The following is a 55,964-nucleotide window of genomic DNA, read 5'->3' as shown; positions in this document are numbered from 1 at the left end:
CATCAACGAGGTGTTCACTGCCCTGAATATGATCGACTTCGGCCTCGATAACCTGCCGGGCGGCCCGCTGATGGTGGAGGGCTTCACCTACATCCCGAACCGCTTCGCCCTTGGCTTTGCCGAAGCACCGCGCGGGGACGACATTCACTGGAGCATGACCGGCGACAACCAGAAGCTGTACCGCTGGCGCTGCCGCGCGGCCACCTACGCCAACTGGCCAACCCTGCGCTATATGCTGCGCGGCAACACGGTTTCCGATGCGCCGCTGATCATCGGCAGCCTCGACCCGTGCTACTCCTGCACCGACCGCATGACCGTCGTGGACGTGCGTAAGAAGAAAAGCCAGGTGGTGCCGTACAAAGAGCTTGAGCGCTACAGCATCGAGCGTAAGAACTCGCCGCTGAAATAAGGACTCGCCATGTTTACCTTTATCAAAAAAGTCATCAAAACCGGCGTGCAGACCAGCAGCTATCCGCTGGAGCCGATGCCGGTGGACAAAAACTTTCGCGGCAAGCCGGAGCACAATCCGCAGCAGTGCATCGGCTGCGCGGCCTGCGTCAACGCCTGCCCGTCGAACGCCTTAACGGTGGAAACGGATCTCAAAACCGGCGAGCTGGCCTGGCAGTTCAACCTCGGGCGCTGCATCTTCTGCGGCCGCTGCGAGGAGGTCTGCCCGACGGTAGCCATTCGCCTGTCGCAGGAATACGAGCTGGGGGTGTGGAAGAAAGAGGATTTTCTGCAGCAGTCGCGCTTTGACCTGTGCAACTGCCGCGTCTGCCAGCGCCCGTTCGCCGTGCAAAAAGAGATCGACTACGCCATCGCGCTGCTGCAGCACAACGGCGACGCCCGCGCGGAGCATCACCGTGAAAGCTTCGAAACCTGCCCGGCGTGCAAGCGTCAGAAGTGTCTGCTGCCGTCCGACCGCATTGATATCACCCGCCACATGAGAGAGGCCAGCTGATGGAAAACCTACTGGGCCCGCGCGACGCTAACGGCCTTCCGGTGCCGATGACGGTGGACGAATCCATCGCCAGCATGAAGGCGTCGCTGCTGAAAAAAATCAAACGCTCGGCCTACGTTTACCGCGTGGACTGCGGCGGCTGCAACGGCTGCGAGATCGAGATCTTCGCTACCCTGTCGCCGCTGTTTGACGCCGAGCGCTTCGGTATCAAAGTCGTGCCGTCCCCGCGTCATGCGGACATCCTGCTGTTTACCGGCGCCGTCACCCGCGCCATGCGCTCGCCCGCGCTGCGCGCCTGGCAGTCCGCACCGGACCCGAAAATCTGCATCTCGTACGGCGCCTGCGGCAACAGCGGGGGCATCTTCCACGACCTTTACTGCGTCTGGGGCGGCACAGATAAAATCGTGCCGGTGGACGTCTATATTCCAGGCTGCCCGCCGACGCCCGCCGCAACGCTGTACGGCTTTGCGATGGCGCTCGGCCTGCTGGAGCAGAAAATCCACGCCCGCGAGCCGGGCGAGCTGGACAACAAGCCTGCTGCCATTCTGCACCCGGACATGGTGCAGCCGCTGCGGGTGAAGGTTGACCGCACGGCGCGGAAACTGGCGGGCTATCGCTATGGCCGCCAGATTGCCGACGATTATCTGCGCCTGCTGAGCCAGGGCGACCATCAGGTGGCGCGCTGGCTGGAGGCCGAGAACGATCCGCGTCTTAATGAGATTGTGGCGAATCTGAACAGCATCGTGGATGAGGCGCGTATCCGATGAGTGAAACGGTGGTGTTCAGCCAACTGAGCCGTAAGTTTATTGATGAGAACGATGCCACGCCGGATGCGGCGCAGCAGGTGGTCTATTACAGCCTGGCGATTGGGCATCACCTTGGGGTGATTGACTGCCTGGAGGCGGCGCTGAGCTGCCCGTGGCCCGAGTATCTGGCGTGGATCGCCACGCTGGAGGAGGGCAGTACGGCGCGGCGCAAGATGGAGGGCGTGCCGAAGTACGGCGAGATCGTCATCGACGCCAACCACATTGCGATGCTCGCCAACGCCTTTGACGCGGCGCTCTGCAGGCAAACCCCGGCGCAGCAGGCGTGGAGCACAACGCTGCTCGGCATGTTGCACGATATTCATCAGGAGAGCGCCATCTACCTGATGGTGAGGAGATTACGTGACTGACGTTTTACTGTGTGTCGGCAACAGTATGATGGGCGACGACGGCGCGGGTCCGCTGCTGGCAGAAATGTGCACCGCGAACCCGCAGGGCAACTGGGTAGTGATTGACGGCGGCAGCGCGCCGGAAAATGACGTGGTCGCCATACGCGAGCTGCGTCCGGAGAGACTGTTAATCGTCGATGCCACCGATATGGGGCTCAACCCCGGCGAGATCCGCCTGATAGACCCGGACGACATCGCCGAGATGTTTATGATGACGACGCACAATATGCCGCTGAACTACCTGGTCGATCAGATTAAAGACGACGTGGGCGAGGTGCTGTTTTTGGGGATCCAGCCGGACATTGTCGGATTTTATTACCCGATGACGCCGCCGGTGAAAGAGGCGGTGGAAGTGGTCTATTCACGGCTTGCGGGGTGGGCTGGAAAGGGTGGATTTGAACCCCTCACCCCGGCCCTCTCCCCATAGGGGAGAGGGTGTGTTTTGTTCCCTCTCCCCTATGGGGAGAGGGTTAGGGTGAGGGGTAAGGACAGGCTACTCCAGATCCCCCCCGTTACTCGCAATCACCTTCTTATACCACCAGAACGATTTCTTGCGCTTGCGCTCCAGCGTGCCGTTCCCGGCGTCATCGCGGTCAACGTACACAAACCCGTAGCGCTTGCTCATCTCCCCGGTTGAGGCAGACACCAGGTCGATGCAGCCCCAGGTGGTGTAGCCCATCAGCGGCACGCCGTCCTCAATCGCGTCGCCCATCGCGCGGATATGCTCGCGCAGATAGCTGATGCGGTAGTCGTCGTTGATCTCGCCGTTTTCATCAATGACGTCCTTCGCCCCGAGGCCGTTTTCAACCAGGAACAGCGGCTTCTGGTAGCGGTCGTACATCATGTTCATGGTAATGCGCAGGCCGAGCGGATCGATGCCCCAGCCCCATTCACTCACCTGAATATGCGGGTTGCGCAGGGACTTCACGATGTTCGCCGCGCTGGTGTTGCCCGCGTTCATGTCCGCCGACGCGCAGCGCGAGGCGTAGTAGCTGAACGAGACAAAATCGACGGTGTTTTTCAGAAGTAGATCGTCGCCGGGATCTTTCACAATCACCACGCCTTTCTCGCGGAACACGCGGGCAGAATAGGCCGGATAGCTGCCGCGCGCCTGCACGTCGATAAAGAACAGGTTCTCGCGGTCTTTCTCCAGCGCCATCCACACGTCTTCCGGCTTGCAGGAGTAGGGGTAGAAGTTCCCGCCCGCCAGCATGCAGCCGACCTGGTTTTCCGGGTTCACCTCATGGGCTATTTTGGTCGCCAGCGCGCTTGCCACCAGCTCATGGTGCGCGGCCTGGTATTTCACCTGGTCTTCGTTTTCACCTTCCTCAAACACCAGCCCCGCGCCAGAGAACGGGCTGTGCAGCATGATGTTGATTTCGTTGAAGGTCAGCCAGTATTTCACCAGCCCGTTAAATTCTTCAAAGCAGGTGCGGGCGTAGCGGGCGAAGAAATCGACCATCTTACGGTTGCGCCACGAGCCGTACTCCGTCACCAGGTGCATCGGCACGTCGAAGTGGCACAGGGTGACCAGCGGCTCAATATTGTACTTTTTGCACTCCTCGAACACCGCGCGGTAGAAGGCAATACCCTCTTTGTTCGGCAATGGCTCGTCGCCGTTCGGGTAGAGACGGCTCCAGGCAATCGAGGTGCGGAACACCGTAAAGCCCATCTCCGCCATCAGGGCGATGTCTTCTTTGTAGCGATGGTAAAAATCAATCGCCTCGTGGCTCGGGTAGAATTCGTCGTCACGCAGCGAAAAACGCTTTTCCTGACCGATCTTCACCGCCAGACGATGCGCGCCGTGGGGGATCATATCGACCGTTGTCAGTCCTTTGCCGCCCTCACGGTAAGCACCTTCACACTGGTTGGCGGCAAGCGCGCCGCCCCATAAAAATCCTTGTGGAAAAACAGACATTCTTACCTCGCTTTCAATTTATGCTTTTGCTGCGTTGTTCTGAACCGGTGCGGTCTGCAGGGCGCGCGCTTTTTCAGCTTCGTCTTCGACCGGGATATCCTCAAACCCTAAAAGCAGGGTCAGAACAAACGACAGCACCACCGCCAGCCCCATTACGCCAAACACCCAGACGATGGTCATCGGGTTAGACGGGTCGAAGAACTGCACGCTGGTGAATAGCCCCGGCGCCGCCATCGAGTGGCTGGCGAGACCGGCCATACCGGCGACCGCCCCGCAGATAAAGCCGCTGATCAGGCTCGCAATCAGCGGACGTTTCAGACGCACCGCCACGCCGTACAGCGCCGGTTCAGAGATCCCCGCCATAATGGCGGAGGCCGCTGCCGCCAGCGCCGTCTGGCGCAGCTCCGGGTTTTTGGTTTTCCACGCCACCGCCAGCGACGAGCCGCCGAGCGACAGGTTAGCGCCGATTTCCGACGGCATGACCATCCCTTCCTTGCCCGTTTCGGCGATGGTCTGAATGATGGTCGGCGTAAACACGCGGTGCATCCCGGTCATCACCAGCAGCGGCCAGAGTGCGCCCATGATGGCGACGGAGAGCCAGCCCAGATAGCCGTGAATGGTGTAGACCAGCGCGGAGATGGCGCTACCGATCCAGATCCCGAGCGGGCCAATCAGCACGATGGCGAGCGGGGCGGCAATCAGCACGATCAGCATCGGCTTCAGGAAGTTTTTGGTTACCGCCGGGGTAATGCGATCTACCCAGCGTTCGATGTACGACAGGCACCAGGTCATCACCAGTGCCGGGATGACGGTGTAGGTGTATTTCACCGCCGTCACCGGAATAAAGGCGAACTCAACGTGTTCGCCCTGCGCGGCTTTCGCCATCAGCTCGATAAAGCTCGGGTGTACCAGCACGCCCGCGATGGCGATCGCCAGAGACATATTGGTTTTGAACTTCACCGCCGCCGAGGCCGCTACCATCAGCGGCAGGAAGAAGAACGCGCCGTCGCCGATGACGGTCAGAATGGTGAGCGTCGGCGCGCCTTTTGGCAGCACGCCGGTCATCTCAAGGATCATCGCCAGCAGCTTGACCATCGAACCGCCGATGATCGCCGGGATCAGCGGGGACATGGTGCCGATCAGCGCGTCGAGGATCCCGGCACCAATGCGGCGTAAGGTCAGTTTCTGCGGACCTTCCGGTACGGCAGGCTGCAGGCTGGTTGGCAACAGGCTCACCACTTCGCGGTACGCCTGTGAAACGGTGTTGCCAATAATGACCTGACACTGGTTGTCATTGCGCACCACGCCGAGCACGCCGCTGATGCTTTTCAGGCGCGCAACGTCGGTGAGGGTTTCGTCTTTCAGAACGAAACGCAGTCGCGTCATGCAGTGGGTGACGGCGACGATGTTCTCTTTGCCGCCCAGCGCGCTGATAACGTCGTTCGCCAGCGCAGCGTAATTTTTGGCCATCGGATGTGATCCTGTTATCGTTGTGTGAAATGTAGGAAACCGGTTCCACATAATCATCATGAGTTTCTTTTGATGAAACAAGATCGCTTTTTGAACATTTTTCTTTTTCGTGATTCAGATCGCAATGAGATGCCGAAAGCGTGATGTTGCCGCTGCGACAATTTTTCCGCGGTGCAGTACACTGCCCGCATGAGTTTCGGATGGAAGAACAGTATGACCACGATGCTGGAAGTGGCGAAGCGGGCAGGCGTTTCGAAAGCGACGGTTTCCCGGGTGTTGTCGGGTAACGGCTACGTTAGCCAGGAGACCAAAGACCGGGTGTTTCAGGCCATTGAAGAAAGCGGCTATCGCCCGAATTTGCTGGCGCGCAACCTGGCGACCAAACGCACCCAGACCCTGGGGCTGGTGGTGACGAACACCCTTTATCACGGCGTCTACTTTAGCGAACTGCTGTTTCACGCCGCGCGGATGACGGAAGAAAAAGGGCGGCAGCTGATCCTCGCCGACGGCAAGCACAGCGCCGAAGAAGAGCGCGAGGCGATCCAGTATCTGCTGGATATGCGCTGCGATGCGGTGATTATCTACCCGCGTTTTCTGAACGTGGAAGAGCTGGACGAGCTCGTCGAGAAATGCGAGCAGCCGATTATGGTGCTCAACCGTCGCCTGCGGAAAAACAGCAGCCACAGCGTCTGGTCCGATCATAAAGCCTCGTGTCAGGACGCGGTGTCGCAGCTGATTGCAAAAGGGCACCGGGAGATTGCGTTTATCACCGGCTCGATGGATTCCCCCACCGGGGTCGAGCGTCTTTCCGGTTACAGGGATGCGCTGGCGCAGCACGCTATTCCGCTGCGCGAGGGGCTGATTGCGCAGGGGAAGTGGAACCCCACCAGCGGCGCGGCGGCGGTTTCTGAACTGCTTGCTCGCGGGGAACGCTTTACCGCGCTGGTGGCGAGCAATGACGATATGGCGATCGGCGCCATCAAGCAGTTGCACGACAGCGGCGTCGCTACGCCGGACGCGGTATCCGTCATCGGTTTTGACGACGTGGCCATCGCGCCCTATATCGTGCCATCGCTCTCCAGTGTGCGTATTCCGGTGACGGAGATGATTCAGGAGACCATCAGCCGCCTGATCTTCATGCTCGACGGCGGGGAGTTTAAATATCAGCAAACCTTCTCCGGCGAGCTTGTCCTGCGCGACTCCGTCATTGATGGCCCGTACCGCTGACGTCGACATCTGTCATCGTCACTAATGACGATGACAGAAAATTTGTTTTACATTTCCATTAAAATCAAACATTTAAATGTTGGCACGGTTTATGAATAGCTTCGCGCATAACAGTTATGCCGGAGAAGCAGATGAACCGTTTTATTATGGCCGATGCCAGTAAGTGCATTGGTTGCCGTACCTGTGAAGTGGCGTGCGTGGTTTCCCATCAGGCGGAGCAGGACTGCGCCTCTCTCACTCCTGATACTTTCCTGCCGCGCATCCACGTCATTAAAGGCGTGAATATTTCCACCGCCGCCATCTGTCGCCAGTGCGAAGACGCACCGTGCGCCAACGTCTGCCCGAACGGGGCGATTAAGCGCGAGAAGGGCTTTGTGCGCGTGATGCAGGAGCGCTGTATCGGCTGCAAAACCTGCGTTGTCGCCTGCCCGTATGGCGCGATGGAGGTGGTGGTTCGTCCGGTGGTGCGCAACAGCGGTATGGGGCTGAGCGTGCGGGCAGAGAAGGCCGAAGCCAATAAATGCGATCTTTGCTTTCACCGCGAAGCCGGCCCGGCCTGTATGGAAGCCTGCCCGACGCACGCGCTGGTCTGCGTGGATCGCGATAAGCTTGAGCAGATGAGCGCCGAAAAGCGCCGTCGCGCGGCGTTCGACACATCGTCATCGCTGCTGTTTTAAGCCGCGATGAGCGTTAACGGCGTACAGCTTCGGGTGCGGGGCAAGGTGCAGGGCGTGGGGTTTCGGCCCTTCGTCTGGCAGCTGGCGCACCGGCTGAAGCTTGTGGGCGATGTCTGCAACGACGGAGAGGGTGTTCTGGTGCGCCTCGCGGGTAATGGGGGGGACTTTACCGCGAGGCTGCGCCAGGACTGCCCACCGCTGGCGCGTATCGACGAGGTTGATACGCAGCCCTACAGCTGGTCTGGCGTGCCGACGGAATTTACCATCCGCCAGAGCGAGCGCGGAGCGATGGACACGCAAATCGTGCCGGATGCCGCCACCTGTCCGGCGTGTCTGGCTGAAATGCGCGACCCTGGCGAGCGCCGCTACCGTTACCCGTTTATCAACTGCACCCACTGCGGGCCGCGGTTTACTATTATCCGCGCGATGCCCTACGACCGTCCGGCCACGTCGATGGCCGCATTTCCGCTGTGCGCGCCGTGCGAAACCGAGTACCGCAACCCGGCTGACCGGCGTTTCCACGCCCAGCCGGTGGCCTGCCCGGACTGCGGGCCGCAGCTGGAATGGCAGGCCGGAGATGCCGTTGCTGCCCGTGAATCGGCTTTACGCGCGGCGGTGGCGATGCTGAAAGGCGGCGGCATTGTCGCGGTTAAAGGGCTGGGCGGTTTCCACCTCGTCTGCGACGCGCTGGATCCGCAGGCGATACTGAAACTGCGGATGCGCAAGCAGCGCCCGACGAAGCCGCTGGCGGTGATGATCCCGGATGCGAACGACCTGCCGGAGACGATACAGACGCTGCTACGCTTGCCCGCCGCACCGATTGTGCTCACGCCAAAAGCCTCGCTTCCCGCGTTTCCCGAGGAAATTGCGCCGGGGCTCGACTGCATTGGCGTGATGCTGCCCGCGAACCCGCTCCAGCATCTTCTGATGATGGACTGCCGGCGCCCGCTGGTGATGACCTCCGGCAACCTCAGCGGCAGACCGCCTGCCGTCACTAACCAGCAGGCGCTGGAGGAGCTCAGCGGCATCGCGGACGGCTTCCTGCTGCATAACCGCGACATCCTTCAGCGCATGGATGATTCGGTGATGGATCGGGATGGCGCTATCCTGCGTCGCGCGCGCGGCTTTGTGCCGGACGCCGTCACGTTGCCCGCGGGTTTTGAGGATATCCCAGCCATGCTGTGCACCGGTGCAGAGATGAAAAACACCTTCTGCCTGGTGCGCGGGAACCAGGCGGTACTGAGCCAGCACTTTGGCGATCTCAGCGACGAGGGCGTCGAGGCGCAATGGCACAGCGCGCTCTCGATGATGCAGGACATCTATGCCTTTCAGCCGGAGCGCGCGGTGTGCGATGCCCATCCGGCGTACCGAGCCCGACGGTGGGCGCAGGAGCAGGCGCTGCCCGTCGAAACCGTGCTGCATCATCACGCCCATGCGGCGGCGTGTCTGGCGGAGAACGGCTGGCCGCTCGACGGCGGAGACGTTATCGCCCTGACGCTGGACGGGATCGGCATGGGTGAGAACGGCGCGCTGTGGGGCGGCGAGTGCCTGCGGGTCAACTATCTCGACTGCGAACGGCTCGGCGGCCTGCCTGCCGTTGCGCTGCCGGGGGGCGATCTGGCGGCGACGCAGCCGTGGCGAAATTTGCTTGCCCACTGTCTGGCGTTTGTCCCGGACTGGCAGCAGTACCCGGAAACGCGGGCAGTCCAGCGTCAAAACTGGCCACTGCTGGCAACGGCTGTGTCGCGCGGCATCAACGCGCCGCGGGCGTCTTCCTGCGGTCGTCTGTTTGACGCCGTCGCCTGCGCGCTGGGCATCGACGCGCAGCGCTACGAAGGCGAAGCGGCCTGTCGGCTGGAGGCGCTGGCATCGCAGTGCGCGGGGGTTGACCATCCGGTGACGCTGGAAGTGGATAACCTCGCGCTGTTCTGGCGGCAGTGGCTGAGCTGGCAGGCGGAGCCCCGCGAGCGCGCGTGGGCCTTTCACGACGCGCTGGCAAAAGGACTGGCGCAGCTCGCCGCATGCCATGCCCGACGCCTGTCGCTGTCGACAATCTGCCTCAGCGGCGGCGTGTTGCACAACCGTCTGCTGCGCGCGCGCCTGCGTCACTATCTTTCTGACTTTACGCTTCTTTTTCCTTCGCGCCTGCCCGCAGGTGACGGAGCGATCTCCTTCGGGCAGGCGGTGGTCGCCGCTGCCCGGTCATGTTCAAAAAGGATTTAAAATGTTACGACTGTTACGCAACGAACCTCGCGCCGCGCTTTTGCTGCTGGCTCTGGTAATGGCAAATCTGCTGGCCTGGGGATGGGCATGGCACACCTTCAGCGGCAGCACGGCGCTGATGGCGGCCAGCCTGCTGGCGTGGTGCTACGGGCTGCGTCACGCCGTGGACGCCGACCACATCGCGGCCATTGATACCGTGACGCGTAAGATGATGCAGCAGGGCAAGCGCCCGTCCGGGGTGGGGGCGTGGTTCTCGCTGGGTCACTCCACCATTGTGGTGCTGGCCTCCATCGCCATCGCCGCCACCGCCACGGCGTTTCAGAAAAACATGGCATGGTTCCACGAGACCGGGAGCCTGATTGGCACCGCGGTCTCCGCCACCTTCCTGCTGGCGATGGCGCTGGTGAATATGGTGATCCTTCGCGGGGTCTGGCGCAGTTTTCAGGCGCTGAAAAAAGGCCAGCCGGTGCAGGGAGACATCACGCTGCCTGCCCAGGGCGGCGTCATGAACTGGTTGTTTGGCAAAACCTTCCGCCTGGTGAATAAAAGCTGGCAGATGTACCTGGTCGGTTTCCTGTTTGGCCTTGGCTTTGACACGGCCACCGAGATCGGCGTGCTGGGGATCTCTGCCGCCAGCGCCTCCAGCGGCATGTCGGTATGGTCAATCATGATCTTCCCGGCGCTGTTCGCCAGCGGCATGGCGCTGGTGGATACTCTCGATAACCTGCTGATGGTCGGCGCTTATGGCTGGGCGTTTGATAAACCGCAGCGCAAGCTCTACTACAACATGACCATCACCGGCACCTCCGTGGTGGTGGCGCTGTTTATCGGCGGGCTGGAAGCGCTGGGCCTGCTGATGGACAAATTTGCCCTCAGCGGCGGCGTCTGGGATCTGATCGGCGCGATAAACGACAACCTGGGCAACGCCGGGTTTGTGGTGGTCGGGCTGTTTGTCGCCTGCTGGCTGATCTCCATGGTCAACTACCGTTGGCGCGGCTACGACGCGCTGGTGGTGCGTTCCTGAACTACCCAGCCCTGTTTTTGCCCGGCGGCGCTACGCTTGCGCGGGCCTACAAGGTTTACCGTTTTGGGGTTGAGTAGGCCGGGTAAGCGGAGCGCCACCCGGCATTGCGAGGGTTAAGCAGGTAGCGATTTCAGCAGCGTGAACGCCTCCTTCATCCGGTCTTCACTGACGACAAAGGCGCGTATCTGACCCTCGCTGTCCGCACCTCGCGCGACCATTCCCTGTGGTTCGAGGGTAATTTGCCAGCTCAGATCCTGACGCTGCGTTTCACCTGCGAGATGCAGCGGTAATTCCGGCGTTTTTACTTTTACCAGCATGGCGGGCAATTTCAGCGGCGCGCTGCTGCCGAGCAGATTTTTCGCCAGATACATTGCGCTTAACTGAATCGGCTGCAAAAAGGGCAGCACCTGACCGTTAATTTCCGCACAGTCGCCCAGGGCATAAATGTCCGGCCGCGTGGTTTGCAGGTAGCTGTCTACCTTCACGCCGCGGTTTATCTCAGCCCCTGCGCGATGCGCCAGCGCGGTTTCCGGGCGCAGCCCCGTCGCGGCAACCACCGCATCCACTTCTACGCTGCGGCTGCGGTCGAGCGTGGCGCGAATACCGCCTTCGGTTTTGCTCAGGCTCTGCAGCTGCGATTTCAGCAGCAGATGGACGCCCATATCGGTCAGACGATGCTGTAAGCGACTGCTTACTTCTGCGGGCATCAGCGCCGACAGAATACTGGCCGCGTGGTCAACCAGGGTGACGGATTTCCCCGCGCGGCAGAAATCCATCGCCAGCTCGGTGCCGATCAGCCCGCCGCCGACAATCATCACCCGTTGCGCATCGCGGAGCAGGGTTTCGCTGGCCTGGTACTCCTGCTGGCTGTTGAGGGTAATCATCAGCTCGCGGCCCTCAACCGGCGGCACAAAGGCAGATGCCCCGGTCGCCAGCACCAGCCTGTCGTACTGCCAGGTTTTCTCTTTCGCTTTCACCACGTGGGCGTCGGCGTCGATGTCGGTGATCCAGGTGTACGGAAACAGACGCAGGTTAAACTGCTCCGCGAACTCCCCCGCCGTCTGGCGGGTGAGGTCTTCGGCGCGCTGATTCTGGCTGATGACGTGGCTTAAATCAGGCTTGTTGTACTCGTCCATGCTGTCAGCGGCAATCACCGTCAGCGGCACGTGAGCGTCCTGCTTGCGGATATTTTTCACCAGCTGGCGGGCGGCAAAGCCCGAGCCGATGATAACGATGCCGTTGCTCATTTTGCCTCCGCTGCCAGTTCGTCAAAGACGTCTTTGCCGAGGGAACATTCCGGGCAGAGGAAGTTGTCCGGCACCTCGCTCCACGGCGTGCCCGGGGAGACATCCTGCAGCGGCTCGCCCTGCTCAGGATCGTAGATCCACTGGCAGACGCTGCACTGCATGCGCGGGCCGAGATCGGCGCTGGCGGCCACGTCACAGGTTTGCGGCTGTTCGGCGAGTGTTGCAGCGGCATCAGGAAGCGGTGCGAGCGCCCACTGACGGGCAATGTCGCGACCGTGCTGGCGGCAGATTTCCAGCGCGTCAAGGTCAGGACGCCATTTCGCCTTCAGGCTCAGGGACATCTCAAAACCGGCATCCTGTAAACGGGTGGAGAGACGGTCTACCGCGCCGCCGCTCCAGCCGTGTGAACCAAAGGCGCTGGCGCGTTTGTTGCGAAAGCGCAGACCGGTCATCTCTTCCACCAGGCCGGCAATTTTCGGCATCATCACGTTATTCATGGTGGAGGTGCCCACCAGCACGCCCTTAGAGCGGAAGACGTTGGTCAATACCTCGTTCTTATCGCTGCGCGCCACGTTGAAGATTTTCACCGCCACGTTCGGGTCCACTTCGTTGATGCCCTGGGCAATGGCGTCCGCCATCATGCGGGTGTTGTTGGACATGGTGTCGTAGAAAATCGTAATGCGGTCTTCCTGATAATCTGCCGCCCATTTCAGGTACAGCTCCACAATCTGGGTTGGGTTTTCACGCCACACCACGCCGTGGGAGGTGGCAATCATCTCCACCGGCAGGTTGAAGCCGAGGATCTCGGTGATTTTCGGCGTCACCAGGCGGCTGAACGGGGTCAGGATGTTGGCGTAGTAACGCTGGCACTGTTCGAACAGCTCGGCTTGGTCCACTTCGTCGTTGAACAGGCGCTCGTCGCAGTAGTGCTGGCCGAAGGCGTCGTTGCTGAACAGCACCGCGTCGCCGGTCATGTAGGTCATCATGCTGTCCGGCCAGTGCAGCATCGGGGTTTCCACAAAGATCAGCTGCTTGCCGTTGCCGATATCCAGCGCGTCGCCGGTTTTCACGGTGTGGAAGTTCCACTCCGGATGGTGATGGTGGCCGTTGATCGAGTCGATGGCGTTGGTGGTGCAGTAGACAGGCGTATTCGGAATGTAAGACATCAGTTCGGTCAGCGCACCGGCGTGATCTTCTTCCGCATGGTTGATGATGATGTAGTCGATGTCGTTCAGATCGATTTCGCTGCGCAGGTTCTGCACGAACTCGCGGCTGAATTTGTGATCGACGGTATCGATCAGCACGTTTTTACCTTCGCGAATGAGATAGCTGTTGTAGCTGCTGCCGCGCAGCGTTTTGTATTCCGTCCCGTGGAAATCGCGCACTTCCCAGTCACGTTGACCCACCCAATGAATGTTATTTTTAACCAGAATAGACATAGCAACCTCAGCGTAATACAGCGTTTCAAATAAGATGCTGTACCTATATCAAGGTGCGTGCCAACTATTTAATTGATTGATAATATTGAGTTTATAAATGTATTGTCCGTAAAGGATAGTCATTGTGACTATCAAGAAAGCTGTCAATATGACACTATGTATTGTCAAAATGACTGTGAGGCTGACATGAGCTTTTCTGTAGATGTGCTGGCGAAGATTGCCATTGAACTGCAAACCGGTATCGGCCATCAGGACCGCTTTCAACGGCTGATCTCCACGCTGCGCCAGGTGCTGGCGTGTGACGCCTCGGCGCTGCTGCGCTACGAGGGAAGACAGTTTATTCCGCTGGCTATCGACGGGCTGGCGCAGGACGTGCTCGGACGGCGTTTTACCCTTGAAGGCCATCCGCGGCTGGAGACCATCGCCCGCGCGGGTGACGTGGTGCGTTTCCCGGCGGACAGCGATCTGCCCGACCCGTACGACGGCCTGATCCCCGGACAGGAGAGCCTGAAGGTACACGCCTGTATCGGCCTGCCGCTGTTTGCCGGGCAAAACCTGATTGGTGCACTGACGCTCGACGGCATGTCGCCGGACCAGTTCGACACCTTCAGCGACGAAGCGCTGCGCCTGATTGCGGCGCTGGCCGCCGGGGCGCTGAATAATGCGCTGTTGATAGAGCAGCTGGAGAGCCAGAATATTCTTCCCGGCAGCCCGGCGGCGTTTGAGCAGGTCACGCACACGGAGATGATCGGCCTTTCGCCCGGCATGGCGCAGCTCAAAAAAGAGATTGAGATTGTCGCCGCGTCCGATCTGAACGTGCTGATCTTCGGGGAGACCGGCACCGGTAAGGAGCTGGTGGCGAAAGCCATTCACGAAGCCTCGCCGCGGGCGGTCAACCCGCTGGTGTACCTCAACTGCGCCGCGCTGCCGGAAAGCGTGGCGGAGAGCGAGCTGTTTGGTCACGTCAAAGGGGCATTTACCGGGGCGATCAGCAACCGCAGCGGCAAGTTCGAAATGGCCGATAACGGCACGCTCTTCCTGGATGAGATTGGCGAATTATCCTTATCACTTCAGGCCAAACTGCTGCGCGTATTGCAGTACGGCGATATTCAGCGCGTGGGGGATGACCGCAGCCATAGAGTGGACGTGCGTGTGCTGGCAGCGACTAACCGGGATCTGCGTGAAGCGGTGCTGGCGGGCAATTTCCGCGCCGACCTGTTCCACCGCCTGAGCGTGTTCCCGCTGTCCGTGCCCCCGCTGCGCGAGCGCGGGGACGACGTGGTGCTGCTGGCGGGCTTTTTCTGCGAGCAGTGCCGCCTCAGGATGGGGCTTTCCCGCGTGGTGCTGAGTCCGGGGGCGAGATCGCATCTGCTGAGCTACGGCTGGCCGGGCAACGTGCGCGAGCTGGAGCATGCGATTCACCGCGCGGTAGTGCTGGCGCGGGCGACGCGCTCGGGGGATGAAGTGGTTATTCATGCGCGCCATTTTGCGCTGCAGGATGAAAATACGCCGTCCGTGAAGCCTGCAACGCCTGAGAGCGTGAACGAGAACCTGCGCGAGGCGACGGAAGCATTTCAGCGTCAGATGATTACCCGCGCGCTGGAGCAGAACAACCGCAGCTGGGCGGCGTGCGCCCGTGCGCTGGAGATGGACGTCGCCAACCTGCACCGGCTGGCGAAGCGTCTCGGGCTGAAGGGTTAGATTATCCCGGCCTGGTAGAAGTCCTGCAGGTTGATGGCGCCGCACAGCCTGCCGTGCTCGTCCACCACCGGTGCGGCGGTGATTTTGCGCTTCATCAGCACCTCTTTGGCTTCAATGGCGCGGCTGTCGGCGTTCAGCGTCAGCCCGCCTTTGGTCATGGCGTCCGACACGTTCGTTTCCAGCCTGCCGCCGCCCACCAGCCAGCGGCGCAGGTCGCCGTCGGTGAACACGCCCTTCACGTTGCCGCTGTCATCGCACACCGCCACCAGCCCCAACCCGGTGCGGCTGAGTTCCAGCATCGCGTCCATCACGCTGGTATCGAGTTTGACCTGCGGAATGGCATCGTCGGTGCGCATCAGGTGGTGAACTTTATTGAGCAGGCGAGCGCCGAGTGCGCCTGCCGGATGCGAACGGGCAAAATCTTCTTCGTTAAAGCCGCGCGCCTGCATCACCGCCATCGCCAGCGCGTCGCCCATCATCAGGGTGTTAACGGTGCTGGAGGTCGGGGCAAGGTGCATCGGACAGGCTTCACGCTCAACGGAAATGTCCAGCGTCGCCTTGGCGGCCAGCGCCAGCGGCGAGCGGGGTTTCCCGGTCATCGCCAGCAGGGCGACCGATTTTTCCTGCAGGCGTGGGATGATGAGATCCAGCTCCTTGGCCGAGCCGGAGTAGGAGATAAACAGCATCACGTCGCGGCTTTCAATCATCCCCAGATCGCCGTGCAGCGCCTCTGCCGGATGCACGAAGAACGCCGGGGTGCCGGTGCTGGCGAGCGTCGCGGCAATCTTTTTGCCGATATGGCCGGATTTACCGATGCCCGCCACGATCACTTTGCCTTCGCAGTGGATAATGGTGTTGGCGGCGCGGACGAAATCCTCGCCCAGACGTTCCGGCAGGCGGCTGGCTTCCTGCAGCTCCAGCATTAGCGTCTGGCGGCCCGTTTCTAACAGAAAATCACTCATCTCTCTCTCCGGTTACGATCACGTCGATGCCTTTTTCTTCCAGCGCTTTTTTGAACGCCGGATCGATACCCGCGTCGGTAATCAGCTTATCAACGCTTTCAAGGCTACAGACAATGTTGGGGCTTTTGCGGCCAAACTTCGACGAGTCTGCCATCAAAATCACTTCCCGCGCGGCGTTGCACATCGCTTTGCTGACGCTGAAGACCTCGTTAAACGTCGTGACGCCCGCGTTCAGGTCGATGCCGTCGGTGCCCATAAACAGTTTATCGAAGCTGAAGTGGTCGAAGGCGTTCTCTGCCAGCTGACCGTGAAACGATGCCGATTTTTTGCGGAAGGTACCGCCGGGCATCAGGATGGTCTGCTCGCTGTCGAACTCCGACAGGGCGTTAACGATGTGCAGGCTGTTGGTCATCACCGTGATGTTGTTAAAGCGGCTGAGCAGGGGGATCATCTGCAGGACGGTGCTGCCGGCGTCGAGGATGATGGAATCGCCATCGTGGATAAATTTTACGGCGGCTTCGGCAATCAGCGCTTTCTGGTGGGTATTGATCAGCGTTTTGTGATCGATAGGCGGGTCGGCTTCGTCTTTATTAAGCACCACGCCGCCGTAGGTTCGAATGACGGCGCCAGAGTTTTCGAGCAATACCAGGTCCTTGCGTATCGTCGTGCCGGTGGTGTCAAAGTAGTGGGCGAGGTCCTCTACCGAGCATTTTCCCTGCTTTTGCAGATGCTCAAGAATGGCCGCCTGCCGCTGACGAGGTTTCATAGGCGCTTCGTTCCTTAGGTTGCGAAATGATAATTTCGCAAGTCTATAGCTTTCACAACGAAATTATCCATGTTTCAGATTAAGCGCTAATGATAGTGCATTCTGACAGAGTGGATCATGGGGAAAGATCACATCAGGCCGTAATTCCTGCAGCAAAATGCCGTTGATTGCCTGGATTTTGGCCGGTCGGGCAAAGACCGTCATACCGCGCATGATCAGGGAATCGCACACCTTATTGTTTTCATCCAGCGCAACAGCGACGACGACCCGCGGCTTGAAACGTCCACCGGAACGCCCGACGCCGACGCGGCCTTTCTGGCACAGGGCGTCAAACGCGCGGTTAAATTGATGGATTTGCCAGCCGCCAAACGCCATCTGGCAGATCCAGGCGAGGGCGGCGACGGTAATGAGTGCGGTTACCATATCGGCTCCTTGTTTTGTTCCCTCTCCCGGTGGGAGAGGGTTAGGGTGAGGGCATCAGGCCGCTCGATCAGAACATCACCTGCCCACCGGTCACGTTAATCGACTGCCCGGTGCAGTACGAGGCTTTCGGGCTGGCGTAAAACAGCAGCATATTCAGCACGTCCTGATAATCGCACCCGCGCTTCAGCGGCACTTTATCGATGTAGTACTGCTCCACTTCCTCAGCTTTGATGCCGAGCTTGGTGGCATACTGCGGCAGCAGGGACTGGAACATCGGCGATTTCAGCAGGTTCCCCAGCATCAGCGAGTGAACGGTAATGCCGTACTCGGCCAAATCCAGCGCCAGAGACTGCGTCAGCCCCACGCCGCCAAACTTCGCCGCGCTGTAGCCGGAGTTGTGCTTGCTGCCCACTTTCCCGGATTTGGAGTTGATCTGAATGATGCGCCCCTGAATGCCGTCTCGAATCATCAGACGGGAAAACTCGCGGGCGCAGAGGAAATAGCCCACCAGATTCACCTGCAGCGAACGGTCAAAATCCCCCAGTTCGAAATCGCTGATAAAGGCCGCTTTCGCAATCCCCGCGCTGTAGACCAGCAGGTCGGTGCGCCCAAAAATCTCGTCCACGCCGCGGGCCAGCGCCATCACGCTCTGCTCGCTGGTGGCGTCGGCACCAAACCCGTACGCCACCCCTTCGCCAAATTCGGTGTTGATGGCGTCCGCCACGCGGGCGGCTTTTTCACTCTGAATGTCCACTACCGCCACGCGGTAACCCTCTGCGGCAAGCCCACGGCAGAGGAACTCGCCTAAGGTTTGTCCTCCACCAATGACAACGGCAACCTGACTCATGTGATTCTCCTTAATTACGCAACAAATTTTAACGTGCAGCCTGGGGTGACAGCCTGCGGAACCGGGCCCGCTACGTGCACCGTGCCGGGATACTCGGCCTGCGGCTGGCCGTCGAAACGCAGGGTGATGTGGCCCAGCTCGCGCAGGTTTTGCTCGGCCACGTCGCCGACGGCGGTCACGGCATAGCGCGCCTCGCCCAGCTCCAGCTGGCTTCCTGCCTTCAGCTCACCCTTCAGCTCGCCGTGGCAGTGGATAAAGCAAAACTCTTCGATATCCGCAGGCGCGCCTTCGCGGAAAGTGATTAGCATCTGGTCGCTCAGCGCGTCCGCTGCGCTCTGGCCGATGCGGGTAATGGTGGTCTGGTAAATGACGGTCATCGCAGGAACCTCTTATTGATAAATAAAGCCGGAGACAAACCAGGCAATCAGCACCGTCGGCGCGCCCGTCAGGAAGCGGCTGACCAGCACGGACGGCACGCCCACGCGCACGGTGTCCTGGCGCGCTTCGGCCAGCGACAGCCCAACGGGGATGAAATCGCACGCCGCCTGGGCGTTAATGGCAAACAGGGCGGGCAGGGCGAGGTGCGGAGGGATGTTCCCCAGACCAATCTGTACGCCAATCAGCACGCCGATGACCTGGGCAATCACCGCGCCCGGGCCGAGGAACGGCGACAGTAGCGGGAAGGAGCAGATCAGTGCCAGCGTCACCAGCCCGAGCGGGTGGCTGGCAAGCGGGGCGAGGCCGTGGGCAATCCAGTCGCCCAGGCCGGACGCCATGATGATGCCGATCAGCGCCGAGACGAAGGCCATAAACGGCAGAATGGTTTTCAGTACCGTGTCGATGGTGTCGCGCCCGGACTGGAACAGCACCGCCACGGCGGAGCCCATCCCCATCCCGACCTTTGCCAGCAGGCCGTCGCTCTGCTCGGTGATTTTCTTGCTGGTGTCGTACTCCCGCGGGGCCGCTTTTTGCGGCGCAGGACTGCCATTCACCACAGTGATGTTGTCCTCCTTTACGCCTGAGACATAAATGTCCTCAAGGATGTACTGTGCCAGCGGGCCGGATTTTCCGGTGGAGTGAATATTCACCGTCGGAATGCGGCGCTTCGGATAGATACCGCAGCGCAGCGTGCCGCCGCAGTCAATCACCGCCACGCCGATGTCCGCTTCCGGCGGTTCGCCTTCCTTGAAGCCGTCGACCGCTTCCCAGCCGGTCAGCTCGCGCAGCCTGTCGACGATTGCCGGGCGCGTCCCTGCGGTGATGTAGACGATCTTTTTGCCTTCGGTAGCGTCGAACTCCAGCGGGCCGCCCCAGCCGCCCGTACCTTTCTCAATGCGGATCCGGTTCATGCTGTGGCTCCTGAAAGATGGACCTTCTGTTCAAGCTGGATGCCCATTTTTTTCTCGAAAATGGCGGTGGTGAGGTCGGTCACCCAGCCGCGGAAGAAGTTGGTGACCAGGCCGACCAGCAGGTAGCTCACCGCCAGCGGTCCAAGCGGAAGGCCAAGGGTGGTGAGACCGCTGGCGATCCCGAGATAGACAAACAGCTCGCCGGGGTTAATGTGCGGGAACAGGCCGTTCATCGAGTGGCAGCTGTAGGAGGCGGCGGCGTAGTAGCTCGGCTTGTACTTCTCTGGCATAAAGCGGCCGAGGCTCAAGGTCATTGGGTTGCAGAAAACAAAGGTACCGATGAATGGCAATACCAGGTAACGGGACAGCGGATTACCGGCGCAGCGCTGGGCAAAGCGTTCAATGCGCTGCTGGCCGATAAAGTTGATCAGCGCGTTCATGATCACCAGCAGGCTGATCAGCAGAGGCAGGATCCCGGTCACCATGCCGGTGAACACTTCTCCGCCTTTCTGAAACAGCCCGATGAACCACTCGGCGCCGTGGGTGATGGTCTCTATCATTCTTCTCTCCTGTGGGGCTTTTTTGTTTTGTATTACTGTGGCTAATAATAATCACTTTGAAAGGTTTTAAAGTGTTAGTTAGATCTCACAATGAAAGAAAAATGGATTATTTTGAAAGTAATTGATGGCATGAATGATTTTCGGTGGAAAAAAGCGCGGATTTGCGTGGGAGAGGTGCGTACCGCTTCCTTGAGGTGTTGCGGATGCTTTACCATACTGGGTTCTTATCGAACCCGTTAAATGGATGTCTCATGTTCAAGCGTCGTTATGCAGCGCTGTTGCCTGCGCTTATCCTGCTGTCTGCCTGTAGCAGCAAACCTAAGACCGAAGCCGTTCAGCAAACGGCGGGCGCGCCTTCCGGGGGATTCCTGCTGGAGCCGCAGCACAATATGATGCAGATGGGAGGCGATTTCGCGAATAACCCGGCGGCCGAGCAGTTCATCGATAAAATGGTGAGCAAACACGGTTTTGACCGCCAGCAGCTGCATGAAATTTTGTCTCAGGCCAAGCGTCTGGACTACGTGCTGCGCCTGATGGACAGGCAGGCACCGTCCGCCCAGGTGCCGAGCGGGCCAAACGGCGCATGGCTGCGCTACCGCAAACAGTTTATTACCCCGGACAACGTGCAAAACGGCGTGGCGTTCTGGAACCAGTATGAAGATGCGCTCAACCGCGCGTGGCAGGTCTACGGCGTGCCACCGGAAATCATCGTCGGGATTATCGGCGTGGAGACCCGCTGGGGCCGCGTGATGGGCAAAACCCGCATCCTTGACGCGCTGGCGACGCTCTCCTTTAACTACCCGCGCCGCGCCGAATACTTCTCTTCCGAGCTGGAAACCTTCCTGCTGATGGCGCGCAACGAGCAGGACGATCCGCTCGATTTGAAAGGGTCGTTTGCCGGCGCGATGGGCTACGGCCAGTTTATGCCGTCCTCCTACAAGCAGTATGCCGTCGACTTTAACGGAGACGGCCACATTAACCTGTGGGATCCGGTGGATGCCATCGGCAGCGTGGCGAACTACTTCAAAGCGCACGGCTGGACGCCGGGCGGGCAGGTGGCCGTGCAGGCGAACGGCGAGGCGTTTGGTCTGGAAAATGGCTTTAAAACCAAGTACAGCGTAGCGCAGCTAACGGCGGCAGGCTTAACGCCAACCCAGCCGCTGGGCAACGTTGACCAGGTGAGCCTGCTGCGTCTGGATGTGGGAACCGGGTACCAGTACTGGTACGGTATGCCGAACTTCTACACCATCACCCGCTATAACCACAGTACGCACTACGCGATGGCGGTGTGGCAGCTGGGGCTGGCGGTGTCTCAGGCGCGCGTTCCTGCGGCGTCACCGTTTAGTCAGTAAGTCGCTTTATTCCCCCTCTCCCTGTGGGTTGAGGGATCCACACAAATTAATGCGAGCAGTGAACAATCCCCTCGCCCCTTTGGGGAGAGGGTTAGGGTGAGGGGTACATACGGCGGTAGTGGTCATTCCGTTCACTTCACGTTCCTTGCTACTCTGTGAGGACATGGCCGGTGAACGTGCCAGGGCGGCTCAATCGCCACCGCCCTGGCGACCCGGGCTCCCGGCGGTAAATCGCCGCTTCGCGGTGCCCTCAGCTTATTCCTTCAGGCTATCGGGTCGGGCATGAGCCTGCATCCCTGCAGGCCACGCCCTCTCGGCGCATCCCTGCGCCTCGCCCCGGCCTTACGGAAACGCTTCGGCGATTTACAGCCGGACCAGGACATCGCTGAAAGCCTTAACTCGTTCTGAAACAACGTCATTGCTTCTGCTTATAAATTACTGGGGATCCCTCAATCCTGTGGGAGAGGGCACCCGCGCGCACCTATTTCCTGCAGAAACATTTCGCCACACTCCCGTTTCAAACCCGCCGTTTACATCTCTGCCGTCTTTCATTATTGTTATGTTATAACATATAATTAGGTGTCGATATGTCAACCTCCCTTTTTTCTCTTTCTGCGCCGGTTCGGCTTTTGCTGGCGCTGGGACTTACTGTGTTGCTCGGCCTGGCAGTGCGCTGGGCGGTGGCGCTGCCATGATTGTGATGAACGAACTGGTTGCGGGCTATGACCGCCAGCCCGTCACGCGTCCGCTTTCGGGCGTGATTGAACGCGGTAGCATGACCGCCATTATCGGCGCCAACGGCTGCGGCAAATCCACGCTGCTGAAAACGCTCGCCGGATTTATTCCGCCCGTCAGCGGCAGATTTCGCTGGCAGGGTAGACGACCGGTAATCGGCTGGCTGGCACAGCGTCACGCGCTGGAGGCGCAGTTTCCGCTGACCGTGCAGGACGTAGTGAGCATGGGCTGCTGGCCCGGAATTTCGCTTTTTGCCGGTTTTCGTCGTGAAGCGCGCCTGCGCATTAGTGGCGCGCTTGAGCGCGTGGGGCTGGAGTCAATGGCGTTATCCACTATCGATGAACTCTCCGGCGGCCAGTTTCAGCGCATGCTGTTTGCCCGCGTATTAGTGCAGCAGGCGCCGCTGGTAATGCTGGACGAGCCTTTTACCGGCGTTGATGAAGCAACCTGCAACGTGCTGATGGATCTGATGCTGGAGATGTATATGCAGGGGCAAACCCTGCTCGCGGTGCTGCACGACAGCGAGCTCGTGGCGCGCCACTTCCCGCAGACGCTGCGGCTGGATGCTGACGTTCCCCAGTGGAAAACCGAACGGGTGAGGGTGGCATGATCTGGCATACATTCTTCCAGCCGTTTATTGAGTACGGCTTTATGCGCCGTGCGCTTGTGGTCTGCCTGGCGCTTTCTGTCAGTACCACCGCGCTCGGCGTGTTTCTTCAACTGCGGCGGATGAGCCTGATGGGCGATGCGCTTTCTCACGCCATTTTGCCCGGCGTCGCCGTGGGGTATTTGCTCAGCGGGATGTCGCTATTGGCGATGACCGTCGGCGGGTTTATCGCCGGCATTGCCGTTGCGCTGGTGGCCGGGCTGGTCAGCCGCCGCACGCCGCTAAAAGAAGATGCCAGCTTTGCCGGATTTTACCTGGGTTCACTGGCGCTGGGCGTCACGCTCGTTTCGCTGCGCGGCTCGAATGTCGATCTGCTGCATCTGCTGTTTGGCTCCATCCTCGCCGTGGACAATGACGCTGCGCTGTTTGTGACCGGCGTGTGCATCTTCACCCTTATCATGCTGGCCCTTTTTTACCGCGGGCTGGTGACGGAGGCGTTTGATACCGCCTGGCTGCAGGTGAATGCCCGCTGGCTGCCCGGGCTGTTGCACGGCCTGTTTCTGGCGCTGCTGGTGCTTAACCTGGTGGCCGGTTTTCAGGTGCTTGGCACGCTGATGGCCGTCGGGCTGATGATGCTCCCGGCGGTGGCGGCGCGCTGTTGGGTACGCACCTTACCCGGATTACTCCTGATGGCCGGTATCAGCGGTATTTTCTGCGCGTGGCTGGGGCTAAGCCTCTCCTGGGCGGCAAGTTTGCCCGCAGGGCCGTCCATTGTGCTGACCGCCAGCGCGCTGTTCTTTATTTCCATTTTATTTGGCACGCGAAGCAGGCTTGCTGGCAGCCTGCGGGCGCTTTTTTAACGTAAGGGGAAACGATGAAACGTACAGGATTAATCATGGCGCTTGCGCTGGGGATGATGTCGCATAGCGTAATGGCGAAAACGCTGAATGTGGTCACCAGTTTTTCGATACTGGGGGATATCACGCAGGAGGTGGGGGGAGAGCGCGTGAACGTGACGACGCTGGTCGGGCCGGACGGCGATCCGCATACCTTCGAACCGTCACCAAAAGACAGCGCGGCGCTGAGCAAGGCTGACGTAGTAGTGGTCAACGGCCTGGGGCTGGAAGGCTGGCTCGACCGTCTGGTTAAAGCCTCCGGGTTCAAAGGGCAGCTGGTTGTCGCCTCAACCGGAGTGAAAACCCACACGCTTGAGGAAGATGGAAAGACCGTGACCGATCCGCACGCCTGGAACAGCGCGGCGAACGGTGCGCTGTATGCACAAAATATTCTGAACGGGCTGGTGAAAGCCGATCCGGAAGACAAAGCGGCGCTGGAGGCTTCAGGGAAGCCGTACATTGCGCAACTGACTCAGCTGGACGGCTGGGCTAAAACACGCTTTAGCCAGATCCCGCAGGAAAAGCGTAAAGTGCTGACCAGCCATGACGCGTTCGGCTATTTTGGCCGCGCTTACGGCGTAACCTTCATGGCACCTCAAGGACTCTCTTCCGAGAGCGAGGCCAGCGCGGCGCAGGTTGCGGAGATTATCAATCAGATTAAAGCCGACGGCGTGAAAACGTGGTTTATGGAAAACCAGCTCGATCCGCGTCTGGTGAAGCAGATTGCGTCGGCGACGGGCGCACAGCCGGGCGGCGAACTTTACCCGGAAGCGCTGTCGGCCAAGGGTGGGGTGGCAGACACCTACGTTAAGGCGTTTCGTCATAATGTCGATACGATTGCGAACAGCATGAAGTAACATTTCTGCAGCCGGTGCGCCCGCACCGGCTTTTTTCTGAAGCCCCCTCGTAAAACCTGAAGCGCATCCCCATATCTGACGAGAAAGTGCTATCTTGTGCTGCACGTTTTTCTCAAGCCTGGAGCAAGAATGACTGACCATGAATTGATGCAGCTTAGCGAGATCGTTGGCCTTGCACTGAAGCAGCGTGGCGCGACAATTACCACCGCAGAATCCTGCACCGGCGGCTGGGTGGCGAAAGCGATTACCGATATCGCCGGCAGTTCCGCCTGGTTTGAACGCGGCTTTGTGACCTACAGTAACGAAGCTAAGGCGCAGATGATTGGCGTGCGCGAAGCCACGCTGGAACAGCATGGCGCGGTCAGTGAACCGGTTGTCATTGAAATGGCCATTGGCGCGCTGAAAGAGGCGCGGGCAGATTACGCCGTTTCCATCAGCGGTATCGCGGGGCCCGACGGTGGCAGCGACGTGAAGCCTGTCGGCACCGTCTGGTTCGGGTTTGCCACGTCCAAAGGGGAAGGGATCACCCGCCGGGAGTGCTTCAGCGGCGATCGTGAAAGTGTGCGTCGTCAGGCAACCGTGTATGCGTTAAAAACGCTCTGGCAACAATTTCTACAAAACACTTGATACTGTATGACCATACAGTATAATTGCACCAACAGAACAGAAGTCCATGGTGAAGCGCAGTTGCTTCTCCCGGCATGACAGGAGTAATAATGGCTATCGACGAAAACAAACAGAAAGCGTTGGCGGCAGCACTGGGCCAGATCGAAAAGCAATTCGGTAAAGGCTCCATCATGCGCCTGGGTGAAGACCGTTCCATGGATGTGGAAACTATCTCCACCGGTTCGCTTTCTCTGGATATCGCACTGGGCGCGGGCGGTTTGCCGATGGGTCGTATCGTAGAAATCTACGGTCCGGAATCCTCAGGTAAAACGACTCTGACCCTGCAGGTTGTTGCAGCGGCGCAGCGCGAAGGTAAAACCTGTGCGTTTATCGATGCCGAGCACGCGCTGGACCCGGTCTATGCCCGTAAGCTGGGCGTTGATATCGACAACCTGCTGTGTTCCCAGCCGGACACCGGCGAGCAGGCGCTGGAGATTTGTGACGCGCTGGCGCGCTCTGGTGCGGTTGATGTGATCATCGTCGACTCCGTTGCGGCGCTGACGCCAAAAGCAGAAATCGAAGGTGAAATCGGTGACTCTCACATGGGCCTCGCGGCACGTATGATGAGCCAGGCGATGCGTAAGCTGGCCGGTAACCTGAAGCAGTCCAATACGCTGCTGATCTTCATCAACCAGATCCGTATGAAAATTGGTGTGATGTTTGGTAACCCGGAAACCACCACCGGTGGTAACGCGCTGAAATTCTATGCCTCTGTCCGTCTGGATATCCGCCGTATCGGCGCGGTGAAAGAGGGCGAGAACGTGGTGGGTAGCGAAACCCGCGTGAAGGTTGTGAAGAACAAAATCGCCGCACCGTTCAAACAGGCTGAGTTCCAGATCCTCTACGGCGAAGGTATCAACTTCCTCGGCGAGCTGGTTGACCTGGGCGTGAAAGAGAAGCTGATTGAAAAAGCGGGCGCCTGGTACAGCTACAACGGTGACAAGATTGGTCAGGGTAAAGCGAATGCTATCTCCTGGCTGAAAGAGAACCCGGCTGCGGCGAAAGAGATTGAGAAGAAGGTGCGTGAGCTTCTGCTGAACAACCAGGACTCCAAACCTGATTTCGTGGTGGATGCTGCGGATGCTGAAGAAACCAACGAAGACTTTTAAGTCTCTCGTGTAAAGATGAAGGGCTGCTGACGCGGCCCTTTTTGCATTTCTGAATCTGCAGGTTTTTTATGAGTGAACCGACATCACGCCGACCCGCCTACGCGCGCTTGCTGGACCGTGCGGTACGCATTCTCGCCGTGCGCGACCACAGTGAGCAGGAGCTGCGGCGGAAGCTGTCAGCGCCCGTCATGAGCAAAAACGGACCGGAAGAGATTGATGCCACTGCGGAAGACTACGACCGCGTGGTGGCCTGGTGCTATGAGCATCATTACCTGGACGATGACCGCTTTGCCTCGCGCTTTCTCGCCAGCCGCGGCCGCAAAGGGTATGGGCCCGCGCGCATCCGGCAGGAGCTGAACCAGAAAGGGGTAGCCAGGGAGTCCATCGAAAAAGCGATGCGCGAAAGCGACACCGACTGGTGCGAGCTGGCAAAAGAGCAGGCTATTCGTAAATACGGCGAACCGCTGCCGCGTGAATTTTCAGAAAAAGTCAAAATCCAGCGCTTTTTGCTCTACCGCGGCTTTCTGATGGAAGATATTCAGGATATCTGGCGTAATTTTGCCGATTGAACGCATGCGGGATTTTACTTCCCACTAAAGAAAACTTATCTTATTCCCACTTTTTCCAGTAGCTGGTCTGTCCAACGGTTTACCGATACAGGCTGGCTACGACATTTCGTTAGCTTGATTTCAGGATAATTATGAGCAAGAGCACCGCTGAGATCCGTCAGGCGTTTCTCGATTTTTTCCATAGTAAGGGACACCAGGTTGTTGCCAGCAGCTCCCTGGTACCGAACAACGATCCGACTCTGCTGTTTACCAACGCCGGGATGAACCAGTTCAAGGATGTGTTCCTTGGTCTCGACAAGCGTAATTATTCCCGCGCTACAACCTCACAGCGTTGCGTGCGTGCGGGCGGTAAACACAACGACCTGGAAAACGTCGGTTACACCGCGCGTCACCACACCTTCTTCGAAATGCTGGGTAACTTCAGCTTCGGCGACTACTTCAAACACGATGCCATTCAATACGCGTGGGAACTGCTAACCGGTGAAAACTGGTTCAACCTGCCGAAAGAGCGTCTGTGGGTTACCGTCTATGAAACCGATGACGAAGCGTTCGAAATCTGGGAAAAAGAGGTCGGTATCCCGCGCGAGCGTATTATTCGCATCGGTGATAACAAAGGCGCGCCATATGCGTCTGATAACTTCTGGCAGATGGGTGATACCGGTCCTTGCGGTCCGTGCACCGAGATCTTCTACGATCATGGCGACCACATCTGGGGCGGCCCTCCAGGTAGCCCGGAAGAAGACGGCGATCGCTATATTGAGATCTGGAACATCGTCTTCATGCAGTTCAACCGTCAGGCTGACGGCACCATGGAGCCGCTGCCGAAGCCGTCCGTTGATACCGGTATGGGCCTGGAGCGTATCGCCGCGGTTCTGCAGCACGTTAACTCCAACTACGAGATTGACCTGTTCAGCACCCTGATCAAAGCCGTTGCAGAAGTGACCGGCGCGACCGATCTGAACAACAAATCGCTGCGCGTTATCGCAGACCATATTCGTTCCTGTGCGTTCCTGATTGCTGACGGCGTTATTCCGTCGAATGAAAACCGTGGCTACGTGCTGCGTCGCATCATTCGTCGTGCGATCCGTCACGGCAACATGCTGGGCGCGAAAGACACCTTCTTCTACAAACTCGTTGGGCCGCTGATTGGCGTGATGGGTTCAGCCGGTGACGAGCTGAAACGCCAGCAGGCGCAGGTTGAGCAGGTTCTGAAAACCGAAGAAGAGCAGTTTGCACGTACGCTGGAGCGCGGCCTGGCGCTGCTGGACGAAGAGCTGGCGAAGCTTAAGGGCGACACGCTGGACGGCGAAACCGCTTTCCGCCTGTACGACACCTACGGCTTCCCGGTTGACCTGACGGCGGACGTTTGCCGCGAGCGCAACATCAAGGTTGATGAAGCAGGCTTTGAAGCCGCGATGGAAGAGCAGCGTCGCCGTGCGCGTGAATCCAGCGGTTTCGGTGCAGACTACAACGCGATGATCCGCGTTGATAGCGCGTCTGAATTTAAAGGTTATGAAGCGCTGGAACTGACCGGCAAAGTGACCGCCCTGTTTGTTGACGGTAAAGCCGTAGACAGCATCAGCGCAGGCCAGGAAGCCGTCGTCATTCTGGACAAAACCCCGTTCTATGCGGAATCCGGTGGCCAGGTTGGCGATAAAGGCGAACTGAAAGGCAACGGCTTTAGCTTCAGCGTAAGCGACACCCAGAAATACGGTCAGGCGATTGGTCACCAGGGCAAACTGGTTTCCGGTTCTCTGAAAGTGGGCGAGGGCGTACAGGCTAACGTTGATGAAGTACGCCGTGCGCGTATTCGCCTGAACCACTCTGCAACCCACCTGATGCACGCTGCTCTGCGCGACGTGCTGGGCACCCACGTTGCACAGAAAGGTTCTCTGGTTAATGACAAGGTGCTGCGTTTCGACTTCTCGCATTTTGAAGCGATGAAACCGTCTGAAATCCGCGCGGTGGAAGACCTGGTGAACGCGCAGATCCGTCGTAACCTGCCAATCGAGACCCACATCATGGATCTTGAGGACGCGAAGAAAAAAGGTGCGATGGCGCTGTTTGGCGAGAAATATGACGAGCGCGTTCGCGTGCTGAGCATGGGTGACTTCTCTACCGAGCTGTGCGGCGGTACTCACGCCTCGCGCACCGGTGACATCGGCCTGTTCCGCATTATTTCCGAATCCGGTACGGCGGCAGGTGTGCGTCGTATTGAAGCGGTAACCGGTGAAGGCGCAATCGCCAGCCTGCATGCGCAGGGCGATCAGCTGCACGACATCGCGCAGCTGCTGAAAGGCGATAGCCAGAACCTGAGCGAGAAAGTGCGCGTTGCGCTGGATCGTACCCGTCAGCTGGAAAAAGAACTTCAGCAGCTGAAAGAACAGGCTGCGGCGCAGGAGAGTGCAAACCTCTCCAGCAAAGCGGTAGACATTAAGGGCGTCAAACTGCTGGTCAGCGATCTGGCGGGCGTGGAGCCTAAGATGCTGCGTACTATGGTCGACGATCTGAAGAACCAGCTTGGTTCAACGGTTATCGTGCTGGCGACGGTGGCAGAAGGTAAGGTTTCTCTGATTGCGGGCGTCTCTAAGGATGTGACCGACCGCGTTAAAGCAGGGGAACTGATTGGTATGGTCGCCCAGCAGGTGGGCGGTAAGGGTGGCGGTCGTCCGGACATGGCGCAAGCCGGTGGTACGGATGCGGCGGCACTTCCTGCAGCATTAGCCAGCGTTGAAAGCTGGGTGAGCGCGAAATTGTAATAACTACAAAGCACAATCAGACGCCATAGCGGTAACGTTATGGCGTCTTGTTCACTGTGCTATCGATAACGATAAAGTCAGGTTGAGTTTGTGTATATCGGCTAAACTTACGTTTAACAGAATGTGATGCCGTGACTGCTTACACTTTACGTGTTTGTCATCGCTTACTTTTTGGCGTTATATGATGGATAATGCCGGGATACAAGAGACCCGACTCTTTTAATCTTTCAAGGAGCAAAGAATGCTGATTCTGACTCGTCGAGTTGGTGAGACCCTCATGATTGGGGATGAGGTCACCGTGACAGTTTTAGGGGTAAAGGGTAACCAGGTACGTATTGGTGTTAACGCTCCTAAAGAAGTATCTGTCCACCGTGAAGAGATCTACCAGCGTATCCAGGCTGAAAAATCCCAGCAGTCCAGTTACTGATATTGTCGCGTCTCGCTGTCGGGCGAGACGCAACCCTCCCGCTATTTTTCCTGCTTAAAGTTACCGTTTAATTTCAATCGCTCTCTTTTTAACCACTCCGTTACCCTTAACTCGTCTCAACACCGCCATTTCGACAGATGTTTTCTGTGGCGTTGCCTGCAAAATCCGCTTATAAAACACCCTCTTTGCGGCTTTTACATGCGAATTGCGTGTGATTTGTGCAAACGATAAAAGCTTTTGGAAAATTGTTTGACTTATAAGTCCCAGAAAGTAATATATGCGCCACGCAGCGACGAGAAGCTCTTAACGAGTAACTCGAAGCACTCGAAAGAGGCGTTGTGTGGTGAGGTGGCCGAGAGGCTGAAGGCGCTCCCCTGCTAAGGGAGTATGCGGTCAAAAGCTGCATCCGGGGTTCGAATCCCCGCCTCACCGCCATTTTGCATCCGTAGCTCAGCTGGATAGAGTACTCGGCTACGAACCGAGCGGTCGGAGGTTCGAATCCTCCCGGATGCACCATCTATTACTTCATATTGCTTTAGAAGTGATATGAATATCGAGCAGTACAGTAGTAAATCCCGATGCATCCGTAGCTCAGCTGGATAGAGTACTCGGCTACGAACCGAGCGGTCGGAGGTTCGAATCCTCCCGGATGCACCATTTACTATTTCTGAAAGCAGTACCCTGATGCATCCGTAGCTCAGCTGGATAGAGTACTCGGCTACGAACCGAGCGGTCGGAGGTTCGAATCCTCCCGGATGCACCATATTCTCCGAGATAATAGCCACGCTGTTGTTTCAAGGTCTGCGATTTAATCGCGAGCACCAGGGAGGATAACGTTGCTTCAGCAACGGCCTGCAGGGCGAGGCGCAGCCGAGTAATCCTCCCGGATGCACCATTTACTGTTTCTAAAAGCATTTCCCGATGCATCCGTAGCTCAGCTGGATAGAGTACTCGGCTACGAACCGAGCGGTCGGAGGTTCGAATCCTCCCGGATGCACCATATTCTCCTTCTTTGTTTATTCCTTCGACGTTCCGTCAGCAATCACACTCTCAATCAGCGACAAAAACCACCTTTTACGATAAAGTAATGCTTTGTTAATCGTTTAGCGAGAGCACGATGTACGCACAGTATGACGGTTTGATCTTCGACATGGATGCCACCATCCTGGATACCGAACCCACGCATCGTCAAGCCTGGACCGAGGTCCTTGGTCGCTACGGCATGCGTTTCGACCTTCAGGCGATGATTGCCCTCAACGGATCCCCTACCTGGCGTATTGCGCAGGCCGTGATTGAACTGAATCAGGCCGATCTCGACCCACACCTTCTCGCGCGTGAAAAAACCGATGCGGTAAAAGCCATGCTTTTAGATACCGTACGCCCTCTGCCACTGATTGATGTGGTAAAAGAGTGGCACGGGCGTCGCCCGATGTCTGTCGGTACGGGCAGCGAGAGCGCGATAGCAGAAGCGTTGCTCAACCATCTTGGCCTGCGCCACTATTTTTCTGCCGTGGTTGCCGCCGATCATGTTAAAAATCACAAGCCCGCACCGGACACCTTTCTGCTCTGCGCAGAATTAATGGGCGTACCGGCGGCAAAATGCGTCGTGTTTGAAGATGCCGATTTCGGTATTCAGGCCGCGCGTGATGCCGGAATGGATGCGGTGGATGTGCGCTTGCTGTGAGTGACGCGCTGTCACTTGCCTCATTATTCGCCAGCAGTTTTCTAAGCGCCACGCTGTTACCGGGAAATTCGGAAGTGGTGCTGGTGGCGATGCTGTTGTCCGGCGTCAGTCAGCCCTGGCTGCTTGTATTAATAGCAACAATGGGTAATAGCCTTGGAGGGCTGACTAACGTTATTCTTGGGCGTTTCTTTCCGCTGCGCGAAAAGTCGCGCTGGCAGGAAAAGGCAGTCGGCTGGCTAAAACGCTATGGCGCTGCCACGCTGTTATTAAGCTGGATGCCTGTAATAGGCGATTTACTGTGTCTGCTGGCGGGATGGATGCGCATCTCCTGGGGACCGGTGCTCTTTTTTTTGTGCCTTGGCAAGGCGTTGCGCTATGTTCTCGTGGCGTGGGCAACACTACAGGGTATGACGTGGTGGCACTAATTGGTGGAATGAATACGCGACCTTCAATCGTCAACCATTACAATTATGCTGAGTAACATTACTTTGACAGGCGGGAGGTCAAATTGATCCCGGACGTATCTCAGGCGCTGGCCTGGCTGGAAAACCACCCTCAGGCTCTGAAGGGTATTCAGCGTGGTCTTGAGCGTGAAACGCTGCGCGTTAACGCGGACGGTAGCTTAGCGACGACGGGTCACCCGAAGGCGTTAGGCTCGGCGCTGACACATAAATGGATCACAACCGATTTCGCTGAAGCGCTGCTGGAGTTCATTACGCCGGTGGACGGCGATATCGATCATATGCTGACGATCCTGCGCGATATCCATCGCTACACCGCGCGCAATCTTGGCGATGAGCGCATGTGGCCGCTCAGCATGCCGTGCTATATCGAGCAGGGCCAGGAGATTGAGCTGGCGCAGTACGGCACGTCAAACATTGGCCGGCTGAAAACGCTCTATCGCGAAGGTCTGAAAAATCGCTACGGCGCACTCATGCAGACTATCTCTGGCGTGCACTACAATTTCTCTTTGCCGATGGCGTTTTGGCAGGCGAAGGGGGGAGAAACGGATAAAGAAGCGATCTCCGCCGGTTATTTCCGTCTGATCCGCAACTATTACCGTTTCGGCTGGGTGATTCCGTATCTGTTTGGCGCGTCGCCCGCCATTTGCTCATCGTTCCTGCAGGGGAAACCGACCACGCTGCCGTTCGAAAAGACGGAGTGCGGAATGTACTATCTCCCGTACGCGACTTCTCTGCGCATGAGCGATCTGGGCTATACCAATAAATCGCAAAGCAATCTCGGTATTACGTTTAACGAATTGCACGAATATGTGGCAGGATTGAAGCGGGCGATCAAAACCCCGTCGGAAGAGTACGCGAAAATCGGCCTCGAAAAAGACGGAAAGCGCCTGCAAATCAACAGTAACGTATTGCAGATTGAAAACGAACTGTATGCGCCAATTCGTCCGAAGCGTGTGACGCGCAGCGGAGAAACGCCGTCGGATGCGCTGCAGCGCGGCGGCATTGAATACATTGAAGTGCGCTCGCTGGACATCAACCCGTTCTCACCGATTGGCGTTGACGAGCAGCAGGTTCGCTTCCTGGATCTGTTTATGGTCTGGTGCGCGCTGGCGGATGCGCCGGAAATGAGTTCAGACGAATTGCTTTGTACGCGCACGAACTGGAACCGCGTGATTCTGGAAGGGCGCAAGCCTGGCCTGACGTTAGGCATTGGCTGCGAAACGGCGCAGTTCCCGCTGGCTAAGGTGGGTAAAGATCTGTTCCACGACCTGAAGCGTGTTGCCCGGACAATGGACAGCATCGACGGCGGCAACGCGTATCAACAGATCTGCGACCAACTGGTGGAAAGTTTTGATAATCCGGAACTGACGTTCTCTGCGCGCATTCTGCGTTCTATGATTGATCAGGGCATTGGCGGCACGGGGCGTTCACTCTCAGCGGAGTACCGTGAGATGCTGATGCAGGAGCCGTTAGAAGTGCTGAGCGAAGCGGATTTTGTCGCGGAACGCGAGGCGTCCGTTGTGCGTCAGAAAGAGGTTGAAGCGGCGGATACCGAGTCGTTTGAGGCGTTTCTGGCGAAGCAGGCTTAAGCAGAAAAGAAAAAGGCCACATCGCTGTGGCCAAAATATACATCTCTGAATTCAGGGATGATGATAACAAATGCGCGTCTTTCATATACTCAGACGCGCGTTCTGTAGAAGAGTTCAGTTTATTTTAAAAAAAATCACTATCGGAGGTGACGTATGCCGTTATTAGATAGCTTTACTGTCGACCATACCCGTATGGAAGCACCTGCAGTCCGCGTGGCGAAGACCATGCACACCCCGCACGGCGACACGATCACCGTCTTCGATCTGCGCTTCTGCGTGCCGAATAAAGAAGTGATGCCGGAGAAAGGCATTCACACTCTGGAACACCTGTTTGCCGGTTTCATGCGTGACCACCTGAACGGCAACGGCGTTGAGATCATCGACATCTCTCCGATGGGCTGCCGTACCGGCTTTTACATGAGCCTGATTGGTCAGCCGGAAGAGAAACGCGTCGCCGATGCGTGGAAAGCGGCCATGGAAGACGTGCTGAAAGTGAAAGAGCAGAACCAGATCCCTGAGCTGAACGTTTACCAGTGCGGAACTTACCAGATGCACTCTCTGGAAGAAGCGCAGGACATCGCCCGTCACATCATCGAGCGTGACGTTCGCGTGAACAGCAACGAAGAGCTGGCCCTGCCAAAAGAAAAACTGCAGGAGCTGCACATCTAGTGCACCTTTTCCCTCTCCCACCGGGAGAGGGTAGGGTGAGGGTGGTTTAACCCCATGACCACAACCTCTACGTTCTCCTTTACCCATCGTCCCCTCGTTCCGTTTGCCCATGATTACGTTCACGGCGACAGCGAGCCGTGGCACGAGCACGACTGCGCGCAGCTGCTGCACAGCCTTACGGGCGTCGTGCGGGTCGATACGGCATCAGGCAGTTGGGTTGTTCCTCCCGGGCGCGGCGTCTGGCTACCGGCGGGAACACAGCACTCGCTTCGCATCACCGGCAACGTTGCAGCGCGAACGCTGTTTGTCGATCCGCTGGCGCGGGCCGATCTCCCGGCCACCTGCCAGATCGTGCAGATCGCGCCGCTGTTGCGCGAGCTTATCCTCGTCTCCCTTACTTTACCTGAATCGTACTCACCGGGAAGCCGGGATGAGCGCGTCTATGAGCTCATTCTGGATGAAATTCGCACTATGCCGGTGCTGCCGTTTCACCTGCCGGAGCCGGAAAGTGAGGCGTTACGCCAGCTGTGTCGGCAGGTCCGTCAGGCACCAGGTGAAAGCTGGAGCGGTCAACAGAGCGCGAGCCTGCTCGGCATGAGCGAGCGCACCCTGAACCGCCATTTTCAGCAGCAGACGGGGTTAAGCTACGGCGAGTGGTTGAGAAGGGCGCGTCTGCTGGAAGCCTTAGTGCGGCTGGCGCAGGGCCAGCCGGTATTACGCGTGGCGCTGGATCTGGGATATGGCAGCCACAGCGCCTTTACGGCAATGTTCCGCCGGGTGATGGGCCTTTCACCCAGCGATTACTTTAAGAACGACTAACCGCGTTAAACAGAGCCTGAAGCGACGCGCGCGCCACGTCGCTGTCAATGCCCACGCCCCAGCTGCTGGTGCCGTCCTGGAACAGGCAGCGAATATAGGCCACCGAGCGGCTGTCGCTGCGTTCGCCCAGCGTATGCTCGTGATAATCCTTAATCACAAACGGCGCGTTGACCCAGCGGCTTAAACCCTGAGCGGCAGCGGAGAGCAGCCCGTTACCCTGACCCTCCAGCTGACGGGTTCCCCCCTGCGTGACGACGCTTGCCGTCAGCCGCAGCTGGCCATCCTGCTGGCCGTCACTGCGGTAGGATTGCAGCGCAAACTGCGGCGTGGTCACCAGCCCGTAGCGGGTGCGGAACAGCTGCCAAAGCGCGTTCTGCGTCATCTCTTTTCCGTGGCGGTCGGTTTCCTGCTGCACGTGCTGGCTGAAATCCTGCTGCAGGGCGCGGGGCAGTTTCAGCCCATGATTTTGCTCGATAAGCCACGCGCTGCCGCTTTTTCCTGACTGGCTGTTCACGCGGATCACCGCTTCGTAGGTGCAGCCGATATCCTGTGGATCAACGGGCAGATAGGGCATCTCCCAGCGATCGCCAGGCCTGCGGGCATCAAAGCCTTTCTTGATGGCATCCTGGTGCGAACCGGAGAAGGCAGTATAGGCCAGCCGTCCTGCCCACGGATGGCGCGGGTGCACCGGCAGCTGATTGCAGGTTTCCACCGTTTCCACCACCCGGTTCATGTCGCTGAAATCCAGATTCGGGCTAATGCCCTGGCTGTAGAGGTTCATCGCCAGCGTCACCAGACAGACGTTACCCGTGCGTTCACCGTTGCCGAACAGACAGCCCTCCACGCGGTCCGCGCCCGCCATTACGGCCAGCTCGGCGCTGGCAACGCCGGTACCTCGGTCGTTATGCGGATGCACGCTAATGCAGACGTCGCGGCGGCGGCTGAAGTGGCGACAGAAATACTCAATTTGGTCGGCATAGACGTTTGGCGTGCTGACCTCGACGGTGGCGGGTAAGTTGATAATCATCGGACGCGCATCGCACGGCTGCCAGATCTCCGCCACGGCTTCACAAATCTCCAGCGCAAACTCCGGCTCGGTAAAGCAGAAGGTTTCCGGGGAGTACTCGTACTGCCAGCAGGTATCCGGGTTCTCTTCGCACAGCTGGCGGATAAGGCGCGTGGCGCGCGTGGCCAGCTCGACGATCTGCGCTTTCTCCATGCCGAATACCAGGCGGCGGAACAGCGGGGCGGTGGCGTTATACAGGTGGATGGTCGCCTGCTTCGCGCCACGCAGGGATTCGAAAGTGCGATGAATGAGATCTTCCCGCGCCTGAGTTAACACCTGAATCGTGACGTCATCCGGGATGCGGTTCTCTTCGATCAGCTGGCGCACAAAGTTGAAGTCGGTCTGCGAGGCGGACGGGAAGGCCACCTCTATTTCTTTAAACCCGCAACCCAGCAGCAGGTCCCAGAACTGCAGCTTGCGCGCGCTGTCCATCGGCTCGGCAAGCGCCTGGTTGCCGTCGCGTAAGTCGGTCGAGAGCCAGCGCGGCGCGCGGGTGATGCGTTGCTCCGGCCAGCGACGGTCGGGCAATGAAACGGTGGGATAGGGTTGGTATTTGTCGGCGGGTGTGTTCAGCATGATGCGCTCCTGTTGTCTTTTCACTATCGTGAATTGATTTCAGGAGCGCTGCTTTATCGAAACTGACAATCGCTGTCGCGTTCTGGACAACGCGAATTAGTGCGCGCCACCGCCGCCGCTACCGGCGCCAAACGGCGGTTTAGCAAACCACACCAGCCCCAGCAGGACGATGAAGATCCCCGCCGATATCCAGAAAATCTCGTTCGCCGAGATAATCAGCCCCTGGTTAGTGATCTGCTGGGCAATCCAGCCGGAGGCCTGCTGCTCCGTCATCCCCATCCCCTCAAGCTGGCTGTACATCTGCTGAGCGTTAGGGTTGAACGGGTTCACCGCTTCGGTCAGCTGGGCATGGTGCATCGATTCACGGTTGGTCCACAGCGTGGTGGTGATTGACGTCCCGATAGAGCCCGCCAGCGTACGGGTGAAGTTCGACAGGCTCGATGCTGCCGCCATGCGCTCGGGCGGCAAGCCGGAGAGCGTAATGGTGGTCAGCGGCATAAAGAAGCACGCCACGGCAAAGCCCTGAATGAACTGCGGCCACGCGGAGGCGCCAAAGTCCATTCCCGGTTCGAACGTATACGCGCGCCAGTAGAAGCACACGGCGTACATAATGAAGCTGAACGTCACCAGCCTGCGCATGTCGAGCTTATGGGCAAAGCGGCCAATAATCGGCGACAGCAGAACCGGTATTAACCCGACAGGTGCAGACGCCAGCCCTGCCCAGGTCGCGGTATAACCGTACACCTCCTGCAGTAGCTGCGGCAGCAGAACAATCGCGCCGAAGTAGAGCATATAGGCGAGGCTGATACACAGACAGCCGATGGTGAAGTTTCGCGATTTGAAGAGCGAGAGATCGACTATCGGGTTATCGTCCGTCAGCTCCCAGACAATCAGGAAGCTAATGGCGACCACGGCGACCACCGTCAGCACGATGATTTCCGTAGAGGCAAACCAGTCCAGCTCTTTACCGCGGTCGAGCATGATCTGCAGGCTACCGATGCCGACAACCAGCAGCGCCAGCCCGATGCCGTCAATGCGCCGCTGTTCGGTCCGCGTTTCGCGACCGCGCAGAGACTGCAGCGTCATCAGCACCACCAGCGCACCGATGGGCACGTTGATGAAGAAGATCCAGCCCCAGTGGTAGTTATCGCTGATATAGCCGCCGAGGATAGGCCCGCAAATCGGCGCGACAATCACGGTCATCGACCACAGCGCCAGCGCGATGGAGCGTTTGGCAGGCGGATAGTTGTTCAGCAGCAAACTCTGGGACAGCGGGATCAGTGGCCCGGCGACAATCCCCTGAATGACGCGGAAGAAGATCAGCATCGTCAGGCTGCTGGACATGCCGCACGCCCAGGAGGCCAGCACGAACAGGATTGTCGACCAGAGGAACAGCTTCACCTCACCGACGCGCTTCGCCAGCCAGCCGGTGATCGGAATGGAGATGGCGTTTGCCACCCCAAACGAGGTAATGACCCAGGTCCCCTGGCTCAGCGACGAGCCAAGGTTACCGGCGATCGTTGGGATCGCCACGTTTGCGATGGTGGAGTCCAGCACCTGCATGAATGTCGCCAGCGACAGCGCGATGGTCATAATGACCAGCTGCGCGCCTTCCAGCGGTTTTTGCGGCTTTTGCTGTTGCATAACGCTCACCTTCGGATTAACCGGCGTTTGCCTTCACGATGTCATCGATCAGCTTGTTGACCGGATCGAGGCTAATTTCACGGGCGTTACTTTCATAAGCCGGCGTGCTTCGCACCTGGCTTGCGAGGATTTGACCGTCGCGGTTGGCGGTATCGACCGTCACAAGCGTTGAGAGGCCGATACGCAGCGGGTGATCCGCCAGCTGTTTGGCATCCAGTTCGATACGCACGGGCAGACGCTGAACCACTTTGATCCAGTTACCGGTGGCGTTCTGCGCAGGCAGCAGGGAGAAGGCGCTGCCGGTCCCCATATCCAGGCCAACCACTTTCCCGGTGTACTTCACGTCATCGCCGTAGATGTCGCTGACGACCGTCGCGGTCTGGCCGATACGCATATGGGCAAGCTGCGTCTCTTTAAAGTTAGCGTCTACCCACAGGTTGTCTGCCGGCACGACCGCCATCAGCGGCGTGGTTGGGCTAATCTGCGCTCCTGGCTGAACGGAACGGCGGGAGACGTAACCGGTCATCGGGCTGACGATTTTAGTACGCTGCAGGGCAAGCCACGCGTTGCGCACTTCGGTCGCTGCCTGCTGCACGGCGGGCTGGTTTTCCAGGCTGGTGCCGAGCACCATCGCCTGGTTGGCGTTGTACTGCTGAATGGCCACGTCAAGCTGTGCCTGAGCGCTGGCAACCGCGTCGCGCGCGTGCTGCAGCTCTTCACGGCCAATCAGGTTGGCGGTGCCGAGCGGAACGCGGCGGTTCAGGTCGCTCTGGGCCTGCGCCAGCGCGGTTTTCTGCACGTCGATGTTGGCCTGCAGCTGCTTACTGTTGATCATCAGCTGGCGGGTCTGACGGACGCTGGAGGCCAGCGCGGTCTGGGCTTTCTCAAAGGCCTGCTGGGCATCGGTTGGATCGAGGGTCACCAACACATCGCCTTTTTGCACAAAGTCGGTATTGTCAGCCCAGACTTTCGTCACGCTGCCCGACACCTGCGCCATAATCTGTACCTGGTTCCCTGCCACGTATGCGTCGTCAGTCTCTTCTGCATGACGCAATACTAAAAACCAATAGATCCCATATGCCACGGCAATAATAATAAAGAGCAAGGTCAACAGAAGAAGGGCACTTTTACGTTTGCCTTTCTTGTTGGCCGGTTGCTGCGGGGTAGTGCTCTCCGCATTTGCGCTCATTGTTGTTCTCCACGATCTTCTTATTTTCACATCGGCTGAGCCGACCTGTTGTCAGAAAGGCCAGCAGTGTGACGTGCTGGCCTGTCGGTTTTCTTTTATAAATCTGGATTGTTGAGCGTGTCGTCGCGTTAGCGCAGCGCCTCAAGAACTGCGCCTTCTTCATCCATCTGGTCCAGACGGGTGAGCAGCTTGCGAGTGATGTGCTCAAGCTGGTCGCGCTCGGCGGTGCTGAGGGCAGACCAGAGTTTGTGCAGGCAATTGTGCTGAGGTGGCAGCACCTCACGCAGGAACTGGTGACCTTTATCGGTCAATTGCAGATGCAGGCAGCGGCGATCGTTATCGCTTTCACGGCGCTCAATCCAGCCGCGCTTTTCCAGTTCATCAGCAATACGGGTCGCATTGGTACGGGACGATCCCAGCGCGCAGCTCAGCTCAGAAGGCTGAATACTGTGGTTTTCCTGAGACTCCAGCGTAATCAACGCCATAAACAACGTCTCGTTAATCCCTTGAGCTTTCAGCATTTTATTACGATTTTCCAGCAGCTTACCCTGCATGTGCATGCACAGGCGGGTCAGCAGGATCTCCTGATACGGGAAGTCCTCATGACGACTGGCGCGGAATTTAAGCATTTGTTCAATGGGCGTAAACGAACTATCCATTTTGGGCATAACCTCATTAATTACAGCCGATATAGTAACGATGGTGACAAATAATGTAAATGGATTATTTGTGCGGTTATATCCGCCAAATGAATGCCACCATCAGAAAGCGCCGGGTAAGTCCGTGACCCGGTGAGCACAGAAAGCGTAGGGTATGAACCCGCTGAAGAGAGGATGTGAGGACGGGGGTCTGAACTATTCATGCCAATTGTAGATATGTCACCCACATTAAAATTTCTGGGATAAATGATTACGTTTACATTAACAGACTGCCGGGCCCCTTTACACCCTAAGAGGCCCAAAGCAATGTAAAACTTAGTGAATTGCTTCCTGACGATGGTAGCCGCGCCACCACACAACAAGGTTAAGCGCGGCGACGATTGCGCCAATTCCGCACACACCTGACCAGCCGGCGTGCTGCCATGCCGACGCCGAAATTAACGAACCTGCTGCCCCACCAATGAAGTAGCTGGTCATGTATCCGGCCGTGAGGCGGTTACGCGCCTCGGGCTTCACGCGGTAAATCACGGTCTGGTTGGTGATATGCACACCCTGTACGGTGAGATCCAGCACCAGAATACCGACGATCAGCGCCAGCACCGAGACGTGTCCATACCAGATAGCCGCCCAGGAGAGCAGGAGCAAAACCAGTCCGGCGGTCGTGGTGATATGCGATTTGCCTTTGTCGGCCAGCCCGCCTGCCGGGCGCGCGCCCAATGCACCGGCGGCACCGGCCAGGCCGAACAGACCAATCACCCCTTCTGAATAGTTAAACGGCGGTGCGGCGAGCAGAAATGCCATCGACGTCCAGAGAATGCTGAAGTTAGCGAAGGTTAGACACCCCAGCAGAGCGCGGGTGCGCAGCAGTTTATCCTGCGTGAACAGGCTAAACACGGAGGCCAGAAGCTGCGGGTAATTCAGGTGGTTCTCCTGCTTCACCTTCGGCAGCCCGCGCCACAGCGCCAGCGCCATCACCACCATCAATACGCTCGCCACCCAGTAAACGGTGCGCCAGCCGCCGAGGCTTGCCAGCAGCCCGGCAACGGTACGCGCCAGCAGGATCCCGAGCAGCAGGCCGCTCATAATGGTACCCACCACCTTGCCGCGTTTTTCCGGGGAGGCAAGGGTTGCCGCGAGGGGCACCAGAATTTGCGCGACGACGGAAAACAGTCCCGTTAGCGCGGTGCCGACAATCATCATCGTCAGCGACTGGCTGCTGGCGGTGATCAGCATGCCGCCTGCGGCCAGAAGCGTCATCGAAACAATCAGCATCCGGCGTTCAAACATATCTCCGAGCGGCACCAGGAACAGCAGCCCGGCGGCGTAGCCAAGCTGTGCGGCGGTGACGATAAAGCCTGCCGAGCTGGCGGAAAGGTCAAACGCGCGGGCGATAGTATCGAGCAGAGGCTGCGCGTAATAGTTGCTGGCGACTGCCAGACCCGTTGCCACGGACATCAAAAGGATGAGTGCGGGACTAAGCCCCTGAGTTGTTTTCGTCATTGGTTTCAGGAATCGTTAGTTAAGTGATTATTTTTCCGGAAACTATAATAACCAATGATTGTGAATGTTGGGGGATTGTTATGTGTGTGTTTGTGCGGTTTGGGTTGGGTGCGGTTTGAGCCCCTCACCCCGGCCCTCTCCCCGAAGGGGAGAGGGTGTATAAAGTCCCCTCTCCCCTTCGGGGAGAGGGTTAGGGTGAGGGGTGTTGTTTTTACTTCTGCGCTTCAAGCGCCTCTTTCACCCAGCCGTCAAACTGCTGCTGGTGAGCTTTGATCCAGCCGTCCACGTGGCCTTTCACATCCGCCTCAGAGGATTTGCCCGCGTGCATCATCGCATTCTGGGCGTTGATGTCCGCCAGCGGGAGCTTCATCACCGAGAACAGCTTCGCCGCCGCCGGGTTTTTCTCCGCCCAGGCTTTATTAGCCACGATATGCATGGTGTTCACCGGGAAGCCGTAGTTCATGCCGTTCGGCAGTTTGGTGTCGATATCTTTCTGCTCGCCCGGCAGGGAGGAGAACGGTACCTGCAGCCACACCACGTCTTTACCCGGCTTCAGCACGTCGCTCACCCAGTACGGTGTCCAGGTGTAGTAGATCACCGGTTTCCCCTCTTTAAAGCGGGCAATGGTGTCGGCCATCATCGCTGAATAGTTGCCGTGGCTCACGTCGACGGTTTTCGCCAGATCGAACGCTTTGTTCTGGTGGTTAATCACCGCTTCACAGCCCCAGCCCGGCGAGCAGCCCATCATGTCGGCCTTGCCGTCACCGTTGGTGTCGAACAGCCTGGCGATCTTCGGATCTTTCAGCTGTTCAATATTGGTGATGTGATACTTATCCGCGGTTTTCTTGTCGATCAGATAACCCTGAGCCGCACCCGTCACGAAGGTGCCTTCGCGATAGAATTTCTTGTCGCCACCGGCGGCAGCATACATGTCGTCGTGCAACGGCTGCCAGTTCACCGCGGTAAAGGTGGCGTCACCGGAGGCAATCGAGGTGTAGCCCACGTTGTAATCCACTTCGCTCGGCGTATTGACCGTATAGCCCAGCTTCTCCAGCGCGCGGCTGACGATCAGGGTCTGGAAGCTCTCTTCCGAAATGGTGCTCTGCACCGGCTGCACGGTAATGCCTTTACCCGGCAGGTCAGCGGCAAACGCGCTGGTGGAGACAAGGGTGGCAAACGCTGTAGCAAAAAGTACGCTCTGTCGCATCGTTGTTCCTTATTTTGTAAATGGGCGGGTCAGTAACCCGACGGGGCCGGTGGTATACCAGCGACGGTTGCCGCGACTGCGTGAATCACGACCGACGGCCTGAGTCAGGCGATCGAGAATAATGGCGAGGATCACAATCCCGACGCCGCCAACGGTGGCCAGCCCCATGTCGAGACGGCCAATGCCGCGCAGCACCATCTGGCCCAGTCCGCCAACGGCGATCATCGAGGCGATCACCACCATCGACAGGGCCAGCATCAGCGTCTGGTTAACGCCTGCCATGATGGTCGGCATCGCCAGCGGGAGCTGAACCTTAAACAGCATCTGGCGCGGGCTGGCACCGAACGAGCGTGAGGCCTCAATCAGGTCCGCAGGCACCTGGTTAATCCCCAGGATGGTCAGACGAATAATCGGCGGCAGGGCGAAGATAATGGTCACCACCACGCCCGGCACGTTACCGATGCCGAACAGCATCACGATAGGCACCAGATAGACGAACGCCGGCGTGGTCTGCATTGCATCCAGCAGCGGACGAATAATCTTCGCGGCCCGCGGGCTGCGCGCCAGCCAGATCCCCATCGGTAGCCCGATGACGATGCAGAAGAGCAGGGCGGTCAGCACCAGCGCCAGCGTGATCATTGCCTGCGACCACGCGCCAATCGCGCCGATGGCAATCAGCGAAATCAGCGTGGCGATGCCCATCCCCGCGCTGCCGAACTGCCAGGCAATCAGGGAGAACAGGATAATGGCCACCGGCGCAGGCATGCCCAGCATCAGCTGCTGGAAGCCGTTCAGGATGTAATCCACCGGGACGCGGATCCCCTGGAACACCGGACGGAAGTGCGTGACCACCCAGTCGATCCCCTCCGTGACCCAGCTGTCCAGCGGGATCAGGGTTTTATGGAACGGATCCATGATGTTGAAGTGTTCTGGCGCAGGCGCGGGCGCGCTGTTCAGCCAGTCTGCCGCGCCGCCGCCGTCGGCAGGTGCAGGCGTGGAGCCCCATGCGTCGGCGGATTGCGCAGCGCTGTCCGCTGCCTCTGTGGTGCCCCACGGGTTAGTTTGATCGGTCATTGTTTGCCCCCTCGCGATCTAAAGCCTGCAGCAGCATCCGTTTGGAGATGATGCCGACGTACTGTTGTTCCTCACCCACGACCGGCACGGCGCACGGCGCCTGGCCCACGTGAGAGAGCAACTCGCTGAGCGGCGTTTCGGCGTCCACGGCAAGCGGAGCGTCAATTAACGCCGCATCGATCCCCTGATTTTCGCTAAGCGCGGTTTTCAGAGAGTCGATGGAGACAACGCCGACAAATTTATTGCCGCGTTCAACCAGATACCCGTATTCACGGTCTTCGTCCTGCAGCAGCTTAAGGGCGGAGCGCGGGCCGAAGCCTGGCGTTTTACGGATAATGCCGTTCGGCGTTCGGCGCGCAATATCTTTAGCGCTAAATACCTGGCTGATATCCACGCCGCGGAAGAAGGTTCGCACGTAATCATTCGCCGGATTATTCAGAATTTCATCCGGCGTGCCGACCTGCACCACCTCTCCGTTTTGCATAATGGCAATTCGGTCGCCAATACGCATGGCTTCGTCTAAATCGTGGGAAATAAAGACAATAGTTCGCTGATGTCTGGCCTGTAATTTTACCAGCTCATCCTGCATCTCGGTGCGAATTAACGGATCGAGGGCTGAGAAGGCTTCATCCATTAATAATATGTCTGGATTAATGGCCAACGCACGGGCTAATCCCACGCGCTGACGCATACCGCCGGAAAGTTCATCCGGATACGCGTGAGCATAATTCTCAAGCCCCACCTGGCGCAGGGCATCAAGGGCTTTTTCCTGACGTTCCTGAGCGGGCGTGCCGGCTAATTCCATGCCAAAGGCGGTATTATCCAGCACCGTCATGTGCGGCATCAGCGCGAATGACTGAAACACCATTGCGATCTTCTTTCTGCGCACCTCGCGAAGCTCGGCGTCTGATATTCTGGCGATATCCACACCGTCAATCAGCACCTGCCCGCGGGTGGGTTCAATCAGGCGATTGAGAAGGCGAACCATAGTGGATTTACCCGAACCGGATAACCCCATGATGACAAAAATCTCGCCTTCTTCAATGGCCAGACTGGCGTCTTTAACGCCAAGCGATAGCCCGGTTTTTTCCAGAATTTGCTCTTTCGAAAGGCCTTTCTCAATATATTTGAATGCGCGCTGCGGGTGCTCGCCAAATACTTTATAAAGATTTTTCACTTCTAATTTAATTGCCATGCAATAGAGAGTGTCCTGTTATTTGTTTATGTCGATATGATTACCATGGTAAATTGTTAACGGGCATAACCCTAACATACTCAGAATCTGAGACAACCCTGGGTTTGCTTATGACGTGAATTTTCAGGTAAGCGAAGCGGCTGAATTTCCCATGAATAAAGGGCTGAGGGCAGTTTGAATTTTTCTCATTTTTTTTGCTGCGGCATCAGGAAATTTCGCCTGAATCGGTGTGATTCAGGCGAATATGACGCGGAAATTACAGTGTAGTTGTTTTGTAAATATTAGAGAGAGAATTGTTGGGTTTATATTAAATTAACGAACGTTAGCGTTCATTAAAAATCCCAGTCTTCATCCTCGGTTTCCACCGCCTTGCCCATCACATACGATGAGCCGGATCCCGAGAAGAAATCGTGGTTTTCGTCGGCATTCGGCGACAGCGCCGCCAGGATCGCCGGGTTCACCTCCGCCATCTCCGGCGGGAACAGCGCGTCGTAACCAAGGTTCATCAGCGCTTTGTTCGCGTTGTAGCAGAGAAACGCTTTTACGTCCTCTTCCCAGCCCGTTCCGGCGTACAATTCTTCGGTATAGCTCAGTTCGTTGTCGTACAGATCCATCAGCAAATCGAGCGCAAAACCTTTGAGCTCCTCGCGTTTCTCCGGACTGACTTTCTCCAGCCCTTTCTGGTATTTATAGCCGATGTAATACCCGTGAACCGCCTCGTCACGAATGATGAGCCGAATCAAATCGGCGGTGTTGGTGAGCTTGCCCCGGCTCGACCAGTACATGGGCAGCCAGAAGCCGGAATAGAAGAGGAAGGATTCCAGGAACACGCTGGCGATCTTCTTCTTCAGCGGCTCGTCGGCGCGGTAATATTCCAGCACCAGCTCCGCCTTTCTCTGTAGTGACTCGCTCTCTTCGCTCCAGGCGTAGGCCGCGTCCACGTCTTTGGTCTGGCACAGGGTGGAGAAAATCGAGCTGTAGGAGCGGGCATGTACCGCTTCCATAAAGCTGATGTTCGACATCACCGCCTCTTCGTGCGGCGTCAGCGCGTCGCTCATCAATGCGGGGGCACCCACAGTATTCTGGATGGTGTCCAGCAGCGTCAGGCCGGTAAAGACGCGGATCGTCAGCTGCTGCTCGGCGTGGCTCAGCGTCTGCCAGGCCGGAATATCGTTTGAGAGCGGCACCTTTTCCGGCAGCCAGAAGTTGCTGGTCAGGCGGTTCCACACCTCCAGGTCTTTATCATCCTGGATTTTATTCCAGTTAACGGCACTCACGCGTGACAGTTTCATCCTTTCTCCTTACAGCGCGCAGGACACGCAGCCTTCGATTTCGGTGCCTTCCAGCGCAAGCTGGCGCAGGCGAATGTAGTAGAGCGTTTTGATGCCTTTCTTCCAGGCGTAGATCTGCGCTCTGTTGATATCCCGCGTGGTGGCGGTGTCCGGGAAAAAGAGCGTCAGCGACAGCCCCTGATCCACGTGCTTTGTCGCCTCCGCGTAGGTATCGATGATTTTTTCCGGGCCGATCTCATACGCATCCTGGTAAAGCGCCAGGTTCTCGTTGGTCATAAACGGGGCAGGGTAGTAAACGCGTCCGGTTTTGCCTTCCTTACGAATTTCAATTTTCGACACGATCGGGTGAATGCTCGACGTGGCGTGGTTGATGTAGGAAATCGAACCGGTTGGCGGCACGGCCTGCAGGTTCTGGTTGTAGATGCCGTAGCGCATCACGTCGTCGCGCAGCTGCTGCCACATCTCGCGCGTTGGCAGGGTAATCCCCGCGCGGGCGAACAGTTCGCGCACTTTTTCGGTTTTTGGCTGCCAGTCGCCTTCCAGATACTGGCTGAAATATTCCCCGCTGGCGTAGCGGGATTGCTCAAAGCCTGCGAACCGCTGGCTGCGCTCGCGCGCCAGCATCATCGAGGTGTGCAGCGCGTGCCAGGTGACGGTGTAGAAATAGAGGTTGGTGAAATCCAGCCCTTCCGGACTGCCGTAGGCGATACCTTCCCGCGCCAGATAACCGTGCAGGTTCATCTGCCCCAGGCCAATGGCATGCGATGCGGCGTTACCCGCCTCGATGGAGGGCACACTGCGAATGTGGCTCATGTCTGAGACCGCCGTCAGCCCGCGAATGGCGGTCTCCACCGTGCGGCCAAAATCCGGCGAATCCATGGTGTGAGCAATATTGAGCGACCCGAGATTGCAGGAGATATCTTTGCCGATCTCCGCGTAGTCCAGGTTCTCGTCGTAGGCGGAGGCGCTGTTGACCTGCAAGATCTCCGAGCACAGGTTGCTCATGTTGATACGCCCGGCGATCGGGTTCGCGCGGTTCACCGTGTCCTCAAACATGATGTACGGATAGCCGGACTCAAACTGAATTTCGGCCAGCGTCTGGAAGAAATCGCGGGCGTTGATGTATTTTTTACGAATGCGCTCGTCGGCCACCAGCTCGTCGTACAGCTCGCTGATGGCCACGTCGCCAAACGCTTTGCCGTAAATACGCTCAATATCATAGGGCGAGAAGAGCGCCATCTCGGCATTCTCTTTAGCCAGTTTAAAGGTAATATCCGGGATCACCACGCCGAGCGACAGGGTTTTGATGCGGATTTTTTCGTCGGCGTTTTCGCGTTTGGTATCGAGAAAACGCAGAATGTCCGGATGGTGCGCATGCAGGTAAACCGCCCCCGCGCCCTGACGCGCGCCAAGCTGGTTGGCATAGGAGAACGCGTCTTCCAGCATCTTCATCACCGGGATTACCCCGGAGGACTGGTTTTCGATGCGCTTGATCGGCGCGCCCGCTTCACGCAGGTTCGAGAGCAGAAACGCCACGCCGCCGCCGCGTTTGGAAAGCTGCAGCGCCGAGTTCACCGCGCGACCAATCGACTCCATATTGTCCTCGATGCGCAGCAGGAAGCAGGAGACCAGCTCGCCGCGCTGGGCTTTACCGCAGTTGAGAAAGGTCGGCGTGGCGGGCTGGAAGCGGCCGGAGAGGATCTCCTCCGTCAGCCTTTCAGCCAGCGCTTCGTCGCCCTGGGCCAGCGTCAGCGCCACCATCACGGTGCGATCTTCAAAGCTTTCCAGGTAGCGTTTGCCGTCGAAGGTTTTCAGGGTGTAGCTGGTGTAATACTTCCACGCGCCGAGAAAGGTCTGGAAACGAAAACCGCTGGCATGGGCGCGCTCAAACAGCTTCACCACGAAAGCGCGGTTATAGCGGGCCAGCACGCGCTCCTCGTAATAACCTTCGTTAACCAGATAGTCGAGACGTTCCTGCTGGCTGCCAAAAGCGACGCTGTTCGGACGGACGTGGGCCGCGAAAAAGGCCTCTACCGCCTCGCGATCTTTGCCAAACTGAATGCGCCCCTCCCGGTCATAGAGGTTAAGCATCGCGTTTAATGCGTGGTAGTCCGGCGTTGCCTGAATTACCCGTTCTGCGGTTGTCGTTGCCAAAATTCGTTCACTCCTTTACGCACGTTTTCTACGTCCTGCTGTGTCCCCATCAGTTCGAAACGATAGAGATACGGCACGCCGCATTTTTGAGAGATGACATCCCCGGCGCGGCCATACGCATCGCCGAAATTACGATTGCCCGCCGCGATCACGCCCCGAATCAGCTCCCGGTTATGAGGATCGTTCAGAAAGCGGATCACCTGGCGAGGCACCGCTCCCGCCGTACCGCCCCCGCCATAGCTGGGCACCACCAGAATGTAAGGTTCGTCTACCTGAATACGCTCCCGCTCGTTGAGAGGAATACGCACCGCAGGCAGCCCGAGGCGCTCAATAAAGCGGAGCGTGTTTTCCGAGCTGCTGGAAAAGAAGACCAGCCTGCTCATGTACGCGTGGCCTGAGCGCTCAGGCGGTTAATCATGTCCGGGCGAAAGCCAGACCAGCTGGTGTCACCGGCAACCACCACCGGAAGCTGACGAAATCCCTGCGCGCGCAGGGTATCGGCGGCCTCGGGCTGCTGGTCGATATTCACCATCTCAAACGCCACGCCGCGGCTCTCCATCGCCCGTTTGGTGGCGTGGCACTGAACACAGTCATTACGAGTGTAAATAATAATGCTCATGATTCGTATTTCCATTTAGAATAAGAAAAGGGCGCGAGTTAACGCGTCAGGTAGTGTGTGTCTTTCTAAAGGGAATACTAGATGTAGTTGAGATAATATTCAACCATACAAGATATGGGAAATTCAGATTGATGTTGCCCTGGTGATGAGCACAGCGGGGCAGGACTGGCTGTACGGGTTTTTCGGGTGTGAAGGCAAAGAAAAGCCCCGGCGCCAGAGGCTACCGGGGCGGATAAGTCAGACTTACTTACGCAGGCTGAGCAGGGCACCGACAAAGATGCCGACCGCCGCGACGGTTCCCAGCGTACAAAGTGGTTTTTCACGTACGAAGGTCGTAGCGCAACTTGCCATATCGCAGGCCGCCTGTGTGGCGCGTGAACGTCCGTTCATGCGGGCGCGGGTTTCACGGAGCAGAGACTGAGCCTTACGTTTTGCGGCATCCGCTTCGTCCTTCGCGTCAGTACCCCAGGACTTCAGCACCTCTTCCAGCGTGTCCGCTAATTGGCTGACATCATTACGAATATCCTGAGCGTCGTCGTTAATATCGTTTCGGTTCGGTCTGTTAAACATACGATCCTCCGTAATTTTGTGTTCCTGATGAGTTTAGTTCAGAAATTTAATATCTGAAGCGCATCACGCGTTATCCGGCAGTTTATGGACTATTCTGAAAGCCCTGCTAATGCTGAATACTGTAAGGTTGCCGGGCAGGAAAAGATAACGAGGAAAAGATATGTATTTACGACCTGACGAGGTGGCACGCGTTCTTGAAAAAGAGGGATTCACCATGGATGAGGTGACGCCAAAAGCGTATGGATATCGCCGAGGCGAGAATTATGTGTATGTTAATCGTGAAGCCAGGATGGGACGTACCGCACTCATTATTCACCCGACGCTGAAAGACAGAAGTCTGTCATTTGCTGAACCTGCCTCGGATATTAAAACCTGCGATCATTATCAGCAATTTCCGCTCTATTTAGGCGGTGAACGGCATGAGCATTATGGTATTCCGCACGGTTTCAGCTCGCGTATGGCGCTGGAGCGGTTTCTTAAGGGACTGTTTGGCGACGTACAGTAAATCTGCGACTGGCATTCGCCAGTCGCTTCACATTACGCTTTTACCTGGCTGTACTGGCTGACTTTGAACAGACGGCGGCAGTAGTCGAGAAAATAGCCGTATACCGCACCCATCAGCATTGATACCACGATATTCGAACTGACCGCTGCGGCGATCTGGTGCCAGTCCGCGCCCACCGTCAGCAAAATAGCCACGTAGACCGGAGACTGGAACGTGACGTACGCCAGTACGTCGGCAAGGTTTTTCATCCAGCCCGCCGGGCTGATACGACGCGAGAAGCGCATGACGGCATCGCGGTATAGCCCGTAAGGCCATGCGATAATAATATTGACCGGGATCGCCACCAGGCGAGAAGAAAGTGACTGCTCGAAGGTCATTCCGGAGAGGAATATTTCGATCAGCATGTTCACGACGGAACAGTAAACAACCATCGCGAAAGTATCCGCCACCGCGTGGCGCAGGCGAGATTGCGGCGAGAACATGTCTGAACTCCTTGAGAAGAACACGGTGGAAACGATTTTCCTGCAGCGGTTAGTGCTTTAGGTTGGTTTGTTTGAGGTGTATAGAGTATATCTCTGACTTTGAACTAACAACTAGTGATTAATTTTTATTTAATCACCTTTTGTCCACAAAATTCTCTAAAATTGTGTGATTTTTACTCTGTTCGTTATAATCTGTCTCGTTTGATAATTTTTACAATGTAATCAATCGGTTAGTTTTAATGTTTGTGCGGGTGAAAATCACCGTTATGGTAGCGGCGCAATATGCTGTGATTCGGATTAAAGTTGACCATTTATATGGATGCAGTGATTAGATTCGCTTCTGCCCTGACTACATCCTGTTCTAATATTAACAGCGTGATTTAGTTATATTTACAATTATGCCCATACGGTCCTTTGGGTAGATATTTCAACTCAAATGAATTATTCTGTCGGCGATTTATCTATTTACCCCAAAGAAAAGGTTTTCAAATAATATGTCTTTGACGTTACAGAATCTTAATAATATCCGAACCCTGCGCGCGATGGCGCGTGAATTATCCCTGGACGTTCTTGAGGAAATGCTGGAAAAGGTCAGGGTCGTTACTGAAGAGAAACGCAGCGAGCTGGCAGAATTAGAGCAGCAGCGTGCCGAGCAGCAGGAAAAAATTAATGCCCTGCTGGAGCTGATGAAAGCCGATGGTATTTCCCCCTCCGATCTGCTGGGTTCAGAACTGGCGCAGGCGGGTAAACCGGCTAAAAAGCGTAAACCGCGTGAAGCGAAATATCGCTTTATTGACCAGAACGGTGAAGAGAAAACGTGGACCGGCCAGGGCCGCACGCCGAAGCCTATTGCCAGCGCGCTGGCAGAGGGTAAATCACTGGATGATTTTCTGATCTAATACGTGGACCGGGCGGAACAAGCCGCCCGGTTGACTGTTCAGCAGACGCCGAAATCACCTTCCTCGGTATACGGCGCCAGCTCGGCCGCTTTCAGCGTATATTTTTCACCTTGTTCATTGCTGGCCTGTACCGCTACAACGCTTTCACCGTTCACTTCGAGCACCTTCAGTTTCGGGCCGCCTTTAAGCGGTTGCACATAATCACCGACAGAAAACATATAACCTCCTCATCGTTTTAGCGATCTTCACCTTAGCCCACGTCCGGCACCGGGTACAGCGTAATTCATTGATTACTGCTTATGGGGTACGACGGTTCCACGGCATTATCTTCAGCAGCCGCGCCATGCCACAAAAGCCCGTCACACCGGCGAAAAGCAACCCGGCGCCGACAAAACCGCTCAGCAGGAAAAAGCCGCTGGAGACGCTATAGCCCAGCACCACGCCGCAGAGGATCAGCAGTCCGGCGGCAATTTGTACCTGCCGCATCAGCGGAAGCGGCTGGGATTTATCTTCAACGGTCAGCAGCCCGGCCTGCTTCCAGCCCTGAATGCCCCCCTCAACCACGAAGGCCTGAGCCGGAGACGCTGCCTGTGCAAGGCGCGCAGCATTGTTTGATGTCCGTGCCCCGGACTGACAGTGAAAAATCACCGTTTCACCAGGGGATGCATTAAGCCCGCCGGGTAAAGAATCCAGCGGTATGGAGTGCGCTGCCGGAATATGCTCGCGGGCATACTCGTCGGGATCGCGAATATCAACCAGTTTTGCGCCTTCTTTAACAAGCGCGTTTGCCTGCTGAGGCGAAATAAGAGAAAGAGACATGGTGTTTCCTTACGGTCAATTTCTGAGTAGTAGAACATTTAAGGAAGGGCTTAAGCCAGTGTAAAGAGGGTAAAGGCAGGTAAAAGCGCGAGAGACGAATGGCGGTAACCCGTAAACTGGCTATGCTTAGAGAGTGTCTCTTTTTAATTTTCAATTGGTTAGCTTGCACGGAGTGATTATGGGTTTTTGGCGCGTTGTTTTTACGATTATTCTCCCGCCGCTGGGCGTGCTGCTTGGCAAGGGATTGGGCTGGGCGTTTATTCTGAACATCCTTCTGACCCTTCTGGGCTACTTCCCGGGTCTTATCCACGCGTTTTGGGTACAAACGAAAAACTAAGTGCGCCACAGTAAGTCACTGTAGATACCGGTCAATACGCCCTCCGGGCCAAACTGCTGTTTGATCCAGCGCGTCACCTGGCCGGTCGCTGCATGCTGCGTGGCGAGCAGCATGCGCGAATCCTGACGCGGGTTATTAATGCGCCGCGTGATGAGCAGCCCGTCTTCCACCGCCTCTCTTGCCATGTATTCCGGCAAAAAGCCAATCCCTTCCCCCAGAATCTGACACTGGCACTTGGTGTTGAAATCCGGCACCAGAATCGCCTCCTGGCCGTGCAGCAGCCAGCCGACCTTTTTGTTGATGGTATGCGCTGTATCTTCCACCATGATGTTGGGATACAGACGCAGCTGGCTCTCCGCTATCGGTTCGGGAACAAAGGCGAGGGGATGTTCCGGCGCGATGGCAAACACCCAGCGGATGGCGCCAATTTCGGTGTAATCAATCCCGCCGCCGTCCAGCAGGGTGTCCGGTGCGCCGATGGCAATGTTGGCCTGGTTGTTGATGATGGAATCCCAGACGCCGTTGTACACCTCGGTGGTGACGGTGATCTGACAGGTGGGAAACTGCTTTTTCAGTACCTGCAGCAGCCGCGCGGTATGGCGCGGCGTATACAAGAGCTGATTAATGCAGATACGCACCCGCGCCTCAATGCCCTGAGAGATGGTATCTATCCCGCGCTTGATGGCGTGAAAATCGTTCAGCAGGTCGGTGGCTTTACGGTAAAAGTAAAACCCGGATTCGGTCAGCTCGATGCTGCGCGTATTGCGCACAAACAGCACCACGTCCAGCCCGGTCTCCATGCGTTTGATGGTGTAACTGATGGCGGAGGTCGTCACGCCCAGCTCGGCGGCGGCTTTGCTGAAGCTGCCGAAGCGTGCCGCAGTGGTGAAGGCCAGCAGATTCTCTTCGGTAAAGATGGAATTCATATCACAGCATCCTCAGCCATCAGTTTTGAACATATTTTAACAGCGCCGTTACATCACATTTGAAGTGGGTCACAGTTCTGACTATTTACGCGGAGCCGCGTCATGCAAGGCTTTTACAACCATAAGGATAATGCTGTCTGAGACGATAAAAAGCGGTAAGCCATAAGAAAAAGGTTGCACAGACGCACGTTTTAGCCTGACTGTTGAATTTAACTCAATAATTAATTGCGTGTCGATGAATCATTTTTAAGCGGATTCTTTTGTGACCAGGCTGTTGCTATTCTCAGGTCATCAGAAGTGAAACATTGGGAGACTGAATATGTCTGCAAACGCACTCGTTACGGAATTTCTGCTGGCGGCAGAAGAGGGCAACATCGACGCGCTAAAAGCCTGCCTGGATAACGGCGTGGATATTAACGCCACCAACCGCCAGAAAAGAACCGCCATTATTATTGCCAGCCTGAAAAAGCATTACGCCTGTGTGGAATATTTAATTGCTGCCGGCGCGGATATTGATAAACAGGATCAGACCTGTTTTAACCCCTTCCTGATAAGCTGCCTGACCAATGATTTAACCCTGCTGCGCATTGTCCTTCCGGCGAATCCGGATCTTGACCGCCTGACGCGCTTCGGCGGCGTGGGCATTACCCCTGCCAGTGAAAAAGGCCACGTTGAAATCGTGCGCGAGCTGCTGGCAAAAACCGACATTAACGTCAACCACACCAATTTTGTCGGCTGGACGCCGCTGCTGGAAGCCATTGTGCTGAACGACGGTGGCGCAAAGCAGCAGGAGATTGTGAAGCTGCTGCTGGATCACGGCGCGAACCCGCACATGACCGATAAATACGGTAAAACCCCGCTCGAACTGGCGCGGGAAAAAGGCTTCGATGCAATAGCCGACCTGCTGCTGGCGGCAGGCGCATAACGCATTCGGCCAGCCACTTCAGGCTGGCCGTTAATTCAAAAAAGCATTTTTACCGACGTGCATTCTGCACGACGGCGGCCCCCTTTTATCCGTATTCAGGAGAAAACAATGCCAACCAAAATCGTTATAAAAAAGAACACGTATTTTGATTCGGTTTCACTGATGTCCGTTTCCACCAAAGCCAATAAATTACCGGGCGTCGAGCAGGCGTTTGTGGCCATGGCGACGGAAATGAACAAAGGCGTATTAAAAAATCTCGGGCTGTTAACGCCGGAATTAGCCGACGCCAAAAACGGCGACCTGATGATCGTGATTAAAGGCGCCGCGGCGAATGATGAAACCCTGGCCGCTATTGAGGCGTTATTCACGCGTAAAGAGAGCGGAGGCACCCATGAAGCACGCTACGCGACGATTGCCAGCGCCAAAACCCATCGCCCGGACAGCAACCTTGCGGTGATTTCCGTTAACGGCACCTTCGCCGCACGCGAAGCGCGCCAGGCGCTGGAAAACGATCTTAACGTCATGCTCTTTTCCGATAACGTATCCCTCGACGACGAGCTGGCGCTGAAGCAGCTGGCGCACCAGAAAGGGCTGCTGATGATGGGGCCGGACTGCGGCACCGCCATTATCAACGGCGCGGGGCTGTGCTTCGCCAACGCGGTGCGCCGCGGGCCGATTGGCATCGTCGGCGCCTCTGGCACCGGCAGCCAGGAGCTGAGTGTGCGCATTCATGAATTCGGCGGCGGCGTGTCTCAGCTGATTGGCACCGGCGGGCGCGATCTCAGCGAGAAAATCGGCGGCCTGATGATGCTCGATGCCATCGACATGCTCGAAGCCGATGAGGGCACCCGGGTCATTGCGCTCATCTCCAAGCCGCCCGCACCTGCGGTGGCGGAGAAAGTGCTGGCGCGCGCGCGGGCATGCCGCAAGCCTGTCATCGTGTGCTTCCTTGGCCGCAGCGAACCGCCCGCCGATGAAGACGGCCTGCAGTTTGCCCGCGGCACCAAAGAGGCGGCGCTGAAGGCGGTACTGCTCACCGGCATTAAAAAAGAGTCCCTGGATTTACACCCGCTCAACTGGCCGCTGATTGAAGAGGTGCGCGCCCGCCTGACCCCGC

General features: G+C 57.6%; 57 protein-coding genes and 5 tRNA genes (2 of these 62 only partly in view). 34 read left to right on the top strand and 28 right to left on the bottom strand.

Going from position 1 to position 55,964, the window contains the following annotated elements:
- The 5 genes in view from hycE to hycI are tightly spaced (at most 9 nt apart) and all read left to right on the top strand, a layout consistent with a single transcriptional unit that may run on beyond the window.
- Positions 1–409, top strand: the 3' portion of a protein-coding gene (hycE, locus tag AC4ICF_RS18115; protein ID WP_439210001.1) for a formate hydrogenlyase subunit HycE. Its footprint begins 1,301 nt before the window's first position; the window shows 409 of its 1,710 coding nt (coding positions 1,302–1,710); its start codon lies beyond the left edge, outside the window; it ends in the stop codon at positions 407–409.
- Between the two features lie 9 nt (positions 410–418).
- A complete protein-coding gene (locus tag AC4ICF_RS18110) occupies positions 419–961 on the top strand; it encodes a formate hydrogenlyase complex iron-sulfur subunit (protein WP_316380148.1) in 543 nt (180 codons plus the stop codon).
- Positions 961–1,728: an NADH-quinone oxidoreductase subunit B family protein gene (locus AC4ICF_RS18105; RefSeq protein WP_166712215.1), complete on the top strand. Its 768-nt coding sequence runs from the start codon at positions 961–963 to the stop codon at positions 1,726–1,728. Before AC4ICF_RS18110 ends, AC4ICF_RS18105 begins: the two co-directional genes overlap by 1 nt.
- Positions 1,725–2,135: a formate hydrogenlyase maturation HycH family protein gene (locus AC4ICF_RS18100; protein ID WP_116343439.1), complete on the top strand. Its 411-nt coding sequence runs from the start codon at positions 1,725–1,727 to the stop codon at positions 2,133–2,135. Before AC4ICF_RS18105 ends, AC4ICF_RS18100 begins: the two co-directional genes overlap by 4 nt.
- Entirely contained in the window at positions 2,128–2,601 is a 474-nt protein-coding gene (hycI, locus tag AC4ICF_RS18095) for a hydrogenase maturation peptidase HycI (protein WP_316380149.1), read from the top strand. The genes AC4ICF_RS18100 and hycI overlap by 8 nt, the downstream gene beginning before the upstream one ends.
- A 66-nt stretch (positions 2,602–2,667) precedes the next feature.
- Here the strand turns inward: hycI and AC4ICF_RS18090 are convergent, their stop codons facing one another.
- Together AC4ICF_RS18090 and ascF are read right to left on the bottom strand one after the other, a co-directional pair.
- Complete coding sequence (locus AC4ICF_RS18090; RefSeq protein ID WP_316380150.1) at positions 2,668–4,092, bottom strand: 6-phospho-beta-glucosidase; 1,425 nt, start codon at positions 4,090–4,092, stop codon at positions 2,668–2,670.
- Between the two features lie 18 nt (positions 4,093–4,110).
- On the bottom strand, positions 4,111–5,562 hold the full coding sequence (gene ascF, locus AC4ICF_RS18085; RefSeq protein ID WP_116343436.1) for a PTS cellobiose/arbutin/salicin transporter subunit IIBC: 1,452 nt from the start codon (positions 5,560–5,562) through the stop codon (positions 4,111–4,113).
- Between the two features lie 213 nt (positions 5,563–5,775).
- Between ascF and AC4ICF_RS18080 the strand changes: the two genes are divergently transcribed.
- The 4 genes from AC4ICF_RS18080 (at position 5,776) to AC4ICF_RS18065 (ending at position 10,713) form a co-directional block, all read left to right on the top strand.
- A complete protein-coding gene (locus AC4ICF_RS18080; RefSeq protein WP_116343435.1) occupies positions 5,776–6,789 on the top strand; it encodes a LacI family DNA-binding transcriptional regulator in 1,014 nt (337 codons plus the stop codon).
- 131 nt (positions 6,790–6,920) lie between these two features.
- Entirely contained in the window at positions 6,921–7,466 is a 546-nt protein-coding gene (gene hydN, locus AC4ICF_RS18075) for an electron transport protein HydN (protein ID WP_316380151.1), read from the top strand.
- 6 nt (positions 7,467–7,472) lie between these two features.
- On the top strand, positions 7,473–9,689 hold the full coding sequence (gene hypF, locus AC4ICF_RS18070; protein WP_316380152.1) for a carbamoyltransferase HypF: 2,217 nt from the start codon (positions 7,473–7,475) through the stop codon (positions 9,687–9,689).
- A 1-nt stretch (position 9,690) separates the two neighbouring features.
- Positions 9,691–10,713 (top strand): HoxN/HupN/NixA family nickel/cobalt transporter, encoded by a 1,023-nt coding sequence (locus AC4ICF_RS18065; RefSeq protein WP_316380153.1) that lies wholly within the window; start codon positions 9,691–9,693, stop codon positions 10,711–10,713.
- Between the two features lie 113 nt (positions 10,714–10,826).
- Here the strand turns inward: AC4ICF_RS18065 and norW are convergent, their stop codons facing one another.
- Together norW and norV are read right to left on the bottom strand one after the other, a co-directional pair.
- Complete coding sequence (gene norW, locus AC4ICF_RS18060; RefSeq protein ID WP_316380154.1) at positions 10,827–11,960, bottom strand: NADH:flavorubredoxin reductase NorW; 1,134 nt, start codon at positions 11,958–11,960, stop codon at positions 10,827–10,829.
- On the bottom strand, positions 11,957–13,399 hold the full coding sequence (gene norV / locus AC4ICF_RS18055; RefSeq protein ID WP_316380155.1) for an anaerobic nitric oxide reductase flavorubredoxin: 1,443 nt from the start codon (positions 13,397–13,399) through the stop codon (positions 11,957–11,959). Before norV ends, norW begins: the two co-directional genes overlap by 4 nt.
- A gap of 186 nt (positions 13,400–13,585) precedes the next feature.
- Between norV and norR the strand changes: the two genes are divergently transcribed.
- Positions 13,586–15,100 carry a nitric oxide reductase transcriptional regulator NorR gene (gene norR, locus AC4ICF_RS18050; RefSeq protein ID WP_316380156.1) on the top strand — a complete coding sequence of 505 codons (1,515 nt, stop codon included), beginning with the start codon at positions 13,586–13,588 and terminating at the stop codon, positions 15,098–15,100.
- Here the strand turns inward: norR and gutQ are convergent.
- From gutQ to srlA, 7 genes are all read right to left on the bottom strand, one after another.
- The gene (gene gutQ / locus AC4ICF_RS18045; RefSeq protein ID WP_116343430.1) at positions 15,097–16,062 is read right to left on the bottom strand and encodes an arabinose-5-phosphate isomerase GutQ; all 966 of its coding nucleotides are present in this window, start codon (positions 16,060–16,062) and stop codon (positions 15,097–15,099) included. The genes norR and gutQ overlap by 4 nt on opposite strands.
- Positions 16,055–16,828 (bottom strand): glucitol operon DNA-binding transcriptional repressor SrlR, encoded by a 774-nt coding sequence (gene srlR / locus AC4ICF_RS18040; protein WP_032640855.1) that lies wholly within the window; start codon positions 16,826–16,828, stop codon positions 16,055–16,057. The genes gutQ and srlR overlap by 8 nt, the downstream gene beginning before the upstream one ends.
- Before the next feature lie 63 nt (positions 16,829–16,891).
- Complete coding sequence (gutM, locus tag AC4ICF_RS18035; RefSeq protein ID WP_166712195.1) at positions 16,892–17,251, bottom strand: transcriptional regulator GutM; 360 nt, start codon at positions 17,249–17,251, stop codon at positions 16,892–16,894.
- Between the two features lie 67 nt (positions 17,252–17,318).
- Complete coding sequence (gene srlD, locus AC4ICF_RS18030) at positions 17,319–18,098, bottom strand: sorbitol-6-phosphate dehydrogenase (RefSeq protein WP_116343428.1); 780 nt, start codon at positions 18,096–18,098, stop codon at positions 17,319–17,321.
- Between the two features lie 14 nt (positions 18,099–18,112).
- Positions 18,113–18,475, bottom strand: a complete 363-nt coding sequence (srlB, locus tag AC4ICF_RS18025) for a PTS glucitol/sorbitol transporter subunit IIA (RefSeq protein WP_023308951.1) — start codon at positions 18,473–18,475, stop codon at positions 18,113–18,115.
- Between the two features lie 12 nt (positions 18,476–18,487).
- A complete protein-coding gene (srlE, locus tag AC4ICF_RS18020; RefSeq protein WP_192984377.1) occupies positions 18,488–19,447 on the bottom strand; it encodes a PTS glucitol/sorbitol transporter subunit IIB in 960 nt (319 codons plus the stop codon).
- A complete protein-coding gene (gene srlA / locus AC4ICF_RS18015; protein WP_023333189.1) occupies positions 19,444–20,007 on the bottom strand; it encodes a PTS glucitol/sorbitol transporter subunit IIC in 564 nt (187 codons plus the stop codon). Before srlA ends, srlE begins: the two co-directional genes overlap by 4 nt.
- Positions 20,008–20,258: 251 nt before the next feature.
- Between srlA and mltB the strand changes: the two genes are divergently transcribed.
- The 19 genes from mltB (at position 20,259) to AC4ICF_RS17920 (ending at position 35,209) form a co-directional block, all read left to right on the top strand.
- Entirely contained in the window at positions 20,259–21,359 is a 1,101-nt protein-coding gene (mltB, locus tag AC4ICF_RS18010; RefSeq protein ID WP_168733281.1) for a lytic murein transglycosylase B, read from the top strand.
- A gap of 691 nt (positions 21,360–22,050) precedes the next feature.
- Positions 22,051–22,704 (top strand): metal ABC transporter ATP-binding protein, encoded by a 654-nt coding sequence (locus AC4ICF_RS18005; RefSeq protein ID WP_316380158.1) that lies wholly within the window; start codon positions 22,051–22,053, stop codon positions 22,702–22,704.
- Entirely contained in the window at positions 22,701–23,561 is an 861-nt protein-coding gene (locus tag AC4ICF_RS18000) for a metal ABC transporter permease (RefSeq protein WP_316380159.1), read from the top strand. Before AC4ICF_RS18005 ends, AC4ICF_RS18000 begins: the two co-directional genes overlap by 4 nt.
- A gap of 14 nt (positions 23,562–23,575) precedes the next feature.
- Complete coding sequence (locus tag AC4ICF_RS17995; protein WP_316380160.1) at positions 23,576–24,454, top strand: metal ABC transporter substrate-binding protein; 879 nt, start codon at positions 23,576–23,578, stop codon at positions 24,452–24,454.
- 129 nt (positions 24,455–24,583) lie between these two features.
- The gene (pncC, locus tag AC4ICF_RS17990; RefSeq protein ID WP_061097290.1) at positions 24,584–25,081 is read left to right on the top strand and encodes a nicotinamide-nucleotide amidase; all 498 of its coding nucleotides are present in this window, start codon (positions 24,584–24,586) and stop codon (positions 25,079–25,081) included.
- Between the two features lie 89 nt (positions 25,082–25,170).
- A complete protein-coding gene (recA, locus tag AC4ICF_RS17985; protein ID WP_028014189.1) occupies positions 25,171–26,229 on the top strand; it encodes a recombinase RecA in 1,059 nt (352 codons plus the stop codon).
- A 68-nt stretch (positions 26,230–26,297) separates the two neighbouring features.
- Positions 26,298–26,798 (top strand): recombination regulator RecX, encoded by a 501-nt coding sequence (gene recX / locus AC4ICF_RS17980; protein ID WP_028014188.1) that lies wholly within the window; start codon positions 26,298–26,300, stop codon positions 26,796–26,798.
- A 131-nt stretch (positions 26,799–26,929) separates the two neighbouring features.
- The gene (alaS, locus tag AC4ICF_RS17975; protein ID WP_491466115.1) at positions 26,930–29,557 is read left to right on the top strand and encodes an alanine--tRNA ligase; all 2,628 of its coding nucleotides are present in this window, start codon (positions 26,930–26,932) and stop codon (positions 29,555–29,557) included.
- 241 nt (positions 29,558–29,798) lie between these two features.
- Complete coding sequence (csrA, locus tag AC4ICF_RS17970) at positions 29,799–29,984, top strand: carbon storage regulator CsrA (protein ID WP_000906486.1); 186 nt, start codon at positions 29,799–29,801, stop codon at positions 29,982–29,984.
- A gap of 342 nt (positions 29,985–30,326) precedes the next feature.
- Positions 30,327–30,419: transfer RNA gene (locus AC4ICF_RS17965), tRNA-Ser, on the top strand.
- 4 nt (positions 30,420–30,423) lie between these two features.
- Positions 30,424–30,500: transfer RNA gene (locus AC4ICF_RS17960), tRNA-Arg, on the top strand.
- A 64-nt stretch (positions 30,501–30,564) separates the two neighbouring features.
- Positions 30,565–30,641 (top strand) — tRNA-Arg (locus tag AC4ICF_RS17955).
- A gap of 29 nt (positions 30,642–30,670) precedes the next feature.
- Positions 30,671–30,747 (top strand) — tRNA-Arg (locus tag AC4ICF_RS17950).
- 160 nt (positions 30,748–30,907) lie between these two features.
- Positions 30,908–30,984: transfer RNA gene (locus tag AC4ICF_RS17945), tRNA-Arg, on the top strand.
- Positions 30,985–31,101: 117 nt separating this feature from the next.
- A complete protein-coding gene (gene yqaB / locus AC4ICF_RS17940) occupies positions 31,102–31,668 on the top strand; it encodes a fructose-1-phosphate/6-phosphogluconate phosphatase (protein WP_491466114.1) in 567 nt (188 codons plus the stop codon).
- Positions 31,665–32,093: a YqaA family protein gene (locus tag AC4ICF_RS17935; RefSeq protein ID WP_008499541.1), complete on the top strand. Its 429-nt coding sequence runs from the start codon at positions 31,665–31,667 to the stop codon at positions 32,091–32,093. Before yqaB ends, AC4ICF_RS17935 begins: the two co-directional genes overlap by 4 nt.
- Before the next feature lie 83 nt (positions 32,094–32,176).
- Positions 32,177–33,721 (top strand): glutamate--cysteine ligase, encoded by a 1,545-nt coding sequence (gene gshA, locus AC4ICF_RS17930; RefSeq protein WP_316380162.1) that lies wholly within the window; start codon positions 32,177–32,179, stop codon positions 33,719–33,721.
- Positions 33,722–33,874: 153 nt separating this feature from the next.
- Positions 33,875–34,390 carry an S-ribosylhomocysteine lyase gene (gene luxS / locus AC4ICF_RS17925; RefSeq protein WP_014884972.1) on the top strand — a complete coding sequence of 172 codons (516 nt, stop codon included), beginning with the start codon at positions 33,875–33,877 and terminating at the stop codon, positions 34,388–34,390.
- Between the two features lie 54 nt (positions 34,391–34,444).
- Positions 34,445–35,209 (top strand): AraC family transcriptional regulator, encoded by a 765-nt coding sequence (locus tag AC4ICF_RS17920; RefSeq protein WP_316380163.1) that lies wholly within the window; start codon positions 34,445–34,447, stop codon positions 35,207–35,209.
- On the opposite strand, the gene leuA is transcribed toward AC4ICF_RS17920, so the two are convergent.
- The 13 genes from leuA to AC4ICF_RS17855 form a co-directional block, all read right to left on the bottom strand.
- Positions 35,196–36,851 carry a 2-isopropylmalate synthase gene (leuA, locus tag AC4ICF_RS17915; protein WP_316380164.1) on the bottom strand — a complete coding sequence of 552 codons (1,656 nt, stop codon included), beginning with the start codon at positions 36,849–36,851 and terminating at the stop codon, positions 35,196–35,198. The two genes, AC4ICF_RS17920 and leuA, sit on opposite strands and share 14 nt — an antisense overlap.
- A gap of 96 nt (positions 36,852–36,947) precedes the next feature.
- Positions 36,948–38,495 (bottom strand): multidrug efflux MFS transporter permease subunit EmrB, encoded by a 1,548-nt coding sequence (gene emrB / locus AC4ICF_RS17910; RefSeq protein WP_163330118.1) that lies wholly within the window; start codon positions 38,493–38,495, stop codon positions 36,948–36,950.
- Positions 38,496–38,511: 16 nt separating this feature from the next.
- A complete protein-coding gene (emrA, locus tag AC4ICF_RS17905) occupies positions 38,512–39,684 on the bottom strand; it encodes a multidrug efflux MFS transporter periplasmic adaptor subunit EmrA (protein WP_061097297.1) in 1,173 nt (390 codons plus the stop codon).
- 128 nt (positions 39,685–39,812) lie between these two features.
- Positions 39,813–40,343, bottom strand: a complete 531-nt coding sequence (gene mprA, locus AC4ICF_RS17900) for a transcriptional repressor MprA (RefSeq protein ID WP_061099626.1) — start codon at positions 40,341–40,343, stop codon at positions 39,813–39,815.
- A gap of 315 nt (positions 40,344–40,658) precedes the next feature.
- On the bottom strand, positions 40,659–41,843 hold the full coding sequence (locus tag AC4ICF_RS17895) for an MFS transporter (protein ID WP_163330119.1): 1,185 nt from the start codon (positions 41,841–41,843) through the stop codon (positions 40,659–40,661).
- 211 nt (positions 41,844–42,054) lie between these two features.
- Complete coding sequence (gene proX / locus AC4ICF_RS17890) at positions 42,055–43,050, bottom strand: glycine betaine/L-proline ABC transporter substrate-binding protein ProX (RefSeq protein WP_139784221.1); 996 nt, start codon at positions 43,048–43,050, stop codon at positions 42,055–42,057.
- 9 nt (positions 43,051–43,059) lie between these two features.
- The gene (gene proW, locus AC4ICF_RS17885; protein ID WP_119916181.1) at positions 43,060–44,124 is read right to left on the bottom strand and encodes a glycine betaine/L-proline ABC transporter permease ProW; all 1,065 of its coding nucleotides are present in this window, start codon (positions 44,122–44,124) and stop codon (positions 43,060–43,062) included.
- Positions 44,108–45,319 (bottom strand): glycine betaine/L-proline ABC transporter ATP-binding protein ProV, encoded by a 1,212-nt coding sequence (gene proV / locus AC4ICF_RS17880; RefSeq protein ID WP_163330120.1) that lies wholly within the window; start codon positions 45,317–45,319, stop codon positions 44,108–44,110. The genes proW and proV overlap by 17 nt, the downstream gene beginning before the upstream one ends.
- A 332-nt stretch (positions 45,320–45,651) precedes the next feature.
- Complete coding sequence (nrdF, locus tag AC4ICF_RS17875; RefSeq protein WP_151412883.1) at positions 45,652–46,611, bottom strand: class 1b ribonucleoside-diphosphate reductase subunit beta; 960 nt, start codon at positions 46,609–46,611, stop codon at positions 45,652–45,654.
- Positions 46,612–46,620: 9 nt separating this feature from the next.
- Positions 46,621–48,765 (bottom strand): class 1b ribonucleoside-diphosphate reductase subunit alpha, encoded by a 2,145-nt coding sequence (gene nrdE, locus AC4ICF_RS17870; RefSeq protein ID WP_316380165.1) that lies wholly within the window; start codon positions 48,763–48,765, stop codon positions 46,621–46,623.
- A complete protein-coding gene (gene nrdI, locus AC4ICF_RS17865) occupies positions 48,738–49,148 on the bottom strand; it encodes a class Ib ribonucleoside-diphosphate reductase assembly flavoprotein NrdI (RefSeq protein WP_116343825.1) in 411 nt (136 codons plus the stop codon). The genes nrdE and nrdI overlap by 28 nt, the downstream gene beginning before the upstream one ends.
- A complete protein-coding gene (gene nrdH / locus AC4ICF_RS17860; RefSeq protein WP_316380166.1) occupies positions 49,145–49,384 on the bottom strand; it encodes a glutaredoxin-like protein NrdH in 240 nt (79 codons plus the stop codon). The genes nrdI and nrdH overlap by 4 nt, the downstream gene beginning before the upstream one ends.
- A 243-nt stretch (positions 49,385–49,627) precedes the next feature.
- Entirely contained in the window at positions 49,628–49,954 is a 327-nt protein-coding gene (locus AC4ICF_RS17855) for an ElaB/YgaM/YqjD family protein (protein WP_032642961.1), read from the bottom strand.
- 160 nt (positions 49,955–50,114) lie between these two features.
- Between AC4ICF_RS17855 and AC4ICF_RS17850 the strand changes: the two genes are divergently transcribed.
- A complete protein-coding gene (locus AC4ICF_RS17850) occupies positions 50,115–50,459 on the top strand; it encodes a DUF2002 family protein (RefSeq protein WP_023308923.1) in 345 nt (114 codons plus the stop codon).
- A gap of 32 nt (positions 50,460–50,491) precedes the next feature.
- Here AC4ICF_RS17850 and alaE read toward each other — a convergent pair whose 3' ends face one another.
- Positions 50,492–50,941 (bottom strand): L-alanine exporter AlaE, encoded by a 450-nt coding sequence (gene alaE, locus AC4ICF_RS17845; RefSeq protein ID WP_116343823.1) that lies wholly within the window; start codon positions 50,939–50,941, stop codon positions 50,492–50,494.
- A gap of 494 nt (positions 50,942–51,435) precedes the next feature.
- Here alaE and stpA point away from each other — a divergent pair, with 494 nt between their 5' ends.
- Positions 51,436–51,840 (top strand): DNA-binding protein StpA, encoded by a 405-nt coding sequence (gene stpA, locus AC4ICF_RS17840; protein WP_116343822.1) that lies wholly within the window; start codon positions 51,436–51,438, stop codon positions 51,838–51,840.
- A 38-nt stretch (positions 51,841–51,878) separates the two neighbouring features.
- On the opposite strand, the gene AC4ICF_RS17835 is transcribed toward stpA, so the two are convergent.
- Together AC4ICF_RS17835 and AC4ICF_RS17830 are read right to left on the bottom strand one after the other, a co-directional pair.
- Positions 51,879–52,058 (bottom strand): hypothetical protein, encoded by a 180-nt coding sequence (locus AC4ICF_RS17835; protein ID WP_116343821.1) that lies wholly within the window; start codon positions 52,056–52,058, stop codon positions 51,879–51,881.
- Between the two features lie 79 nt (positions 52,059–52,137).
- Positions 52,138–52,659: a rhodanese family protein gene (locus AC4ICF_RS17830; protein WP_316380167.1), complete on the bottom strand. Its 522-nt coding sequence runs from the start codon at positions 52,657–52,659 to the stop codon at positions 52,138–52,140.
- Positions 52,660–52,837: 178 nt separating this feature from the next.
- Here AC4ICF_RS17830 and AC4ICF_RS17825 point away from each other — a divergent pair, with 178 nt between their 5' ends.
- Complete coding sequence (locus tag AC4ICF_RS17825; protein ID WP_116343819.1) at positions 52,838–52,996, top strand: YqaE/Pmp3 family membrane protein; 159 nt, start codon at positions 52,838–52,840, stop codon at positions 52,994–52,996.
- Here AC4ICF_RS17825 and AC4ICF_RS17820 read toward each other — a convergent pair.
- A complete protein-coding gene (locus AC4ICF_RS17820; protein WP_061097308.1) occupies positions 52,993–53,922 on the bottom strand; it encodes a LysR substrate-binding domain-containing protein in 930 nt (309 codons plus the stop codon). The two genes, AC4ICF_RS17825 and AC4ICF_RS17820, sit on opposite strands and share 4 nt — an antisense overlap.
- A 319-nt stretch (positions 53,923–54,241) precedes the next feature.
- On the opposite strand from AC4ICF_RS17820, the gene AC4ICF_RS17815 reads away from it, so the two are divergent.
- Positions 54,242–54,847, top strand: a complete 606-nt coding sequence (locus tag AC4ICF_RS17815) for an ankyrin repeat domain-containing protein (RefSeq protein WP_166712155.1) — start codon at positions 54,242–54,244, stop codon at positions 54,845–54,847.
- A 108-nt stretch (positions 54,848–54,955) separates the two neighbouring features.
- Positions 54,956–55,964 carry the 5' portion of an acyl-CoA synthetase FdrA gene (fdrA, locus tag AC4ICF_RS17810; RefSeq protein WP_163330124.1) on the top strand. 533 nt of this gene lie beyond the right edge of the window, so the window shows 1,009 of its 1,542 coding nt (coding positions 1–1,009); its start codon is at positions 54,956–54,958; its stop codon lies beyond the right edge, outside the window.

The sequence above is a fragment of the Enterobacter sp. ECC_219_Taxon_10 genome, from assembly GCF_058354905.1.
The sequence above is the reverse complement of the archived record's forward strand: the minus strand, read 5'-3'. Positions and strand labels throughout refer to the sequence as shown.

Bases quoted from the DNA above. Each gene is read 5' to 3' on its own strand.
- srlB (WP_023308951.1), bottom strand. From the start codon at position 18,475: ATGACCGTCATTTACCAGACCACCATTACCCGCATCGGCCAGAGCGCA.
- AC4ICF_RS17850 (WP_023308923.1), top strand. From the start codon at position 50,115: ATGTATTTACGACCTGACGAGGTGGCACGCGTTCTTGAAAAAGAGGGA.
- AC4ICF_RS17895 (WP_163330119.1), bottom strand. From the start codon at position 41,843: ATGACGAAAACAACTCAGGGGCTTAGTCCCGCACTCATCCTTTTGATG.
- srlR (WP_032640855.1), bottom strand. From the start codon at position 16,828: ATGAAACCTCGTCAGCGGCAGGCGGCCATTCTTGAGCATCTGCAAAAG.
- mprA (WP_061099626.1), bottom strand. From the start codon at position 40,343: ATGGATAGTTCGTTTACGCCCATTGAACAAATGCTTAAATTCCGCGCC.
- AC4ICF_RS17830 (WP_316380167.1), bottom strand. From the start codon at position 52,659: ATGTCTCTTTCTCTTATTTCGCCTCAGCAGGCAAACGCGCTTGTTAAA.
- AC4ICF_RS18065 (WP_316380153.1), top strand. From the start codon at position 9,691: ATGTTACGACTGTTACGCAACGAACCTCGCGCCGCGCTTTTGCTGCTG.
- emrB (WP_163330118.1), bottom strand. From the start codon at position 38,495: ATGCAACAGCAAAAGCCGCAAAAACCGCTGGAAGGCGCGCAGCTGGTC.
- srlE (WP_192984377.1), bottom strand. From the start codon at position 19,447: ATGAACCGGATCCGCATTGAGAAAGGTACGGGCGGCTGGGGCGGCCCG.
- AC4ICF_RS17825 (WP_116343819.1), top strand. From the start codon at position 52,838: ATGGGTTTTTGGCGCGTTGTTTTTACGATTATTCTCCCGCCGCTGGGC.
- recA (WP_028014189.1), top strand. From the start codon at position 25,171: ATGGCTATCGACGAAAACAAACAGAAAGCGTTGGCGGCAGCACTGGGC.
- AC4ICF_RS17835 (WP_116343821.1), bottom strand. From the start codon at position 52,058: ATGTTTTCTGTCGGTGATTATGTGCAACCGCTTAAAGGCGGCCCGAAA.
- gutQ (WP_116343430.1), bottom strand. From the start codon at position 16,062: ATGAGTGATTTTCTGTTAGAAACGGGCCGCCAGACGCTAATGCTGGAG.
- AC4ICF_RS18100 (WP_116343439.1), top strand. From the start codon at position 1,725: ATGAGTGAAACGGTGGTGTTCAGCCAACTGAGCCGTAAGTTTATTGAT.
- proV (WP_163330120.1), bottom strand. From the start codon at position 45,319: ATGGCAATTAAATTAGAAGTGAAAAATCTTTATAAAGTATTTGGCGAG.
- proX (WP_139784221.1), bottom strand. From the start codon at position 43,050: ATGCGACAGAGCGTACTTTTTGCTACAGCGTTTGCCACCCTTGTCTCC.
- leuA (WP_316380164.1), bottom strand. From the start codon at position 36,851: ATGCTGAACACACCCGCCGACAAATACCAACCCTATCCCACCGTTTCA.
- norV (WP_316380155.1), bottom strand. From the start codon at position 13,399: ATGTCTATTCTGGTTAAAAATAACATTCATTGGGTGGGTCAACGTGAC.
- AC4ICF_RS18110 (WP_316380148.1), top strand. From the start codon at position 419: ATGTTTACCTTTATCAAAAAAGTCATCAAAACCGGCGTGCAGACCAGC.
- emrA (WP_061097297.1), bottom strand. From the start codon at position 39,684: ATGAGCGCAAATGCGGAGAGCACTACCCCGCAGCAACCGGCCAACAAG.
- mltB (WP_168733281.1), top strand. From the start codon at position 20,259: ATGTTCAAGCGTCGTTATGCAGCGCTGTTGCCTGCGCTTATCCTGCTG.
- srlD (WP_116343428.1), bottom strand. From the start codon at position 18,098: ATGAGTCAGGTTGCCGTTGTCATTGGTGGAGGACAAACCTTAGGCGAG.
- AC4ICF_RS17855 (WP_032642961.1), bottom strand. From the start codon at position 49,954: ATGTTTAACAGACCGAACCGAAACGATATTAACGACGACGCTCAGGAT.
- pncC (WP_061097290.1), top strand. From the start codon at position 24,584: ATGACTGACCATGAATTGATGCAGCTTAGCGAGATCGTTGGCCTTGCA.
- luxS (WP_014884972.1), top strand. From the start codon at position 33,875: ATGCCGTTATTAGATAGCTTTACTGTCGACCATACCCGTATGGAAGCA.
- yqaB (WP_491466114.1), top strand. From the start codon at position 31,102: ATGTACGCACAGTATGACGGTTTGATCTTCGACATGGATGCCACCATC.
- ascF (WP_116343436.1), bottom strand. From the start codon at position 5,562: ATGGCCAAAAATTACGCTGCGCTGGCGAACGACGTTATCAGCGCGCTG.
- alaS (WP_491466115.1), top strand. From the start codon at position 26,930: ATGAGCAAGAGCACCGCTGAGATCCGTCAGGCGTTTCTCGATTTTTTC.
- nrdI (WP_116343825.1), bottom strand. From the start codon at position 49,148: ATGAGCAGGCTGGTCTTCTTTTCCAGCAGCTCGGAAAACACGCTCCGC.
- srlA (WP_023333189.1), bottom strand. From the start codon at position 20,007: ATGATAGAGACCATCACCCACGGCGCCGAGTGGTTCATCGGGCTGTTT.
- hypF (WP_316380152.1), top strand. From the start codon at position 7,473: ATGAGCGTTAACGGCGTACAGCTTCGGGTGCGGGGCAAGGTGCAGGGC.
- AC4ICF_RS18000 (WP_316380159.1), top strand. From the start codon at position 22,701: ATGATCTGGCATACATTCTTCCAGCCGTTTATTGAGTACGGCTTTATG.
- AC4ICF_RS17820 (WP_061097308.1), bottom strand. From the start codon at position 53,922: ATGAATTCCATCTTTACCGAAGAGAATCTGCTGGCCTTCACCACTGCG.
- AC4ICF_RS18005 (WP_316380158.1), top strand. From the start codon at position 22,051: ATGATTGTGATGAACGAACTGGTTGCGGGCTATGACCGCCAGCCCGTC.
- AC4ICF_RS18105 (WP_166712215.1), top strand. From the start codon at position 961: ATGGAAAACCTACTGGGCCCGCGCGACGCTAACGGCCTTCCGGTGCCG.
- nrdH (WP_316380166.1), bottom strand. From the start codon at position 49,384: ATGAGCATTATTATTTACACTCGTAATGACTGTGTTCAGTGCCACGCC.
- AC4ICF_RS17995 (WP_316380160.1), top strand. From the start codon at position 23,576: ATGAAACGTACAGGATTAATCATGGCGCTTGCGCTGGGGATGATGTCG.
- AC4ICF_RS18080 (WP_116343435.1), top strand. From the start codon at position 5,776: ATGACCACGATGCTGGAAGTGGCGAAGCGGGCAGGCGTTTCGAAAGCG.
- gutM (WP_166712195.1), bottom strand. From the start codon at position 17,251: ATGGTAACCGCACTCATTACCGTCGCCGCCCTCGCCTGGATCTGCCAG.
- norW (WP_316380154.1), bottom strand. From the start codon at position 11,960: ATGAGCAACGGCATCGTTATCATCGGCTCGGGCTTTGCCGCCCGCCAG.
- nrdF (WP_151412883.1), bottom strand. From the start codon at position 46,611: ATGAAACTGTCACGCGTGAGTGCCGTTAACTGGAATAAAATCCAGGAT.
- hydN (WP_316380151.1), top strand. From the start codon at position 6,921: ATGAACCGTTTTATTATGGCCGATGCCAGTAAGTGCATTGGTTGCCGT.
- csrA (WP_000906486.1), top strand. From the start codon at position 29,799: ATGCTGATTCTGACTCGTCGAGTTGGTGAGACCCTCATGATTGGGGAT.
- norR (WP_316380156.1), top strand. From the start codon at position 13,586: ATGAGCTTTTCTGTAGATGTGCTGGCGAAGATTGCCATTGAACTGCAA.
- alaE (WP_116343823.1), bottom strand. From the start codon at position 50,941: ATGTTCTCGCCGCAATCTCGCCTGCGCCACGCGGTGGCGGATACTTTC.
- recX (WP_028014188.1), top strand. From the start codon at position 26,298: ATGAGTGAACCGACATCACGCCGACCCGCCTACGCGCGCTTGCTGGAC.
- AC4ICF_RS17815 (WP_166712155.1), top strand. From the start codon at position 54,242: ATGTCTGCAAACGCACTCGTTACGGAATTTCTGCTGGCGGCAGAAGAG.
- AC4ICF_RS17920 (WP_316380163.1), top strand. From the start codon at position 34,445: ATGACCACAACCTCTACGTTCTCCTTTACCCATCGTCCCCTCGTTCCG.
- proW (WP_119916181.1), bottom strand. From the start codon at position 44,124: ATGACCGATCAAACTAACCCGTGGGGCACCACAGAGGCAGCGGACAGC.
- AC4ICF_RS18090 (WP_316380150.1), bottom strand. From the start codon at position 4,092: ATGTCTGTTTTTCCACAAGGATTTTTATGGGGCGGCGCGCTTGCCGCC.
- stpA (WP_116343822.1), top strand. From the start codon at position 51,436: ATGTCTTTGACGTTACAGAATCTTAATAATATCCGAACCCTGCGCGCG.